This is a genomic window from Agrococcus sp. TSP3-2-1, assembly GCF_049897585.1.
In the GTDB taxonomy this organism is placed as follows: domain Bacteria; phylum Actinomycetota; class Actinomycetes; order Actinomycetales; family Microbacteriaceae; genus Agrococcus.
The window spans coordinates 1-54300 of sequence record NZ_JAFCWN010000006.1 but is presented as its reverse complement, the minus strand read 5'-3'; the positions used below and the strand labels follow the sequence as shown (position 1 = coordinate 54300).

58 protein-coding genes, 1 tRNA gene and 2 pseudogenes (1 of these 61 only partly in view) are annotated in these 54300 nt (G+C 70.6%); 23 read left to right on the top strand and 38 right to left on the bottom strand.

Translation table 11 applies throughout. The annotated features are described in order from the left end of the window. From ACP7BI_RS09935 to ACP7BI_RS09910, 6 genes are all read right to left on the bottom strand, one after another. On the bottom strand, positions 1-193 hold the 5' portion of the coding sequence (locus tag ACP7BI_RS09935) for a cadmium resistance transporter (RefSeq protein ID WP_425845689.1). 416 nt of this gene lie to the left of the window's left edge; 193 of the gene's 609 nt are visible here — the first part of the coding sequence; it begins with the start codon at positions 191-193; its stop codon lies beyond the left edge, outside the window. Continuing rightward, entirely contained in the window at positions 194-847 is a 654-nt protein-coding gene (locus ACP7BI_RS09930) for a cation transporter (protein WP_092919808.1), read from the bottom strand. Further along, positions 844-1197 carry a Cd(II)/Pb(II)-sensing metalloregulatory transcriptional regulator CmtR gene (gene cmtR, locus ACP7BI_RS09925; RefSeq protein WP_208063075.1) on the bottom strand — a complete coding sequence of 118 codons (354 nt, stop codon included), beginning with the start codon at positions 1195-1197 and terminating at the stop codon, positions 844-846. The genes ACP7BI_RS09930 and cmtR overlap by 4 nt, the downstream gene beginning before the upstream one ends. 262 nt (positions 1198-1459) lie before the next feature. Continuing rightward, positions 1460-2068 carry a hypothetical protein gene (locus ACP7BI_RS09920; RefSeq protein ID WP_425845685.1) on the bottom strand — a complete coding sequence of 203 codons (609 nt, stop codon included), beginning with the start codon at positions 2066-2068 and terminating at the stop codon, positions 1460-1462. Between the two features lie 57 nt (positions 2069-2125). Beyond that, positions 2126-3415: a nucleotide-binding domain-containing protein gene (locus ACP7BI_RS09915; protein ID WP_425845683.1), complete on the bottom strand. Its 1290-nt coding sequence runs from the start codon at positions 3413-3415 to the stop codon at positions 2126-2128. Then, entirely contained in the window at positions 3399-4109 is a 711-nt protein-coding gene (locus ACP7BI_RS09910) for an SLATT domain-containing protein (protein ID WP_425845680.1), read from the bottom strand. The genes ACP7BI_RS09915 and ACP7BI_RS09910 overlap by 17 nt, the downstream gene beginning before the upstream one ends. 124 nt (positions 4110-4233) lie before the next feature. On the opposite strand from ACP7BI_RS09910, the gene ACP7BI_RS09905 reads away from it, so the two are divergent. Next, positions 4234-4806: a recombinase family protein gene (locus ACP7BI_RS09905; protein WP_425845679.1), complete on the top strand. Its 573-nt coding sequence runs from the start codon at positions 4234-4236 to the stop codon at positions 4804-4806. Between the two features lie 131 nt (positions 4807-4937). Next, positions 4938-6776, top strand: coding sequence for a GIY-YIG nuclease family protein (locus tag ACP7BI_RS09900; RefSeq protein WP_425845677.1), 1839 nt, complete (start codon positions 4938-4940; stop codon positions 6774-6776). A 326-nt stretch (positions 6777-7102) separates the two neighbouring features. Here the strand turns inward: ACP7BI_RS09900 and ACP7BI_RS09895 are convergent, their stop codons facing one another. The 6 genes from ACP7BI_RS09895 to ACP7BI_RS09870 form a co-directional block, all read right to left on the bottom strand. After that, complete coding sequence (locus tag ACP7BI_RS09895; RefSeq protein WP_425845674.1) at positions 7103-7489, bottom strand: low molecular weight phosphatase family protein; 387 nt, start codon at positions 7487-7489, stop codon at positions 7103-7105. Continuing rightward, a complete protein-coding gene (locus ACP7BI_RS09890) occupies positions 7486-8868 on the bottom strand; it encodes an FAD-dependent oxidoreductase (RefSeq protein ID WP_425845672.1) in 1383 nt (460 codons plus the stop codon). The genes ACP7BI_RS09895 and ACP7BI_RS09890 overlap by 4 nt, the downstream gene beginning before the upstream one ends. 87 nt (positions 8869-8955) lie before the next feature. Next, positions 8956-9918, bottom strand: a complete 963-nt coding sequence (gene trxB, locus ACP7BI_RS09885) for a thioredoxin-disulfide reductase (protein WP_425845669.1) — start codon at positions 9916-9918, stop codon at positions 8956-8958. Beyond that, positions 9915-10574 carry a three-helix bundle dimerization domain-containing protein gene (locus tag ACP7BI_RS09880; protein ID WP_425845667.1) on the bottom strand — a complete coding sequence of 220 codons (660 nt, stop codon included), beginning with the start codon at positions 10572-10574 and terminating at the stop codon, positions 9915-9917. The genes trxB and ACP7BI_RS09880 overlap by 4 nt, the downstream gene beginning before the upstream one ends. 1 nt (position 10575) lies before the next feature. Further along, positions 10576-10986, bottom strand: coding sequence for an arsenate reductase ArsC (locus ACP7BI_RS09875; protein WP_425845665.1), 411 nt, complete (start codon positions 10984-10986; stop codon positions 10576-10578). A 102-nt stretch (positions 10987-11088) separates the two neighbouring features. Next, positions 11089-11247: a hypothetical protein gene (locus ACP7BI_RS09870; protein WP_425845664.1), complete on the bottom strand. Its 159-nt coding sequence runs from the start codon at positions 11245-11247 to the stop codon at positions 11089-11091. A gap of 202 nt (positions 11248-11449) precedes the next feature. Between ACP7BI_RS09870 and ACP7BI_RS09865 the strand changes: the two genes are divergently transcribed. The 5 genes from ACP7BI_RS09865 (at position 11450) to ACP7BI_RS09845 (ending at position 15838) form a co-directional block, all read left to right on the top strand. Further along, complete coding sequence (locus ACP7BI_RS09865) at positions 11450-12403, top strand: PstS family phosphate ABC transporter substrate-binding protein (protein WP_425845661.1); 954 nt, start codon at positions 11450-11452, stop codon at positions 12401-12403. A gap of 21 nt (positions 12404-12424) precedes the next feature. Then, positions 12425-13381, top strand: a complete 957-nt coding sequence (gene pstC, locus ACP7BI_RS09860; protein ID WP_425845659.1) for a phosphate ABC transporter permease subunit PstC — start codon at positions 12425-12427, stop codon at positions 13379-13381. Beyond that, on the top strand, positions 13381-14280 hold the full coding sequence (gene pstA / locus ACP7BI_RS09855; protein ID WP_425845656.1) for a phosphate ABC transporter permease PstA: 900 nt from the start codon (positions 13381-13383) through the stop codon (positions 14278-14280). The genes pstC and pstA overlap by 1 nt, the downstream gene beginning before the upstream one ends. Before the next feature lie 95 nt (positions 14281-14375). Beyond that, positions 14376-15149, top strand: a complete 774-nt coding sequence (pstB, locus tag ACP7BI_RS09850; RefSeq protein WP_425846039.1) for a phosphate ABC transporter ATP-binding protein PstB — start codon at positions 14376-14378, stop codon at positions 15147-15149. Beyond that, on the top strand, positions 15146-15838 hold the full coding sequence (locus ACP7BI_RS09845) for a winged helix-turn-helix domain-containing protein (RefSeq protein ID WP_425845654.1): 693 nt from the start codon (positions 15146-15148) through the stop codon (positions 15836-15838). Before pstB ends, ACP7BI_RS09845 begins: the two co-directional genes overlap by 4 nt. On the opposite strand, the gene ACP7BI_RS09840 is transcribed toward ACP7BI_RS09845, so the two are convergent. From ACP7BI_RS09840 to ACP7BI_RS09830, 3 genes are all read right to left on the bottom strand, one after another. Beyond that, positions 15825-16676 (bottom strand): arsenate reductase ArsC, encoded by an 852-nt coding sequence (locus tag ACP7BI_RS09840; protein ID WP_425845653.1) that lies wholly within the window; start codon positions 16674-16676, stop codon positions 15825-15827. The genes ACP7BI_RS09845 and ACP7BI_RS09840 overlap by 14 nt on opposite strands. An 83-nt stretch (positions 16677-16759) precedes the next feature. Then, positions 16760-17077 carry an ArsR/SmtB family transcription factor gene (locus ACP7BI_RS09835; protein WP_425845651.1) on the bottom strand — a complete coding sequence of 106 codons (318 nt, stop codon included), beginning with the start codon at positions 17075-17077 and terminating at the stop codon, positions 16760-16762. Between the two features lie 38 nt (positions 17078-17115). Further along, positions 17116-18426, bottom strand: coding sequence for an NAD(P)-binding domain-containing protein (locus ACP7BI_RS09830; protein ID WP_425845649.1), 1311 nt, complete (start codon positions 18424-18426; stop codon positions 17116-17118). An 84-nt stretch (positions 18427-18510) separates the two neighbouring features. Here ACP7BI_RS09830 and ACP7BI_RS09825 point away from each other — a divergent pair, with 84 nt between their 5' ends. The 4 genes and pseudogenes from ACP7BI_RS09825 to ACP7BI_RS09810 all read left to right on the top strand — a co-directional run. Next, positions 18511-18855, top strand: coding sequence for an ArsR/SmtB family transcription factor (locus ACP7BI_RS09825; protein ID WP_425845646.1), 345 nt, complete (start codon positions 18511-18513; stop codon positions 18853-18855). Continuing rightward, entirely contained in the window at positions 18815-19915 is a 1101-nt protein-coding gene (locus tag ACP7BI_RS09820; RefSeq protein WP_425845644.1) for an NAD(P)-binding domain-containing protein, read from the top strand. Before ACP7BI_RS09825 ends, ACP7BI_RS09820 begins: the two co-directional genes overlap by 41 nt. An 82-nt stretch (positions 19916-19997) precedes the next feature. Then, positions 19998-21413 carry an arsenic transporter gene (locus ACP7BI_RS09815; protein WP_425845643.1) on the top strand — a complete coding sequence of 472 codons (1416 nt, stop codon included), beginning with the start codon at positions 19998-20000 and terminating at the stop codon, positions 21411-21413. A gap of 326 nt (positions 21414-21739) precedes the next feature. Continuing rightward, positions 21740-21919 (top strand): annotated as a pseudogene (locus ACP7BI_RS09810) (helix-turn-helix domain-containing protein); the annotation flags it as partial. A 674-nt stretch (positions 21920-22593) separates the two neighbouring features. Here the strand turns inward: ACP7BI_RS09810 and ACP7BI_RS09805 are convergent. From ACP7BI_RS09805 to ACP7BI_RS09790, 4 genes are all read right to left on the bottom strand, one after another. Continuing rightward, positions 22594-22932, bottom strand: coding sequence for a helix-turn-helix domain-containing protein (locus ACP7BI_RS09805; protein WP_425845640.1), 339 nt, complete (start codon positions 22930-22932; stop codon positions 22594-22596). Continuing rightward, entirely contained in the window at positions 22929-23996 is a 1068-nt protein-coding gene (locus ACP7BI_RS09800) for a tyrosine-type recombinase/integrase (RefSeq protein WP_425845638.1), read from the bottom strand. The genes ACP7BI_RS09805 and ACP7BI_RS09800 overlap by 4 nt, the downstream gene beginning before the upstream one ends. A gap of 342 nt (positions 23997-24338) precedes the next feature. Beyond that, positions 24339-24764: a GNAT family N-acetyltransferase gene (locus tag ACP7BI_RS09795; RefSeq protein ID WP_425846036.1), complete on the bottom strand. Its 426-nt coding sequence runs from the start codon at positions 24762-24764 to the stop codon at positions 24339-24341. Positions 24765-24888: 124 nt separating this feature from the next. Beyond that, positions 24889-25413, bottom strand: a complete 525-nt coding sequence (locus ACP7BI_RS09790) for a MarR family winged helix-turn-helix transcriptional regulator (RefSeq protein WP_425845636.1) — start codon at positions 25411-25413, stop codon at positions 24889-24891. A gap of 100 nt (positions 25414-25513) precedes the next feature. Between ACP7BI_RS09790 and ACP7BI_RS09785 the strand changes: the two genes are divergently transcribed. Beyond that, the gene (locus ACP7BI_RS09785; RefSeq protein WP_425845634.1) at positions 25514-25879 is read left to right on the top strand and encodes a hypothetical protein; all 366 of its coding nucleotides are present in this window, start codon (positions 25514-25516) and stop codon (positions 25877-25879) included. Positions 25880-25885: 6 nt separating this feature from the next. Here ACP7BI_RS09785 and ACP7BI_RS09780 read toward each other — a convergent pair whose 3' ends face one another. Beyond that, on the bottom strand, positions 25886-26386 hold the full coding sequence (locus ACP7BI_RS09780; protein WP_425845632.1) for a DUF2231 domain-containing protein: 501 nt from the start codon (positions 26384-26386) through the stop codon (positions 25886-25888). Positions 26387-26488: 102 nt separating this feature from the next. On the opposite strand from ACP7BI_RS09780, the gene ACP7BI_RS09775 reads away from it, so the two are divergent. From ACP7BI_RS09775 to ACP7BI_RS09765, 3 genes are all read left to right on the top strand, one after another. Then, the gene (locus tag ACP7BI_RS09775) at positions 26489-26992 is read left to right on the top strand and encodes a sigma-70 family RNA polymerase sigma factor (RefSeq protein ID WP_425845629.1); all 504 of its coding nucleotides are present in this window, start codon (positions 26489-26491) and stop codon (positions 26990-26992) included. Next, positions 26989-27690, top strand: a complete 702-nt coding sequence (locus ACP7BI_RS09770) for a zf-HC2 domain-containing protein (RefSeq protein ID WP_425845627.1) — start codon at positions 26989-26991, stop codon at positions 27688-27690. The genes ACP7BI_RS09775 and ACP7BI_RS09770 overlap by 4 nt, the downstream gene beginning before the upstream one ends. A gap of 66 nt (positions 27691-27756) precedes the next feature. Further along, positions 27757-28281 (top strand): COG4315 family predicted lipoprotein, encoded by a 525-nt coding sequence (locus ACP7BI_RS09765; protein ID WP_425845626.1) that lies wholly within the window; start codon positions 27757-27759, stop codon positions 28279-28281. A 39-nt stretch (positions 28282-28320) separates the two neighbouring features. On the opposite strand, the gene ACP7BI_RS09760 is transcribed toward ACP7BI_RS09765, so the two are convergent. Together ACP7BI_RS09760 and ACP7BI_RS09755 are read right to left on the bottom strand one after the other, a co-directional pair. After that, on the bottom strand, positions 28321-28500 hold the full coding sequence (locus ACP7BI_RS09760) for a hypothetical protein (RefSeq protein ID WP_021009412.1): 180 nt from the start codon (positions 28498-28500) through the stop codon (positions 28321-28323). Between the two features lie 9 nt (positions 28501-28509). Further along, entirely contained in the window at positions 28510-29580 is a 1071-nt protein-coding gene (locus ACP7BI_RS09755; protein ID WP_425845624.1) for a trans-sulfuration enzyme family protein, read from the bottom strand. Positions 29581-29655: 75 nt separating this feature from the next. On the opposite strand from ACP7BI_RS09755, the gene ACP7BI_RS09750 reads away from it, so the two are divergent. The 3 genes from ACP7BI_RS09750 to ACP7BI_RS09740 are packed head-to-tail and all read left to right on the top strand — an operon-like array spanning position 29656 to position 32759. Further along, entirely contained in the window at positions 29656-30783 is a 1128-nt protein-coding gene (locus tag ACP7BI_RS09750) for a DNA glycosylase AlkZ-like family protein (RefSeq protein WP_425845622.1), read from the top strand. Between the two features lie 9 nt (positions 30784-30792). Further along, complete coding sequence (locus ACP7BI_RS09745) at positions 30793-31707, top strand: diacylglycerol/lipid kinase family protein (protein WP_425845619.1); 915 nt, start codon at positions 30793-30795, stop codon at positions 31705-31707. Beyond that, a complete protein-coding gene (locus tag ACP7BI_RS09740) occupies positions 31704-32759 on the top strand; it encodes a hypothetical protein (protein ID WP_425845616.1) in 1056 nt (351 codons plus the stop codon). Before ACP7BI_RS09745 ends, ACP7BI_RS09740 begins: the two co-directional genes overlap by 4 nt. Before the next feature lie 19 nt (positions 32760-32778). Here the strand turns inward: ACP7BI_RS09740 and ACP7BI_RS09735 are convergent, their stop codons facing one another. Genes ACP7BI_RS09735 through ACP7BI_RS09725 form a run of 3 tightly spaced genes read right to left on the bottom strand, consistent with a single transcriptional unit; the run spans position 32779 to position 35994 of the window. Continuing rightward, positions 32779-33159 carry a VOC family protein gene (locus tag ACP7BI_RS09735; RefSeq protein WP_425845613.1) on the bottom strand — a complete coding sequence of 127 codons (381 nt, stop codon included), beginning with the start codon at positions 33157-33159 and terminating at the stop codon, positions 32779-32781. Position 33160: 1 nt separating this feature from the next. Continuing rightward, on the bottom strand, positions 33161-35170 hold the full coding sequence (locus tag ACP7BI_RS09730; RefSeq protein ID WP_425845611.1) for a S9 family peptidase: 2010 nt from the start codon (positions 35168-35170) through the stop codon (positions 33161-33163). Then, the gene (locus ACP7BI_RS09725) at positions 35170-35994 is read right to left on the bottom strand and encodes an SDR family oxidoreductase (RefSeq protein WP_425845609.1); all 825 of its coding nucleotides are present in this window, start codon (positions 35992-35994) and stop codon (positions 35170-35172) included. The genes ACP7BI_RS09730 and ACP7BI_RS09725 overlap by 1 nt, the downstream gene beginning before the upstream one ends. A 95-nt stretch (positions 35995-36089) precedes the next feature. Between ACP7BI_RS09725 and ACP7BI_RS09720 the strand changes: the two genes are divergently transcribed. The 3 genes and pseudogenes from ACP7BI_RS09720 to ACP7BI_RS09710 all read left to right on the top strand — a co-directional run bounded on the left by ACP7BI_RS09720 (position 36090) and on the right by ACP7BI_RS09710 (position 38601). Continuing rightward, positions 36090-36548, top strand: coding sequence for an NfeD family protein (locus ACP7BI_RS09720; protein ID WP_425845607.1), 459 nt, complete (start codon positions 36090-36092; stop codon positions 36546-36548). A gap of 24 nt (positions 36549-36572) precedes the next feature. Next, a pseudogene (locus ACP7BI_RS09715) lies at positions 36573-37490 on the top strand (SPFH domain-containing protein); the annotation flags it as partial. 358 nt (positions 37491-37848) lie between these two features. Then, positions 37849-38601, top strand: a complete 753-nt coding sequence (locus ACP7BI_RS09710; protein WP_425845604.1) for a glycerophosphodiester phosphodiesterase family protein — start codon at positions 37849-37851, stop codon at positions 38599-38601. 466 nt (positions 38602-39067) lie between these two features. On the opposite strand, the gene ACP7BI_RS09705 is transcribed toward ACP7BI_RS09710, so the two are convergent. The 10 genes from ACP7BI_RS09705 to ACP7BI_RS09660 are packed head-to-tail and all read right to left on the bottom strand — an operon-like array spanning position 39068 to position 49488. Continuing rightward, entirely contained in the window at positions 39068-39796 is a 729-nt protein-coding gene (locus tag ACP7BI_RS09705) for a glycosyltransferase (RefSeq protein ID WP_425845602.1), read from the bottom strand. Further along, positions 39789-41369: an apolipoprotein N-acyltransferase gene (lnt, locus tag ACP7BI_RS09700; RefSeq protein ID WP_425845599.1), complete on the bottom strand. Its 1581-nt coding sequence runs from the start codon at positions 41367-41369 to the stop codon at positions 39789-39791. The genes ACP7BI_RS09705 and lnt overlap by 8 nt, the downstream gene beginning before the upstream one ends. Then, a complete protein-coding gene (locus ACP7BI_RS09695; protein WP_425846034.1) occupies positions 41366-43747 on the bottom strand; it encodes a DEAD/DEAH box helicase in 2382 nt (793 codons plus the stop codon). Before ACP7BI_RS09695 ends, lnt begins: the two co-directional genes overlap by 4 nt. Before the next feature lie 29 nt (positions 43748-43776). Beyond that, entirely contained in the window at positions 43777-44577 is an 801-nt protein-coding gene (tatC, locus tag ACP7BI_RS09690) for a twin-arginine translocase subunit TatC (RefSeq protein ID WP_425845597.1), read from the bottom strand. Between the two features lie 3 nt (positions 44578-44580). Then, on the bottom strand, positions 44581-44790 hold the full coding sequence (gene tatA / locus ACP7BI_RS09685; RefSeq protein ID WP_021064842.1) for a twin-arginine translocase TatA/TatE family subunit: 210 nt from the start codon (positions 44788-44790) through the stop codon (positions 44581-44583). Between the two features lie 33 nt (positions 44791-44823). After that, positions 44824-45762 carry a helix-turn-helix transcriptional regulator gene (locus ACP7BI_RS09680; protein WP_425845594.1) on the bottom strand — a complete coding sequence of 313 codons (939 nt, stop codon included), beginning with the start codon at positions 45760-45762 and terminating at the stop codon, positions 44824-44826. Next, positions 45759-46781: a helix-turn-helix transcriptional regulator gene (locus tag ACP7BI_RS09675; RefSeq protein WP_425845592.1), complete on the bottom strand. Its 1023-nt coding sequence runs from the start codon at positions 46779-46781 to the stop codon at positions 45759-45761. Before ACP7BI_RS09675 ends, ACP7BI_RS09680 begins: the two co-directional genes overlap by 4 nt. 13 nt (positions 46782-46794) lie before the next feature. After that, positions 46795-47769: an FKBP-type peptidyl-prolyl cis-trans isomerase gene (locus ACP7BI_RS09670; RefSeq protein ID WP_425845589.1), complete on the bottom strand. Its 975-nt coding sequence runs from the start codon at positions 47767-47769 to the stop codon at positions 46795-46797. A gap of 31 nt (positions 47770-47800) precedes the next feature. Further along, positions 47801-48802 (bottom strand): tRNA (adenine-N1)-methyltransferase, encoded by a 1002-nt coding sequence (locus ACP7BI_RS09665; RefSeq protein ID WP_425846032.1) that lies wholly within the window; start codon positions 48800-48802, stop codon positions 47801-47803. Then, on the bottom strand, positions 48802-49488 hold the full coding sequence (locus tag ACP7BI_RS09660) for an HAD family hydrolase (protein WP_425845586.1): 687 nt from the start codon (positions 49486-49488) through the stop codon (positions 48802-48804). The genes ACP7BI_RS09665 and ACP7BI_RS09660 overlap by 1 nt, the downstream gene beginning before the upstream one ends. 57 nt (positions 49489-49545) lie before the next feature. Between ACP7BI_RS09660 and ACP7BI_RS09655 the strand changes: the two genes are divergently transcribed. Further along, on the top strand, positions 49546-50481 hold the full coding sequence (locus tag ACP7BI_RS09655) for a PAC2 family protein (protein ID WP_249295838.1): 936 nt from the start codon (positions 49546-49548) through the stop codon (positions 50479-50481). Positions 50482-50484: 3 nt separating this feature from the next. Here ACP7BI_RS09655 and ACP7BI_RS09650 read toward each other — a convergent pair whose 3' ends face one another. From ACP7BI_RS09650 to ACP7BI_RS09640, 3 genes are read right to left on the bottom strand one after another with little or no spacing between them, the layout of a single operon-like run. After that, complete coding sequence (locus ACP7BI_RS09650; RefSeq protein WP_425845582.1) at positions 50485-51759, bottom strand: cysteine--1-D-myo-inosityl 2-amino-2-deoxy-alpha-D-glucopyranoside ligase; 1275 nt, start codon at positions 51757-51759, stop codon at positions 50485-50487. Continuing rightward, the gene (locus ACP7BI_RS09645) at positions 51759-52592 is read right to left on the bottom strand and encodes an undecaprenyl-diphosphate phosphatase (RefSeq protein WP_208063100.1); all 834 of its coding nucleotides are present in this window, start codon (positions 52590-52592) and stop codon (positions 51759-51761) included. Before ACP7BI_RS09645 ends, ACP7BI_RS09650 begins: the two co-directional genes overlap by 1 nt. Before the next feature lie 25 nt (positions 52593-52617). Next, entirely contained in the window at positions 52618-53910 is a 1293-nt protein-coding gene (locus ACP7BI_RS09640) for a M20/M25/M40 family metallo-hydrolase (protein WP_425845579.1), read from the bottom strand. A 125-nt stretch (positions 53911-54035) separates the two neighbouring features. Here ACP7BI_RS09640 and ACP7BI_RS09635 point away from each other — a divergent pair. After that, positions 54036-54121, top strand: a tRNA-Leu gene (locus ACP7BI_RS09635). Positions 54122-54300 lie beyond the last annotated feature (179 nt).

The window sequence follows — 54300 nt, the reverse complement described above, 5'->3', positions numbered from 1 at the left end:
TGATCGTGAGCCCGAGTGCCGTGACAACGCTGATCGCAACGAGGGTTGCGAATCCCAGGTATTGGCCGAGGACGATCTGCCAGGGTCGAGGCCCGCCGCGGGACGATGCGAGGAAGAGCACGGTGAGTATGACGATGTCGTCGATGTTGGTTGCCGCGAACATGCCGATCGCGGAGGCAAGGGTCGCGAGCATCTAGAGGTCCTTCTCCTCGAGATCGCCCAGGACCTCGAAGGGCGATTCGACATCGCCGCGCCATGCCTCGACGCCTTCGCGGATCGCGAGTCCCGCGACAACGAGTGCAGCCACGGAATCTGCCCACATCCAGCCGAAGAGCAGGTTGAGCAACAGGCCGACGAGCACCGTGCCGGACAGGTAGATGCACAGGAGCAATTGCTTGGCGTCCGCCTGCACGCTGCGCGAACCGAGCTCGCGACCGGTGCGGAACTCGAACCAGGCCAGTGCCGGCATGACGAGCAGGCTGAGGCTGGCGATGCCGATGCCGAGCGGGCTGTGATCGACCTCTTCCACCCCGGTCAGCGTGAGCACCGCGTCGATGATGACGTACGCGGCGAGCGCGAAGAACGCGATGCCGATCGCGCGGACGGTCGCCTTCTCCCACCGTTCCGGATCCTTGCGCGTGAACTGCCATGCGACTGCGGCCGCGGAGAGCACCTCGACGATCGAATCGAGCCCGAACCCGATCAGCGCGGCCGAGGAGGCCATCGAGCCCGCCCAGATCGCGACGATCGCCTCAATGAGGTTGTAGGTGATCGTGAAGCCGACGATGAACCGCACTCGGCGATGCAGGGTGGTTCGTCGTGCCTCGGTGAGCGTCTCTGCGCTCATCGGGTCGACTCGCAGCAGCCGGGGACCGGGCACTCCGGATCCAGGCACGGTGCTTGCTCGTCGACAGCCAACGTCACCTCGACCAGCGCGGTCAGTGCCTGGGCGAGGTGTGGGTCGGCGATCTCGTATCGCGTCTGCCGGCCTTCGGGCTCGGCCACGGCGATGCCGCAGTCCCGCAAGCAGGCGAGATGGTTCGACACGTTCGAGCGTGTCAGCTCGAGCTCGCGCGCAAGGACAGCGGGGTAATTCGGTCCCTGTAGCAAGTTCAACAAGATGCGTGAGCGCGTCGGGTCCGCCAGTGCCCGGCCCAGCCGATGCATCACGTCCAGTCGATTCGCAATAGTCAGCATGCACTGACTATACAGCAGATGCTGACCTACGACGCCCGAGGCGCTGGATGACTTGCATTCATGGTGGTGCAAAATTTGCACCAATCAGGAGCGGCGCCCGTCGGCCGGCGTCCGGCCCTGCGCGGAAAACGCCCGGTCAGGAGCGGGTTTTGGTGGGATCTGTTTGCTGAGTTGGGCCTCAGGGAGAGTGGGGCCGGAGCTTCGGTATCAACTCGACCGGATGTCGGGGATATCAACGGAGGTCGTGGGCGCTGTGGGTGGCTCAGCCGTTCGCTGCGGCACGAGTTCGCTTCGGGAGTCCGTCGACGACGTACGTGGCGCCCCAGAAGAGGACCGCAGCAAGGGTCAGTTGCTCCCACATGCTCGGGTGCGGAGCCCATGCTGGGAAGGCAATGAGAGACGTCAATTGGCTAGGGATGTGCGTCGCTGCGACGATCAAGAGCGACCATCGAGCCAAACCCCTGAGGACGGCTTCGCGGGCCACCAAGACTCCCGCGACGAGTCCCAATCCAATCCGGGCGACATCGAGGCTTGAGCCCGCCCACACCCAGTTCGCGCCGCCGTCCGCCGCGACCAGACCGAGCACGAGGCCGAGCAGCCACGTCGCACCGTAGGCGACGAGAACGACGCTCGTGGCGCGAGCCTTCGCGATGCCGCGCTCCGGCCAAAGTCCTACGACGAGCACCACGGTCGCACTGTAGATGAGCACGGCGGGCAAGCTCCCGACCCACGGATTGGAGAGCAACTCGAGCACGGCGCTCGGCTCGCCCGTTGCCACGAGCAGGTTGCGCAGCACCTCGACGGCGCCAGCGACCACGAGAGCGGCGCCAGCACCGACGGGCGTCCGGTACCAACCAGAAACGACTGACACGGAACCTCCTCATCGAGTGAAACGATCATCTCAGCGCGTGCCCGCGCTGCGGCACAGTCAGGTGCCGGAGATAGGTACATCGATCGAGGCCCTCGCGATGACGACGCCGGCCTTGATGATGTAGCACTCGACGACGTGCGCGCCTCTGAACGAGGTGTACTCCGTTCGATCACGTCCCTTGTTGGGCTCGATGAGCGTGCCACGAATGCAGTCCCTTCGTTCGGCCTCGGCGCCACGGTTGAGGACCTTCCACCGAACCACAAACGGCTCAACCACCGTGCATTCAACGATGGTGAACTGCAGCTGCTTCTGAGGGCGTAGCGGCATCGACTTTCGAAGGAGCGTCCGCAGGAGTTGCGGCCGGAATCCGTCTTGCGTGACAGTGCAGTCGATCTCGAGCGAGGCGCGAATGTCGATTGGGAACTGGTCCTCGATGAACTCTTCAGTGTCGCTGAACTTTGAGAAGGAGGCTTCCTCGCCAGCGTGCTGGACCTTGGGCACGGAACGGCCGAAGACAGCTCGCCACTTTGCGTACTCGTTCTTCTGGTCGCGCGCTCCGACTGCGATGCTGGCGAGGTCGCGCGCGTCGGCGGCGGCCGATTGGAAGCGCTTCTTGACCTTCACTCGCTGCCCGCTACCGACGGCTGCATAGAACTCGTGGTCGGGCTCTTGAGCGAGAAAGTCGAAGAATGCCTCGCACATGAGGCCGAAACCGTCCGAGCCTTCGGCTGCCCAGTCTGGCTCCGCCTTGAAGAACCGCGACGCGAGCGTGTCAATCAGCAGCCCTCCCATGACGACGCCGTGCTTGTTCTTCCATGAACGCGTCATTCGACAGAGTCGGCGCAGGTTGCCGCGAGCTGTCTCGTTCTCGTCGCGGATGGCCTTGATCTCGGCGCGTGGCTTCGTCACCTTCCAGGCGTCGGCGTAGGTGTCCGGGTACGAGTACGAGTCGTCGTCATTCGCGAACACTGGCTGCACGTCGAACGAGAAGGAGATGAACTCAACGACGACGACGAGTCGGTCAACACGCACGGTCGTCGTCGGGTAGCGATTCTGGATGGCCTCCCTCGTGCGTTTCAAGATGCGTGACGCCCCTCCGTCCTCCTCGTAGCCCCTTCGGAGCGAAGGGGGCACGATGAAGAGGAGATCCAGATCGGAAACGCCTCGGATGGCTGTCCATCGGCCGTAGGAACCGACCATCAACTTGTGGTCGGTCGATCCCTCGATGCTGCGGAATTCCTTGTTCAGCGCTTTGGTGATCTCATCCCGTCGGGACGCAATCGTGGCTCCGTTGTCGACGCCGAGATTCGCCAGGAAGCCGTCGAAGATCTCAGACGTCTGCGTCATCACGGCCCTGTCGAAGTCGTTCCGGCAACAGCCGGTCGAGCTCGCCGGGATCGAAGCTGAGGTCACCGTGATCCTGCAAGCCGTGCTGGGCCGCGCGATATGCGCGAGGCGTGGTGCGCGGCGCATTGCCGTAGGCCTCCTCTAGCTCGGCCTGGAGAGCATCTCTCTCTTGGCGAGCTGCAGGAAGATCGAGGTCGCTCGATTGCAGCGTCACGAGGAGCGACAGGTAGGACTCTCTCACTCCCCATAGGCGTGCGGCACAGTCCCGGTGTCGTTGCGTCGCCTCGCCGTACTTGAAGGTGTCGCCAGCGAGCGTGGCAGCAGAGAGGAGCAATGCGATGAACGAGATCACCAGGGAAGAGAGCTCGGCCTCGAGGAAGACGCCAGCTAGTGCCGCCAAAAACGTTCCCGAGCTCGCGGCCGCGAGGACGACTTTGCACCACTGGAAGAGTCGGTTTCGCGCGTCGTAGATGTCGGCTTGCTTCTCATGCGCCTTGTGCGAGTAGACGACTCTTCCGTACAGTTCGCGGGCCTGGGCTAGCAAGAGTGCACGATCGCTGTCAGTTGGGGTCCCCATCGCGATGCGTGCTCCTCGAGTCGACTTGGTCTTCGGCGTGATACGCCCATTTGAGACTGTAAGTGTCACCACCGACATCCGCCGCCGCAGCCGTACGCCCGTAAGCCGATCCTTCACCGGGACACCGGACGCGAGTGCTCGCGACGAGCGAGAATCCACTCCGATGCTAGTTCCGTGGATTCCCGTAAGACTCGCCCGCATATGTGCCCGGTCAAGGGGCGTCAAACGCTACAGTCGCACCATGCTCATTGGGTACGCGCGCGTATCGACGAACGCGCAGGACCTCACCGCGCAACGCGACGCACTCATCGGCCTTGGCGTCGATGAGCTGAACATCCACGTCGATCACGGCCTGACCGGCTCGAACCGGGCACGGCCCGGTCTGCGCGAGGCACTCGCAGCCGGTCGCGAGGGAGACACCCTCGTCGTCTCGAAGCTGGATCGTCTCGCGCGTTCGCTCCCAGACGCACGCGACATCGCCGACGAGCTCGCCAGCAAGGGGGTGCGCCTCAGTCTGGGTGGGAGTCTCTACGACCCGACCGACCCCGTCGGACGGCTCCTCTTCAACGTGCTCGGCATGGTCGCCGAGTTCGAAGCCGACCTCATCCGCGCCCGCACCCGCGAGGGGATGGCCGTCGCACGCGCCAAGGGCCGGCTGCGCGGGAAGAAGCCGAAGCTCTCGCCGGCGCAGGAGGCGCATCTGGTGAGCCTGCACCGTCAGGGCACGCACACCAGTGCCGAGATCGCGGAGCTGTTCGGCGTCGCTCGCTCCACCGTGTACCGCGCGCTCGAGCGGGCCGCTGCCAAGAGCTGACAAACGTCGAGGGTCTGAGATGCCGGTCAGTCGCATACCGTCACGGGCGGGTCGCTCATCAGGGTGTCTTCGCGGCCGTGATGCCGACCGGATCGTGGTCGCGTGTCTCCGGTTCCGTGCAGACTGATCGGGTGCATGCTGACGCCCTACCGCTGAGGAGAGCGGAGCGCTCGGTTCCCAAGTTCGATGCGAACCGCTACGCGCCCGTCCCGGAGATCAGCCGGCGGCAGCGGCCGTTCTACGACCGTGACTTCCGACCCGGGGTCCTCGAGCGTGACCCGGTCGAAGTCGATCGCCAGCAGGGTTACGCGCTGATGCTCTTCAAGGAACTCGTCGAGCGCCTCAACGACGAGCCGGACGTTCTCGCCGACATCCGCTTCATGGCGCAGTCGTATGACGATCGGGGCTTCCCCGATTGGCGCGAGGTGCTCGCGAACACCTACTTCATCGACGGCGACTTCCATGCTGGCTACCTCGCGCATGACTACCGAGTGCCGATCGAGCTCCATCTCTCGATGGCTCCCTACCTCGGCTTCCCACGCATCAGTGCCGAGTCGGTTTTCTACTGGACAGAGATGCGGCGACTGACTGGCTCCCGTCACGGGATCGGCAACTACGGCGCGATCATGGACACGCTCCAGGTCCGGCTCGATTCGTTCCACGATGTGCACGGCCGCTCACTCATCGATGAGTACTGGGGCCGACTGACCGCTCCCCTCTCCCGCGACGAGATCGCTACCGCCATTGAAGAGGACCTCATCGGCGACTTCACTCGCGCCGACGTTGCTCGATTCGTTGAGCGAGCGCACGAGCGCCGGGCAGAGGCGGAGGGCGAAGAAGAGGAGTCCGAGGAGCCAGACGAGGCGTACGAGGCTCGTCTGCACGATACATACGAGGCGCTCGCCAGTCGGGTGGAATGGCCGATGCCGTTCGTCGACACCAGGCCGTATTGGGGTCTCCTCAACCTTAAGACGAGCGGTCTGCTGCGTCTCGCAGAGAATGAGACTCGGCGTGCGGCAGGCGTGCCGGGTGTCGGCGAGGGTCGAATTGTCGCCGAGATCGGTCTCTTGCGTGAACTCGAGGCAGAGTTTCCTGACGAGAAGATCGTTCACCAAGCTCGCCCGTACTGGCTCGCACCGAAATCCATCGACATCTACTTCGTCGACCGCGCGATCGGTGTCGAGTACCAAGGTGTTCAGCACAGCAAGCCCGTCGAGTTCTTCGGAGGCGAGGTTGCGTTCGAAGTACAGCAAGATCGTGATGCACAGAAGCGCGCTGCCTTCGACGACGCCGACCATGCGCTCATCGAGGTTCATCCGAACTATCGACTCCCCGAGGTCGTCGAGCAGGTTCGCGCCGCCATCGAACGAGAGGAGCTCGCTGTGTCAGCCTTCGAGGACGCGCCCAGGGCACTCTCCGGCGAGCGATGGAGCATCGTCGATGCGCCCGACCATGTGCGGCCCGAGCCTGGCTTGTACGCCATCTACGGCGATGAGCAAGCGTGGGCTGAGTTAGGGCTCGATCCGAGGCGCGACGTACCGCTCTATGTCGGCAAGTCCGAGGACTCGCTCGCGCACCGAGAACTGCAGGTCCACTTCGCGACCGATCAGGATGTGAGTGCTCACACCGGCAGCAGCACCGTGCGGCGTTCCTTCGCAGCACTCCTCCGTAGGCAGCTCGGGCTGCGAGGGATTCCGCGTAACCCCCTCAAACCGGCCTACTTCTCCAACTACGGCCTCAGTGTCGAGCACGACCGATTGCTCACCGAATGGATGCACGCGCGTCTGACCGTCGCCGTCTGGCACGCTGTCGATCCCGGCGCCGTCAGGCTCGGCAACGTCGAGGTCGCTTTGATCCGTCGGTGGACACCACCGCTGAACCTGAAGGACAACCCTCAGTCGCTGCCCGAGTTAAAGGCCGCGCGCCGAGCGATGGCTGCCGACGCGCGTGCCTGGGAGCCGTCAGCGTGAAGGGGCACGGAGTCCGCGGAGCAAGCGCGGGTCGCCTGCACGCGCACGGGACACCAACCGGGCTTGTGGGCTTCGTACCCTCTTCGACTGGATATCGGGGATATCAACCTAGGTCGTGAGCTACCCGTCAAGCACGAGCGGGCTGCACGGAACTCGACCGCGATCAGCAGCGCAGCAAGAGCGCCGACGACGAAGCAGGTGCAGGCGACCATTGCAAGCCAAAACGGCGAGGTCGTGGTTACTTGATGCGTGCCGTGACGGGATATCGCGTAGATCGACCTAGGTAGTGAGCTCCGACCGCGAGCAACCGAAGCGCGTCTGCGATACTAGTTCGCGAACTCCTCTCGGAGCGCGTCTGCGACGGCCTCGCGGAGTGGGCGAACGCTGTCGGTGTCCCACGCGGCAGGCTCAGGGAAGCTCCACTCGATGAGTCGCTTGGGTGTGCCCGGGATCTCGAGGCCGGGCTTCATGGCCACCACGACGTCGGCGCTCTCGACGAGCTCTGCAGTGACCTTGCGAGGCACGTGGTCGGTGATGTCGAGCCCGACCTCGGCGACGGTCGCGGCGATCGCCGGGTTGACGGTCTCGGCGGGTGCGACCCCCGCGGATGCGGCGACGTAGCGATCGCCTGCGATGTGCTCGAGGAGCGCTGCGCCAAGCTGCGAGCGGCCCGCGTTGTGGGTCCAGAGGAACAGGACGGTGGGGGTACTCATGCGGTGGGCTCCAGGGTGAGGTTGCGGCTCCACTGCTGGGTGGCGACCTGGACGACGTCCCAAGGCGAGCCGAGCGGGGGAGTGTAGGAAAGGTCGAGGTCGCTGACCTGCTGCACGGTCAGGCCGGCGAAGAGTGCAGTGGCGTAGGTGTCGACGCGCTTGGCGGTCTCGGTGCCAAGGCGGCCGACGAGCTGTGCGCCGAGGAGGCGCCCATCGCGCTCGTCACCGGTGACGCGGATCGTGATGGGCTGCGCACCGGGGTAGTAGCGCTTGTGGTCGTCAGCGGTGGCGCTGACGGTCCGCGGCGCAAGGCCCGCGGCGACCGCCTCGTGGTCGCGCAGGCCAGTACGCGCGGCGACGAGATCGAAGATCTTCACGACCTGGGTACCGACGCTGCCTGCGAAGCGGGCGTTGCCGCCGATGGCGTTCTCGCCAGCGGTGCGGCCCTGCTTGTGGCTGGTGGTGCCCAGCGGCAGGTAGGTCTCGCCGAGGAGTCGGTGGTGGGTGACGATGCCGTCGCCGGCGGCCCAGATGTTCGGCAGGCCGGTGCGCATGGCGTCGTCGACGACGACGGCACGGCCGGCCCCGAGGCGTGCTCCGGCCCGCTGGAGCAGGTCGGTGTTCGGACGGACGCCGACGACGACGAGCACGACGTCGGCGGTGCGCATCACCGGCTCGCCGTGGTGGGTGCCGTGCACCGTCAGGCCTGCGGCGGTCTTCTCGATCCCGGAGACGGTGGTGTCGGTGAGGACGTCGACGCCGTGCTCGTCGAGCTCGGCGTGCACGATCGCTCCCAGCTCGGGGTCGAGCGTCGAGAGCACCTCCGGGCCGCGCTGGATCTGGGTGACGGCGAGACCGCGGACGGTGAACGCCTCTGCCATCTCGAGTCCGACATAGCCGGCGCCGACGATGATCGCGGTCTTCGGGTCGCGGTCGTCGAGGAAGCGCTCGAGGGCGAAGGTGTCGCCCATGGAGTGCATGACGTGCACGCCGTCGTCGGGTGTGAGGGTGTCGAGCCCGGCGATGCCGGCGTGCGAGGGGAGCGCTCCGGTGCCGACGACGAGCTCGTCGTAGCCGATCTGCGACCGGTCGCCGTGCTCGTCACGGACGGTGAGCGCTCGCGCGTCGACGTCGATGTCGGTGGCGAACGTGTTGAGGCGCAGCCGCATGCCGGTCGCCTCGAGGTCGGCGTGCGTCCGGTGCGCAAGCGACTGCCACGGCTGCACCTCGCGGGAGAAGTAGTACGGGATGCCGCAGATGGAGAAGTTCGGGTAGGCGTCTGCGACGACGACGGTGACGTCGACGGACGGGTCGAGCTCGCGCGCGCGCAGCGCTGCGGAGATCCCCGCGTCGCTGCCGCCGATGGCGACGAGGTGCATGGATGGCCTTTCCTTCGAGAGCTCTTGCAGGTTCGCGTTGGCGCGCACCCTCGATCGTGGATCGCCTGGTCGGCGTCGTTCGACGGCTCAGCTGGTCGCGGCAGTGACCTCGACGGTTTGCGACAGGTTGTGCGCGGTGAGGTAGTGCTCGGCGTCTAGGGCGGCAGCACATCCTGTGCCTGCAGCGGTGATGGCTTGGCGGTAGCGCTTGTCGACGAGGTCGCCGCAGGCGAACACTCCGGGCAGGTTCGTGGCGGTCGAGGGGTGATCGACGAGGACGTAGCCGTTCTCGTCGAGGTCGATTTGGCCGGCGATGAGCTCGCTTCGTGGGTCGTGGCCGATGGCGATGAAGAGCCCTTGGACGTCGATGCTCGTGTCGGCTCCCGTTGCGGTGTCGCGCAGCATGACCCGTTGGACGGCGTCATCGCCTTCGACGCTGGTGACTTCTGCGTTCCAGCGGGGGGTGATCTTGGCGTCGCCGAGGGCGCGCTCCTGCATGATCTTCGAGGCGCGGAGCTCGTCTCGGCGGTGGATGAGCGTGACGCTGCGGGCGAATCGGGTGAGGAAGGTGGCTTCTTCGATCGCGGAGTCGCCGCCGCCGACGACGGCGATGTCCTTGTCGCGGAAGAAGAAGCCGTCGCAGGTGGCGCACCATGACACGCCGTGACCGGTGAGCCGCTGTTCGCCTGGCACTGCGAGCTTGCGATAGGCGGAGCCCATCGCGAGGACGATGGCGTGCGCGGCGTACTGCTCGGTCGAGGTCGAGACGGTCTTGATGTCGCCGGTCAGCGAGACGGCCGTGGCGTCGTCGTAGACGATGCGGGCTCCGAAGCGTTCGGCTTGTGCCCGCATCTGGTCCATGAGCTGCGGACCCATGATGCCGTTGTCGAAGCCGGGGAAGTTCTCGACCTCGGTGGTGTTGACCAGCGCGCCGCCAGGCTCGACGGAGCTGGCGAGCACGACCGGTGCGAGTCCCGCGCGAGCGAGATAGATCGCGGCGGTGTACCCGGCGGGACCGGAGCCGATCACGACGACGTTCTCGACGGTCACCGCGCCACCTCGAGGCTTCGGAGAAGCCCGTCGACGTGCTCGGTGATCTCGTCACGGATGCGGCGTACCTCGTCGATCGAGACGTGCTCGGGGTCGTCGAGCTGCCAGTCCTCGTAGCGCTTGCCCGGGTAGATGGGGCACGCGTCGCCGCAGCCCATCGTGACGACGACATCTGCTGCACGCACGACGTCGTCGGTGAGCGGCTTCGGGAACGCGTCTTGCAGGTCGAGGCCGATCTCGTGCAGCGAGGCCACCACGGCAGGGTTTAGCTCATCTGCGGGCATGGAGCCGGCCGATCGCACTTGCAGTCGGCCGCCGGAGCGTTCGTGGGCGATCGCGGCCGCCATCTGCGAGCGGCCGGCGTTCTGCACGCAGACGAACAGGACGCTCGGACGGTCGCTGGGGGATGCGCCCTTCGCCTGGGCGAGGGCGGTGAGGCGGTCGGTTGCGAAGCGGGCGACGCGTGTGGCGAGGTGTGCCTTCACCGACGAGGTGCGCAGCAATGCTGCGTAGGACTCGAGGACGTAGCGCTCGATGGTCTCGGGCGCGAAGACGCCGGAGAACCGCTGGCCGAGGTCGTCGGCCAGCGTGTGGAGGAAGCGCTCGGGATAGTCGAGTCCGGGCAGGCCGCGGCGGCCGCTGACGTCGAGATCCATCTCAGGCCCTCGCCGGCAGCAGCTCGGAGAGCAGCTGCTCGACACGTCCACGGATGTCGTCGCGAACGCGGCGGACCGTCTCGATGTCCTTGCCCGCCGGGTCCTCGAGCGCCCAGTCCTCGTAGCGCTTGCCGGGGAAGATGGGGCATGCGTCGCCGCAGCCCATGGTGATGACGGCGTCCGATTCGCGTACCGCGTCGACCGTGAGGATCTTTGGCACGTTGTCGGCGATGTCGATCCCGACCTCGGCCATCGCCTCGATGGCGATCGGGTTGATCTGGTCCTTCGGCTCGCTGCCGGCCGAGAGCACCTCGACGGCGCCATTCGAGAGATCGCTCATGAACCCGGCAGCCATCTGGGAGCGGCCTGCGTTGTGGACGCAGACGAACAGCACGGTGGGCGTGTCCGACATCGGAGCCCCTTTCGTCTCGGTCGGGTCGCGCGACGGATGTCGCGCCTTCGCTTCGATGATGGTCTATCGATACTGCATGTTGGTGAACGGATGGTTACGCGCTCACGGCTTCCAGCCGCGGGGGTTGCCGAGCGAGATCGGCTGAGGCTGGCATGCGCAGTCGTCTGGCAGCGTGACCTCCAGCTGCAGTCGGACGGTGACGGGCTCTCCAGTGACGGACGCCGGGATGGTCACGTCGTGGTCGATGATCTGCGTGCTCACGGGTTCGATCCTCTCATCGATGTTCTTCGATGAAGCGTACGAGATAGATCGATGAACGTCAATGCACTCAGCGAATCCTTCGACATAGATCGATGTATTGCTTGCGTTCATGCGGCGTTCACTTCGATGATCTTCTATGGGTTTCGCCGCGGTGTGCGGCACATCGTCATGTGGGCACGGCCCGCTCTCGAGAGGAACACCTGTGACCAAGTCCTTCACCAAGTCCGCAGCAGTGACCGCCGCGGTGGGTGCCACCGTGCTGCTGCTCTCCGCCTGCGGCGGCCAGCAGGACCCCGGCGCCTCTGGCGACTCCTCGGGCACGTCGGGGGCTGTCGTCGCCGACGGCTCGTCGACCGTCGCACCGCTGAGCGAGGCCGCGGCCGATCAGTTCCGCGACGTCGAGCCGGGCATCAACGTGACCGTCGCCACCAGCGGCACCGGTGGTGGCTTCCAGTCCTTCTGCGCCGGCGAGACCGACATCTCCAACGCATCGCGCGTCATCGCCGAGGACGAGGTCGCCGCCTGCGAGGAGGCCGGCATCGAGTTCACCGAGATCGTCGTCGCCAATGACGGCCTCTCGGTCGTGATCAACCCCGAGAACGACTGGGCCACCGAGCTCACCCTCGAGCAGCTGCAGACCATCTGGGGTCCGGACGCAGAGGGTGAGATCACCAACTGGAACCAGGTCGACCCGGCGTTCCCCGACCAGCCCATCACGCTGTTCGGCGCCGGCACCGACTCCGGCACCTTCGACTACTTCACCGACGCCGTGAACGGCGAGGAGGGTGCCATCCGCACCGACTACAGCCCGTCCGAGGACGACAACATCACGGTGCAGGGTGTCGGCGGCGACATCGGCGCCATCGGCTTCCTCGGCCTCAGCTACGCGGAGGAGAACCCGGACGCGATGGTCGCCGTCGCGGTCGACGGCGTGCTGCCCAGCACGGAGACGGTCCAGGACGGCACCTACACGCCGCTGGGCCGCGAGCTCTACATCTACGTGAACAACGCGTCCTACACGGACAAGCCGCAGGTCGCCGCGTTCGTGGACTTCTCGATCGAGAACAGCGCCGAGATCGCGGAGGCGGCGCTCTTCGTGCCGCTGACCGAGGAGCAGATCACCACCGCTCAGGACGAGCTGGCCTCGCTGGGCTGACGCCCTGGCGCCTCGCATCTCATGACCAGCACCACTGCACGGAAGGGCGGCCCGGGCATCGACCCGGGCCGCCCGGCCGTTCCCTCTCTTCGCGGCCGCGCACGGCCGGTCGAGGCGCTGATCCGGTTCGTCCTGCGGGTCGCCGCGGCGATTACGGTCGTGACCACGATCGGCATTGTCGTGGCGCTGCTGGTGCCGTCGCTGGGCTTCTTCGCCGAGGTGCCGCTGACCGACTTCCTCTTCGGCGACCGGTGGGCGCCTCGCTTCGCCGAGGCATCGTTCGGCGTTTTGCCGCTGGTGACGGCGACCGCGTGGACGACGGTCATCGCGTTGCTGGTTGCCGTGCCGTTCGGGCTCGGTGCCGCGATCCTGCTGTCGGAGTACGCGAGCGCCTCGCTGCGGCGGATCCTCAAGCCGCTGCTCGAGATCCTCGCCGGCGTGCCGACGGTCGTCTACGGCTTCTTCGCGCTGCAGTTCGTGCAGTCGACGGTCTTCCGCGACTGGCTGCAGCTGCCGACCGGCGCATTCAGCGTGCTTGCCGCCGGGCTCGTGATGGGCGTCATGATCATCCCCACGATCGCCTCGATCTCCGAAGACGCGATGTCTGCCGTGCCGCAGTCCCTTCGCCAGGGCTCAGCAGCACTGGGCGCGAACCGCATGCAGACCACCATGCGGGTCGTGTTCCCCGCCGCCATCTCCGGGATCATCGCAGCCATCGTCCTCGGGATCTCCCGCGCCGTCGGGGAGACGATGATCGTCGCGATCGCCGCGGGCAACCAGGCGCAGATCGTGACGGACCCGCTGCAGCAGGGACAGACGATGACGGGCTTCATCGCCAACGCCGCGCTCGGCGACTCGCGAGTCGGCTCGCTGGAGTACGACACGCTCTTCGCCGTCGGACTCCTGCTGTTCTGCATGACCCTGATCATCAACGCGATCAGCATCGCCCTCGTCCGCCGATTCCGAGAGGCCTACTGATGTCGACCATCGGATCCGCGATCCGCGGCGTGCGCCCCCTGACTGGGCGCGGCGGCGAACGCCGCCCAGGTCCCACGATCTTCCTCATCGCGCTGTGGCTGTCGCTCGTCATCGCGTTCGGCGTTCTGCTGACCCTCATCATCACGATCGTGCTCGACGGGATGCCGCAGTTCACCAGCAGGCTCTTCACCGAGTACCCGGCGTCGTCGCCCGATGAGGCGGGCGCTCGGCCGGCGATCCTGGGCTCCATCTGGGTGATCGCCACCACGGCCGTGATGACAGTGCCTCTCGGGATCGCCGCGGCGGTGCACCTCGAGGAGTTCGCCGACAAGCGCCGCTGGTTCAACCGCATCATCGAGCTGAACGTGCAGAACCTCGCCGCGGTGCCTTCCATCGTCTACGGCCTGCTCGCCCTCGCCTTCCTGTCGATGCTGGGGGTGCGCGACAAGAGCATCGTCATCGGCGGGGCCCTCGCGCTGTCGCTGCTGATCCTCCCGGTGATCATCATCGCCACCCGAGAGGCCCTGCGCGCCGTCCCGCGCGAGATCCGCGACGGGTCGCTCGCCCTTGGCGCGACGCCCCTGCAGACCACGTGGCGTCAGACGCTGCCGTCCGCGGTCCCTGGCATCGCGACCGGCACGATCCTCGCCCTCTCGAGAGCACTCGGCGAGGCCGCCCCGCTGCTGGTCCTCGGCGCCCTCGTCTTCGTGAGCTTCGATCCGAACGGGCTGCTCTCCGGCTACACGACCCTGCCCATTCAGATCTTCGGCTGGACCGGTCGACCCCAGGCCGGCTTCCATGAGCTCGCTGCCGCCACGAGCGTGCTCCTGCTGGGCGTCCTCCTGGCGATGAACGCCGTGGCCATCCTCATCCGCAACCGATTCCAGAAGCGCTGGTGACCGCAATGACGACCACTCCCGAGCACGAGACCCCCACCCTTCACGTCCACGCCCGCGAGCGCGCGGATGACCGAACCCTTCCGACCGCACGCCCCGTGCTGCGATGCGTCGGAGTCGATGTCAGCTACGGCGACTTCCGGGCCGTGCGCGGCGTCGACCTCGACTTCGGCCTCCACGAGATTACCGCCCTCATCGGCCCGTCCGGCTGCGGCAAGTCGACGCTGCTGCGCTCGCTCAACCGCATGAACGACCTCGTCGAAGGCGCGCGCGTCGACGGACAGGTGATCTTCCAGGGCCAGGACCTCTACGCGCGCGACGTGGACCCCATCGAGGTGCGTCGCCGCATCGGCATGGTGTTCCAGAAGCCCAACCCGTTCCCCAAGTCGATCTACGACAACATCGCCTACGGCCCGCGGGTCACGGGGATGCGCGTCGAGTCAATGGACGATCTGGTCGAGGAAGCGCTCACCCGGGCAGCGCTGTGGACGGAGGTGAAGGACAAGCTGAAGCAGTCCGCCTTCGGCCTCTCCGGTGGGCAGCAGCAGCGTCTGTGCATCGCACGTACGATCGCGGTGCAGCCCGACGTGATTCTCATGGACGAGCCGTGCTCGGCACTCGACCCCATCGCGACCTCGCGGATTGAGGACCTGATGGAGTCGCTGCGCGACGACTACACGATCGTGATCGTGACGCACAACATGCAGCAGGCCGCACGCGTGGCCGACCGCACCGCGTTCTTCACCGCCCAGGTGGACAAGGACAACGGCGAGCGGTTCGGATCGCTCATCGAGTTCGGGCCCACGACGCAGATCTTCGAGCGCCCGAACGACCAGCGCACCGAGGACTACATCTCGGGGAAGTTCGGATGACCCTCGCGCCGACCGGGCACGCCACGGTCGTCGCGGTGGGAGAGGGGCTGGTACGCGGGCGTGCGGCAGAGCACCGCTTCCACCACTTCCATGTCGTGACCCGACCCGATCCGATCGCAGCGCTCGCCGAGGCCGCCCGCAACGACGACGCCGTGCTGCTCATCCCGTCGGATCTCGAGCCGACGTGCCTGGAATCCCTGCTGGAGCTTGCGAATCATCTCTCGTCGGTGCCGGTGCTGCTTGCGTTGAGGCCCGGCTGGGTGCGCGAGTCCGTCGGGATCGCGGTGCGGCATGGCGTGACCACGCTCGCTCACGCACCCGTGACCCCGTCGGAGATCGGAAGCGCGGCGCACCACGCGCTGCTCGGCATCACCCAGCGTGCACCGGACCCGGTGCGCATCGGGGCGCTCGTCCTCGACCCGATGCGCCACACGTTGACCTGGGCAGACCAGGTGGTGAACCTGCAGCACCAGCAGATCGAGCTCGCCCATCGGCTGATGACGGCTCATCCCGGCGCGGTGTCCCTGTCCGACCTGCAACGGCGGACCGCACAGCCCGATGCCGCGGTGACGACCGTGCGCACGACGATCGCTCGCATGCGTCGAGCGTTCGATGCTGCGACCGACGCCCACGTCGCGATCGAGGTCGTTCCGAGGGTCGGCTACCGGTTGCGCGTCACCGCGGCGTGACGCCGAGCTCGGCGACGAGCTCCTCGATGTGGGCACGAATCTCGTCTCGCACTCGTCGCTGCTCCTCACGGTCGAGACCGACCGGATCGTCGAGCGACCAGTCGAGGTAGCGACGTCCGGGGAGCACAGGACATGCATCGCCGCATCCCATCGTCACCACGACGTCGGCCGCCTGCACGACCTCGTCGGTGAGCGGCTTGGGGAACTCTGCCGCGATGGGGATTCCCACCTCGTCGAGCACGTCGACGATGTCCTGGTGGACCCGCGCGGCTGGTGCGGAGCCGGCCGTCCGCACATGGACTCGATCGCCCACCAGATGGCGGAGGGTCGCGGCTGCGATCTGCGAACGGCCGGCGTTCTGCACGCACACGAAGAGCACCTCGGGGGTGCTGGACCAGGTGCGACCCTGCGCCGTCGCCAGTGCGCCGAGTCGGTCGGCTGCGAACCGTGCAGTCAACGACGCCAGATGCGTCGTCACTCGGGCCCGGGACTGCAGTAACGCGTGGCTCTCCGCGACGTACCGCCGCACGGTCTCGGCGGCGAAGACGCTGCTGAACCGGTATGCGAGGTCGTCGGCGACCTTGGCGATGGCTGGTGGGAGCTCGCCGACCACCACGGCGGGGTCGTCGAGATGAAGACGCGAGGGGTCAGTGGCGAGGATTCGGCCGAAGCGGACGATCCCATCGGCCGAGGCGACGAGTGCGCCGTCGTGTCGCTCGAGCAGGCCCACCTCGGTGAGGTGGGCGACGCTCGCCTCCACGTCCTCGTCCGTCACGCCAAGCCGTTCCGCGATAGGCGGATCGCCGACAGCGATGACACTCCAGAGCTGCAGGTGCAACGGGTCGGAGAGTGCTCGCAGCTGCTCGACTCGTCGCTCAGCCGCGGCGCGGTCGAGCGGCGGTCCGGTGATGCGCCGAGTGCTCATCGCAGCAGGTCGATCACGTCGTCGCGGCGATCGGGTGCGAGCGAGAGCCAGACTTGACGGCCTCGTTGCTCTCGAACCAGCACGCCATCGTCGACGAGGATGCGAGCGTGGTGCGTCAGCGTCGGTTGCGAGAGTTCGAGAGCGTCCGCGAGAGCCCCGACCGTCACCTCACCGTTGGAGGCGGTCGCGATCACGCTGAGCACCTGCAGGCGGGTCGGGTCGGCGATCGCCCGAAGGGTCCGAGCGATCGACTCCGCGCTGGACCTGTCCAGGGGTCGGAGGGCGTTGGCGTGTTCTGCCGCCGCGTCTGCCATGCGCTGAGCATATCGTCAGCATCCCGTCGAGCCCGGGCTCATGCGCAGCAGCTCGACCCTCCGAGGTCCGTCGAGCAGACGCCGGTGGCGGGCAGCTGGAGGTCCCGTGCGGGGACCTCGCCAGCGGCACCCGCGAGCCAGGCGGAGACCGAGCGAACCTGCTCGTGGCCAGTGGCGAGCAGAAAGGTCGGGGCACGACCGTAGCTCTTCATCCCCACGATGAAGAAGCCTTCTTCCGGCTGCTGCAGCTCGTCGAAGCCGTGCGCCTCGACGGTGCCGCACGTGTGTTCGTTCGGGTCGATGAGCGGCGCGAGTCGACGCGGTGCCTCAACGATCTCGTCGAGGTCCAGGCGGATCTCTCGCAGTCCCGACAGGTCGGGGCGGAATCCTGTCGCGTTGACGACGACGTCGACCTCGTGCTCGAGCGTCTGTCCGTCTCGCTGACCGATGAGGCGCACCCCGGCGTCGGTCCTCGCCAGCCGATCGATCTCGAAGCGGTCGACCCGATCGATCTGACCGCTTCGCACGAGGTTCTCGACCGCGTTGCCCAGTGCCGCGCGCGCGACGAGCTCGTCGTCGTCGGAGGTCGTGACCCGGACCGCACTCGCGTTGCGGATGAGCCAGGTGATGCGCGTGCTCGGCTCCGCGCGCTGCAGCTCTGCCAATGCCAGCAGCGTGTTCGCTGCCGAGTGCCCCGCACCGACCACGGCGATGTGTCGACCGGCGAAGCGCGAGCGCTCGGCGCCGAGCACGTCGGGCAGTGCGTGCGAGATGCGATCGCGCACGTCGTCCGCGCCGAGGGGAGCGAGCCCGCTGGAGGCGAGGCTGTTCGGCGTGCGATAGGTGCCGGACGCATCGATGACCGCGCGCGCCTGCATGTCCTGAAGGGCTCCGTCCGCTGCGCGATGACGGATGGCGAAGGCGGCTGCCGCTCGGCCTGTCGTGCGCGTGCGGTCCATCCCCGCGCGTGCGACGTCGGTGACCTCGGTTCCGAGCTGCAGCGTCGGTGCGATCTGCGGCAACGCTGCGAGGGGCTCGAGGTACTGCTCGATTAGCTCGCGTCCGGTTGGCAGCACGTCGTCGTCAGGCGCCTCCCATCCGGCGGCCTCGAGCAGGCGGCGCGCACTCGGGTCGATCAGGTACTTCCACGGGGAAAAGAGTCGAACGTGTCCCCAGAGGCGCACGCTGTCCGCGATGCGGGCTCCGGCCTCGAACACGCGCACGGGGATGCCTCGCTCTATGAGATTGGCGGCCATGGCGAGCCCGATCGGTCCGGCGCCGATGACCGCGACTGGGAGCGCGTCCGTCGCGGCCCGCGAAGGCGGGGGAGTGAGCGAGATGAGCGTCATGGCACGTCCCTTGCATCGAAGTAGGTCGATCCAGTGTGTCGAATTAGATCGACAGATGTCAATGCAGCGAGTACTCTCGTGAGCATGACGAACGCGGCGACCCTGGCTCCGGCCGCAGCATGCTGCGGCTCGATCACAGCCGAGCCCATCTCGCCCGAAGCGGCGGACGACCTGGCTCGCCGCCTCAAGGCGCTCGCCGATCCGACGCGGCTTCGCCTGGTGTCGATGATCGCGGCCACGTCCACACAGGAAGCGTGCGTCTGCGACCTTACGGAGCCTCTCGAGCTCTCTCAGCCCACGATCTCGCATCACCTGCGCCTGCTGGTCGAGGCCGGCATCCTGTCGCGGACGAAGCGCGGCACCTGGTCGTACTACGCCGTCGTCCCTGGTGCGCTCGAGGCGATCGCCTCGCCGCTGCTCGCTGCCTGAGGTGACGTGGTCGGTCGCCGTCATCGGCGGCGGGCAGGCCGGCCTCGCCGTCGGGTTCTACCTCGCCCGCGCGCAGCGCGACGCCGAACGGCGGAGACGGCCGGCGTCGTGGACGTTCTCGATCCTCGATGGGCGCCCTTCCCCCGGGGGCTCATGGAACGACATGTGGCCGAGCCTTCGGCTGTTCTCGCCAGCCGCATCGTCCTCGCTGCCGGGCATGCGCATGCCCGCGTCGGCGGAGGTGACGGCCTCTGCCGCGGAAGTCGTCTCGTATCTGGATGACTACGAGGCTCGCTACGCGCTACCGGTCTCCCGGGAAGTGGTCGTCGACGAGGTGACGCGCCGAGCCGACGGCGCATTCACGATTCGAGCGGGCGATGAGACCTGCTCCGCAGACGCAGTCGTGATGGCGACGGGCACGTGGGGAAGGCCCTTCGTGCCCGCCATCGCCGGCCGCAGCCAGTTCACCGGCGCGCAGCTGCACGCGCACGACTACGACGGCCCCGACGCGTTCGCGGGGCGACGCGTTGCCGTGGTGGGCGGCGCCAACAGCGGAGCGCAGATAGCCGCGGACCTCTCGGCCTCAGCCGAGGTCACCTGGATCACGCGTCGGGCACCCCGGTACCTGCCCGACGACGTCGACGGGCGAGCGCTCTTCGACCTCGCGACCCGCCAGGTGCAGGGCAGTGCGGGCGGGGTAAGCGATCTCGGCGACATCGTCGCCGTCCCACCAGTGCGCGCAGCTCGTGATCGCGGCCTCAGGGCCCGATGGGATCTCGCTCGATGGACGCCCACCGGGGCACGGTGGCAGGACGGCACCGAATCGACGCTCGACGCGATCATCTGGTGCACCGGGTTCAGGCCAGACCTCGACGCGCTCCGCGGCCTCGACCTGCAGCGGCATCACGGGATCCCCGCGACCCGCAGCGATCTGCCCACCGCCTCGAGCGCCGTGCCCGGTCTCTACTTCGTGGGCTACGGCGATTGGTGCGGACCTGCATCGGCGACGTTGGTCGGCGTCGGCCGCATGGCCAAGGCGACCGTGGCAGACCTCACTTGAAAGATTGACGATCATCGATGTAGTGTGGTGCATCGATCATCTTCGATGAATGGGATGGTCGTTCCCTCACAGAGAGTCGTCCATGGTCTTCGTCGCGCTCGCCATCTTTGCCGTCACCCTCGTACTGGTCATCTGGCAACCCAAGGGACTGGGCATCGGGTGGTCGGCCCTGGGCGGAGCCGTCCTCGCGCTCGCCACCGGAGTCGTCGCATTCAGCGATGTCCCCGTCGTCTGGGATCTCGTCTGGAACGCGACGTTCGCGTTCGTGGCAATCGTCATCATCTCGCTGCTGCTGGACGAGGCGGGCCTGTTCGAATGGGCCGCGCTGCACGTCGCACGATGGGGGCGAGGCAACGGCAGGGTCCTCTTCGCCCTGATCGTGCTGCTCGGCGCGGCGATCGCCACCGTGTTCGCGAACGATGGTGCGGCCCTGATCCTGACCCCGATCGTGATCCAGATGCTCGTCGCCTTGCGCTTCCCAGCCGCAGCATCGCTGGCCTTCGTCATGGCGTGTGGGTTCGTCGCGGACGCAGGCAGCCTGCCGCTGGTGGTCTCGAACCTCGTGAACATCGTCACCGCTGACTTCTTCGACATCGGGTTCGCCCGCTACGCGCAAGTCATGGTGCCCGTCGGCATCGTTGCGGTCGCCGCCAGCCTGGGCATGCTGCTGCTGTACTTCCGTCGGTCGATCCCGCGCTCCTACGACGTCTCGGTGCTTGCATCCCCGTCGTCAGCCGTTCGCGACCACGCGACGTTCCGTGCTGGTTGGGTCGTCCTCGCGGTGCTGCTCGTCGGCTACTTCGCAGCAGAGCCGCTGCACATCCCCCTATCCGTCATCGCCGGAGCGGGAGCCATCGTCCTGATGATCGTCGCCGGACGGCCCCACGCTCGAGGTTCGCGACCGGGTCGGCAGCTGGTGCCTGCTGGAGGAGCGTCTTCCTCGGCCGACGGCACGGACCTCGAGGTCGTGCACGACGATGGAGCGTCCTCATCGCTCCGAGAAGAGCGCATCCCGGTGCTGCGCGTGCTGCGTGAGGCTCCGTGGCAGATCGTGCTCTTCTCCATCGGCATGTACCTCGTGGTCTACGGACTCCGCAATGAGGGCGTCACCGATCAGCTGTCCACCGTCTTCGCCGAGATCGGAAGCCACGGCGCACTGATCACCGCGCTCGGCGTCGGCACGATCGTGGCGGTCCTCGCGTCCCTGATGAACAACATGCCCACGGTCCTCATCGCCGCACTCGCCATCTCGGGCGCCGGCGCAACCGGCCTCACGCATGAAGCGATGATCTACGCGAACGTCATCGGATCCGACCTTGGCCCCAAGATCACCCCCATCGGGAGCCTTGCGACCCTGCTGTGGCTGCACGTGCTGCAGCGCAAGGGGATCACCATCACCTGGGGTCAGTACTTCCGCACCGGAATCGTGCTGACGATCCCCGTCCTCGCAGTGACGCTGCTCGCGCTGGCCGGCTGGCTCACGCTGCTCGCCGCATGACACATCCACGGCAACGAGCGGAAGAGGGAGAGTCAACCTCCCGCGCGTCGCCTGCCGGCCACCGCCCGTCGTTGCCCCGCTCGACGCACGCACCACCAAGAGGCAAGGAACACCTCGCTGCCACCGAAGCCCACGAAGGAGAAGCAATGGCCACGCTCATGACCCCCGACCGACCGAGCGCCTCGCACAGATGGGCGCAGAGCTCCCCATCGACGCGAGCACGAACGTAGTGTTCTTCCCCGTGAGGTTGTGAGGGTGTGAGCTGAAGGGAAGGCCTCCGTGGAGGTTGTGGGTAACCACACTCACTTCCACACACGGAGACCTTCATGACTCACGCTAACGCCTCGTTCACCGAGCTCGGCAGGCTCAAGCTCGCGCAGTTGGTCGTCGACCAGGGCTGGCCGATCGAGCGGGTCGCTGACCGCTTCCAGTGCGCCTCCGGGACCGTGCGGCGCTGGGTCGCCCGCTATCGGGCGGGCGAGCCGATGACGGATCGCTCGTCTCGATTGCCGCTGACTGGTAGCCGCCCAAGAAGCCGAGGTCCTCCGCGTGGTCGCGGAGATCGGTGATTGGAAAGTAGGAGGATGCTGGCCCACCGTCGCCGTCGAGGTCGGTGACGCGGATCGTGGCGAAGTCGGTGGAGATGACGTAGCGGGGAAAGTCGGCGGGATCGATCGAGCCGCCAGCCAGGTAGTCGAACGCTTGGTGCTCGAGGGCCAGTTCGCGCTGCCCGATCGAGGTGAGGAGTGCACGGGGAGCGGGTGAGCGCATCCAGGTCAGGAGGCTCGCGGGTCGTTCGACGCTGCACAGGACGGCGACGAGGCGCTTGAGGCTGAGGTCGGGCGGGTCGTTGGGGGAGAGGAGGGCGTTGAGGTCCTCGCGAAGGACGCAGCGCGCGCATCGCTTTCGTCGGATCAGTTCGGCTTCTTCGCCGCACGTCTGGCAGTCGAGGTCGGTCGAGATGTTGGCGCAGGCTCGGCAGATCGGTCGATGGTCCACGTCGAAGCCGGGCAGCATGCCATGTCGTTCGCAGCTCGCGCAGGCGCCGAAGGTCTCGACGGCGCGGACGTAGCACGACGCGCAGATCGGGCCTTCGGGCCAGGTGGCACGATGCTTCTTGGCGGTCTGGTCGCAGCGCGGGCAGCGGAATCCTCCTGCGACGCGCGGACGCCCGACGCGCCTATTGGTCATCAGGGTCCTCGACAATGCGGGCTCGCACGGGCCGGTATGACTCGAGCAGCGTCGGCATCTCAGCGTTCACGCGGCGCTTGCGCTCCGTGCGGATGCGCTTGGAGTCGATGGTGATCATCTGGTCGAGCCCGACGTCGAAGATGTCGCACAGCGCGGCAAGCAGCTGCAGGGAGATCCGCTCCGGGTCCCGGGTCAGCCGGTACACCTGGGTCCGGGAGAGGACGATGCCGCGGTCGGCGAGCGGCTCGATGAGATCGGTGGTGTTCCGGTAGCCGGCGCGCGCCATGAGCACGGGCAGCTGCCACTGGTAGGTGATGTCCATCTTCATCGGGGCGCTCCTTGATGGGGTAGTCGTAGTGCGGTGGCGCGCTCGAGCGTGGCGCCGAGGACGCGGTCGAGCTCGCGAGCCCGGTAGTCGGGCGAGGCGATCGTGTAGATCGCGGTCGTCGATGCGTGCTCGTGTCCGAGCTGGAGTTGGGCGAACGAGGTGTCGAAGCCCCACTCGAGCTGGATGTGGGTCGCGTACGCGCGACGGAGCGAGTGCAGATCGAGGCCATCGGGAAGATCGAGCGCGTCGACGTAGCGCCGGAAGCGGCGCAACAGGGCCTGGCCGTCGAGCACCGCGCCGCGCTCGGTGGGGAAGAGCCAGCCGTTGCTGGCCTCGAAGCGCGGCAGCCCCCGATGCACCCAGTCCGCGATCGTCTCGGTCGACCAGTCGAAGACCGTCAGCACGGTGCGCTGCTTCGATGGCGAGCCTCGCATCGCCTTGCCGTAGCGGACGCGGAGAGCGCCCCACGGGCCGAATCGTGGAGCGCGAGCGTTGCGTGAGAAGTCGACGACCTTCAGGTGGCAGAGCTCGCGGCGACGCAGACCCCACGCGTACATCGTCTTGAAGGCCACGGCGTCTCGGTAGGCCGCCAGCGCGCCATGGCGCCCGCTTCGAAGGATGCGTTCCACCTCGTCGTCTGCGAAGTCGAAGAACGTCTGCAGCTCGTCGGGGGAGAAGGGGCGCTTGCCCGGGCTCGCCGGGCCCTCCTGACGGTGCACCATCCGCCGAGGTGCGATCGGCACGAACACCTCACCCAGCAGTGCCTCGCAGTGCGCCGCCCACGGATACGAGGGATCGGCGGCGTATGCGAGGAAGAGGCCGATGTCGGTCTGAATGGCACGTACCGTCGAGGGAGCGAGGTGGTAGACGCCACGCAGCTCAGCGAAGAAGTCCTCCGCCTCCTGCTGCTGCCAATGCCACGGATGCTTGCCGGACCAGTCGATCACCCGCTGCACCGATCGGGCGCGGCGAGTGATCGTCGCCTGCTGGAACCCCTGGGCGAGCTGCGCGTGGGCCCAGCCATCGAGCATCGCCGCTGACAGCGACTCGGCGTCGATGGGCATGACGGAGGAGCGAAACAGCCGAAGCCGACCGGTCGTCTCCATCGCGGACCTCCGGTTACAAAATCTGCACCATTGGTGCAAATTTTGCAACACAGCGTAAGAAGTCACCGGTCAGCGCGAGGGAGATCGTGTTGCAGATTTTGCAACACCGAGCCGCCTCCGACGATATGAAGTCACGGAGGAGGGGCGAGAAATCACCGGTCAGGCGGCAACTTCAACCTCGGCGGGCGTCAGGGCCAGGGGACGCATCAGCAGGTCGTGAACGCTTCGTCCCTCTTTCGATCCGACATAATGTGCATTATCGGCGCTTCACGAGGACGCCGGGAGGAGCGGGTCGCGGTGTCAGCGCTGCGCGAGCGCCTCGAGCCGATCGCCGGTGAGGCGCTGCGTCGTCCACTCGTCGAGCGGCTCGGCGCCGATCGAGCGGTAGAACCCGATCGACGGCTCGTTCCAGTCGAGCACCGTCCACTCGAAGCGCCGGTAGCCGCGCTCGACGCACTCCGCGGCGAGCGCCGCCATGAGCGCTCGGCCGTAGCCGCGGCCGCGCTGCGCCTCGTCGACGTAGAGGTCCTCGAGCCAGATGCCGTGCGTGCCCGTCCATGTCGAATACGTCAGGAACCAGATCGCGATGCCGACGATCGCGCCGTCGCGCTCGACGACGTGCGCGAAGGCTCGCGGCTCATCGCCGAAGAGCGTCGCCGTGAGCATCCCCTCGGTGTTCTCCACCGCATCCGGCTCTCGCTCGTAGGTCGCGAGCGCGTGGATCATCGCGAGGATGCCCGGCTCGTCGCCGGGCTGGGCGCGGCGCAGCTGCGCGCCGCCGGAGAGGCTGCTGGTCGTCACTCGCCGAGCCTACGCGGCCGTGGCCACTGGCGCTCCCCGGGCCCGGATCCTACGCGCCAGAAGCCTCGTGGTGCTCGTCGACGTGCTCGACCGCGGTGACCATGCGATCGAGGAAGCCGGCCACCGCCTCGGTCTGCTCGTCGTCCATCGCGTCGATCACGTCGATCATCCGCCGGTGCATGGCGCCGAGCGTCGCGCGGACCTCGTCATCGGTGTCCTTCGTCGGCACGACGATCGTCGCCCGGCGATCGTCCGGGTGCGGCTCGCGGCGCACGTGGCCGCTCTTGACCAGCCGGTCGACGAGCGCGGTCACCGAGGGCGACGCGAGCCCGAGCGCCGACGCGAGGTCGCGCTGCCGCAGCACCTCGCCGCGCCGCTCCGCCTGCAGCAGCAGTCGCAGCGCGAGCAGATCGGTCTCGCCCATGCCCATCGACGCGCGGGTGCGTGCCCGCATCTGCGCCTCCGCGGCACGGTAGCGCCGCAGCAGGTTGAGCACGTCGACGCTCGTCGGCCGACCGTGCCCCGGGTACCAGTAGCCCGAGCTCGCCGTGCCGCGCGCGTCGATCTGGGTCATGCCGCTCCCCCATCGCATCTGTCCGTCCTGTGCACACTCTACCGTTCGAACGTGATACATTTCGATCATCGAACTAACGATCCACGCGAAGGAGCACGAGATGACCGACACGCTGACTCGGCCCGAGGTCTCTGCTCCCGGTCTCCACGCGCTCGAAGAGCGCCGTGGCGGTCGCCGTGCCGACGCATCCGCCCGCATCACGTGGGCCTCGCCGGGCGACGGCCTGTGGGTCGCGAGCCGCGGCGGCGTCGAGGGCACGACCTTCCTCGGCTTCGTCGAGGAGACGCTCGAGGAGTACGTCGCCGTCGACGGCGCAGGTCGCTCGCTCGGTCGCTTCGGTGAGCTGCGGGCGGCGCAGGCTGCGTTCGCGGCGGGCAGCCCCTCCCCCGCTCTGACCACGGGGCCGATCCCGTGGATCGACGCGGGCGCTCGCGTCGTGGCCCGCTCGAGCCTCCGCTTCGGCTGAGTCGCCTCAGCCGAGGATCCCGCCCCAGACGGCGCGCGCGCCCGAGTCGCCGATGAGGACGACCATGACGGTCGAGCCCGCCGCGGCCGCGATCGCGAGCACGGCGAGCACGATCGAGACGAGCCGCGCCCGGCCCGCGGAGTGCGCACCCACCCGCGGCTCGCCCCAGCGGAACCACGCCCACTGCGCCGTCGCGATCACGAGCATCCCGATCACCCACGGCAGCAGCATCCGCCCGTAGTCGCCGTGCGCGACGACCGATGGCTGGGCTCCCGCGACGGCCGCGAGCGCTTCGCCGGCGGCGACCGTGATCGGCACGAGCACGACGAGCAGCAGCGCGGCGAGGGGCGTCACGATGCCGAGCCGCCGCCGGGCGGCCGGCCACAGGCTGCCCAGGACGAGCGCGAGTGCCGTGAGCGGCGTGAGCACGACCACGGCGTGCACGACGAGCGGATGCAGCGGCAAGCCGGCGACCTCGAGGGGTGCGGAGATGCTGAGCGGGTCCATACTCGGTGACACGAGGCGCGGCAGCCCTGGGTTCATCCAGCCCGGGTGCATCGTTGAACCGGCGGGCCCGCCGTCTCGTGTCTCCATCGAGGAGGTGACCGCGTGCCGCTCGATGATGACCAGCGCCTGGCAGCGCTCTACGATTCGCACGCCGCACCGGTGTGGCGCTACGTCGTGCACCTGACCGGCGACCGGGCGGGCGCGGACGACGTCGTGCAGGAGACGCTGCTGCGGGCCTGGCGGAGCCCCAAGATCCTCGCCGACCCGGAGACAGCGCGCGCGTGGATGCTCACCGTCGCGCGCCACCTCGTGATCGACGAGTCGCGGAGCGCTCGGCGCCGCCATGAGCTCGCCGTCGCCGAGCTGCCCGAGCGTGCCTCCGACGACGCCATCGACGCGCGCTTCGACGCGCTCGTCATCGCGCAGGCGCTCGCCGAGCTGAGCGCCGAGCACCGAGGGGTCATCATCCGCGCGTACTACGGCGGCCGCCCGGTCGCCGAGATCGCGGCGGAGCTCGGGCTCCCGGAGGGCACCGTCAAGTCACGACTGCACTACGGGCTGCGCGCGCTCCGGCTCGCTCTGCAGGAGAGGGGCGTGACGCGATGAGCGCCGACCACGCGAGGTTCGCCGAGTGGGATGCCGCCTACGTGCTCGGGGCGCTGAGCCCGGCCGATCGGCGCGCGTTCGAGGAGCACCTCGACGCGTGCGGCCGCTGCGTGCGGGCGATCGCCGAGGTCGCGGCGACGCTCGGGCTGCTCGCGCAGGTCGAGCCCGAGCGAGCCGTCGCGCTGCTCGCGGACGCCCCCGCCGAGACCGGACTGCCCGCCGCGCCGCGCGGCAGGGCCCGGCTGCTCGAGCGCGCCCGTCGCGAGCGCCGGCGTCGGCGCGCGACCTGGGCTGCGGGGCTCGCTGCCGCCGTGGCCATCGCGGCCGCCATCGCGGTGCCGCTCTCGGGCGTGCTCGACGACCGGAGCGCGCGCTCGGTCGAGCTCGCCGCGCTCGTCGACGCGCCGCTCGAGGCGAGCATCGAGCTCGAGCCGGCCGCGTGGGGCACGCGGCTCGAGCTCGAGTGCAGCTACGAGGGCGACGCCGATCCGGCAGCGCCCGAGGGGCTGCCCTACGTGCTCGTGCTCACCGACCGGGCTGGGCAGTCGAGCGAGGTGTCGAGCTGGCTCGCGGCGCCCGGGCAGACCGCGCGGCTCTCCGCCGCGACGGCGCTCGCGCCCGACGAGATCGCCAGCATCGAGATCCGCCTCGACGACGGCGACATGCCGATCATGCGCGCCGAGCTCGACGCGCGGTGAACCCGCGGGGGCTCCGCCTCGTGTTCCCATCGGCCGCGACCGCGGCCGCTCGAGAGGGGAACTGCCATGACCACCAAGACCACCGCGGCCGCGCTCGCCGCCGGACTGCTCGTCGTCGCGCTCGCCGGCTGCACGAGCGCGGCCCCCGAGCCGGAGGCGCCGACCGCCACCACCTCGCAGGCGCCGGAGTCGTCGAGCGAGCCCGACACGAGCGAGTCGGCCGAGCCGGGAGCGTCGGCGCTCGAGCTCGCGGTCGCCGACAGCCCGCTCGGCGAGATCGTCGTCGACGGGGAGGGCATGACCGTCTATATGTTCGACAGCGACACGCAGGGCGCGGGCGTCAGCACGTGCGAGGGCCAGTGCGCCACGAACTGGCCGGCCGTCACGACCGACGGCGATGTGCCGGATGCGGAGGGCGTCATGGGCGAGCTCGGCACCATCGTCGGCGTCGACGGCGCGACCCAGGTGACGCTGAACGGCTGGCCGCTCTACTACTTCGCGGGCGACTCCGCGGCGGGCGACGTCGCGGGACAGGGCGTCAACGACGTGTGGTGGGTGCTCTCCCCCGCCGGCGAGCGCATGGCGGAGTGACCTCCGGCCAGCAGGCCGAGCCGCTGCCGAGGGCTGCGGTCAGCGCTCCGCGCGGCGCCCGATGAGCGAGCGCAGCGCGAAGAAGACGACGACCGCGACGACGGCGACGATCGCGAGCTTGCCGATGAACCACAGGAGGCTGAAGACGACGTCGACCACGATCCACGCGATGATGACGGCGAGGATGGCGCAGATGACGGCCCATGCGGTGCGGCTCATGCTCAGAGGCTAGTCGACGTCGTCGCCCGCGAGCGCGCCGAGCAGGTCGTCGGCGAGGTCGTCGATGTGCTCGATGCCGACCGAGAGGCGGATGAGGCCCTCGGGGATGGTCGGCGCCTCCGTCGCCCAGCGGCGCCGCCGCTCGAGCGTCGACTCGACGCCGCCGAGGCTCGTCGCGGGGATCCAGAGCCGCACGCGATCGACCGCGCGATCGGCGGTCGCGGCGTCGCGCAGCACGATCGCGAGCACGGTGCCGAAGCCCGGGTCGCGCACCTCGACGACGCCGGGCGTGCCCTCGAGCCGCGCGGCGAGCTCGCGCGCGTTCGTCGCCGCCCGCTCGAGTCGCACCGAGAGCGTGCGCAGCCCCCGGAGCGCGAGGAACGACTCCATCGGGCCGGGGATGGCGCCGTGCAGCCCGCGGTGGTGGCGGATGCGCGCGGCGAGGTCGGGATCGTCGGCCACGACCGCGCCGAGCACGATGTCGCTGTGCCCCGCGATGAGCTTCGTGACCGAGTGCACGACGACGTCGGCGCCCTGGCCGAGCGGGCGCTGCAGGAGGGGGGTCGCGAAGGTGCTGTCGACGACGCTCAGCGCACCCGCAGCGCGCGCGGACGCGGCGAGCCGCTCGACGTCGGCGACCTCGAGCGCCGGGTTCGTCGGCGACTCGATCCACACCATCGCCGCGCCCGGCATCGCCGCCTCGACCGCGTCGACGTCGGCGATGTCGACGCGGCGCACCTCGAAGCGCCCGTCCGCGGCGCCGCCGTCGAGCAGCGCGAGCGTGTGCTGGTAGGCGTGGCGCGGCACGACGACCGCGCCGCCGTGGGGCACGAGCGCCGCGACCGCGCTCACCGCGGCCATGCCGCTCGCGAACGAGACGCACTCGCCGCCCTCGAGCGCGCCGAGCGCATCCTCGAACGCCGTCCAGGTCGGGTTGCCGTACCGGGCGTACTCGAGGTCGCCGCCGGCGACGAAGGCGCTCGCGAAGGTGACGGGCTCGTTGAACGGGGCGGCCGGCACGTGGGGCGGGCGGCCCGCGCTCACGACGACGGTCTCGGGGCGCAGGCGCTGCTCTCGCATCACGCCATCCTGCCACCGGCGGCGCGCCCGACCGCGCGGCGCGACCGTGTCGGCGCGCTCGGCTACCGTCGTCGCGTGGCGACCATCCGCACCGTCTCGCGCGAGGAAGCGCGCCGCATCGCGGTGCGGGCGCAGCTGCTCGACGCCGACCGCGCGCCCGTCGACGGCGCCGACGACCTCGCCGACATCGTCGCGCAGCTGACCCTCCTGCCGCTGGGCCCGACGGACATCGTCTGCCCGTCCGCCGAGCACATCGCCTTCTCGCGGCTCCCCGAGATCGACCCGAGCGACGTGCGGCGCGCCGTGGACGTCGAGCAGTCGCTCTTCGAGCACCTCGGCCCGCACCGGCACCCGATGGAGGCGTGGGCGATCGGGCTGCGCGCGATGCGCGACCTGCCGTGGCTGCTCGCGCTCGGTCGCGCGCCCGAGTCGATCGGTGAGTCGAGCCGCGCGTGGCTCGAGGCCAACGGCGGCTTCCGCGAGCGCGTGCTCGAGCAGCTCCGCGCCGACGGTCCGCTCCCGCAGGGCGAGATCGCCGACACCGTCGATGTGCCCTACCGCTCGAGCGGCTGGAACACCGGCCGCGACGTCGCGATGATGCTCGAGCTGCTGCAGCTGCGCGGCGAGATCGTCGTGGTCGAGCGGCTCGGGCAGCTGCGCGTCTGGGACCTCGCCGAGCGCGTGCTCCCGTCCGTCGAGGCGCCCGATCCCGACGCGGCGCTCGAGACGTGGCGGCGCCGCTGGCTCCGCTCGCTCGGCATCGCGCGGGCGACCCACATCGGCGACGCCGGCGAGCCCGTGCGCATCGATGGCGTCCGCGGCGAGTGGCGGCTCGACGACGGCGGGAGCGCCGCCGGCTTCACCGGCCGCGTCGCGCTGCTCTCGCCGCTCGACCGGCTCATCGCCGACCGCCGCCGCATGCGCGACCTGTGGGGCTTCGAGGACGCCTTCGAGCAGTACACGCCGGCCGCGAAGCGCCGCTGGGGCGTGCACGCGCTGCCGATCCTCGACGGCGACGCGCTCGTCGGCAAGGTCGACGCGCGCACCGATCGCGACGCGGGCGCGCTGCGCGTCGCGTGCATCCACTGGGACGTCGAGCCCGAGGCCCGGCTGCGCTCCGCCGTGCTCGACGAGCTCGAGCGCTTCGCCGCGTGGCTCGGCGGCCGGCTCGCGCTCGCCGACGGCGCGGCCGAGCCTCGCTAGCCTGGCGCCGTGCCCGCCATCGCCGTCATCGGCAACCCGACCGCCCGCGGCTTCGCGCGCGGCGTCGACGCGGTGCTGCGCGAAGCGGCTCGCTCGGGCGCCGATGCGCGAGTGCTGCCGACCGAGCAGGACGCGCCCGGCGGCCCGCAGACGCTCGAGGCGCTGCGGGCGGGGGCGGATGCGGTGGTCGCGGTCGGCGGGGACGGGACCGTTCGCGAGGTCGCGGCCGTGCTCGCCCGCACCGGCGTGCCGCTCGGCATCGTGCCCTCCGGCACCGCCAACCTCTTCGCCCGGAACCTCGACCTGCCGCTGCGCGACGTCACGGCGGCGGCGCGAGCGGCCGTCTCGGGCGCGGCGTCGGATGTCGACCTCGGTCGCGTCGTGCTGAGCCGGTCCGGCGCGCGCGAGGAGGAGCGGCCGTTCCTCGTCGTCGTCGGCGTCGGTCACGACGCGCTCGCCGTCGAGGCGGCATCGCTGCTCGCGAAGCGGCGGCTCGGCTGGACCTCGTACATCGCGGCCGGCCTCGGCAGGCTCGGCCACCCGAGCTTCGCCGTGCGCGGGCGCTTCGACGGCGGCCCGATCGAGTCGACGCGCGCGTGGAGCGTGCTCGTGCACAACGCGGCGCGCATCCCGGCCGGGCTCTCGGTGCTGCCGGGCACGAGGCTCGACGACGGCTCGCTCCACGTCGCGACCGTGAGCCCTCGCCATCTCGCGCACTGGGGGCGCATCGCGGCCGCCGGCGCCGGCATCGCGCGCGCCGAGGGCGTGCTGCGCCACCGCACCGTCGAGCGGGTGACGCTCGGTGCGGTCGACGCGCCGCTGCCGGTGCAGATCGACGGCGACGCGGCGAAGCCCGTCGATCGGCTCGACGCTCGCATCGACCGCGCCGCGCTCAGCGTGCGGATGCCAGGATCGAGGGCGTGACTCCCGACCAGGCCCTCGCTCGGCTCCGCAGCGCTCCCGCAGGACGGCTCGAGCCCATGCTCGCCCAGATCGACCTCGAGCGCACCGTCGCGGCGATCGCGGGCAACCGCATCACCGGCCTGTTCCGCCGCGCCGAGCGCCAGCAGCTCGTCGAGCTCCTGTGCGTCGAGCGAGTGGCGGAGCTCAGCCCCAAGATGCGCGCGCGCGTCGTCCACGCGCTGCGCCGGCTCGCGCCGAGCGCGGTCATCTCCCACGGCATCCGCTCGTGCCTCCTCTCGCTCACGGGCGGGCCGTTCCGCGACATGAAGTACCTGCTCAACTCGACGGGCGACCGGCACGACCTCGAGCACGTCGTCTTCGAGCGGCTCACGCCCGCCGATCGCGAGGCGGTGCTCGCGCACATCGCGGCCGAGGCCGCCGACTCGCCCGTGCCCGACCTGCGCATCCTGTGCGACATCGACGACACGGTGCGCGCGATGCTGCACGAGACCCGCTTCCCGCGCGGCTCGGTCTACCCCGGCGTCGTCGAGCTGCTCATCGAGCTCGACGAGGGCCATGCCTCGCAGCCCTCGCGGCCGGGCGACCTCACGTTCGTCACGGCTCGGCCGGAGGGCCCTCGCGGTCTCATCGAGCAGTACACGCGGAACGGCCTCTCGGGCCTCGGCCTCCCGCCGCACACCGTGCTCGGCGGCTCGTTCCTCAACCTGTTCACGAAGCAGTCGATCCAGGCCCGCAAGCTGCAGAACTTCGTGCGCGAGCGCGCGCTCTTCCCCGAGTGCCGTTTCATGTTCATCGGCGACAGCGGCCAGGCCGATCCGCAGGTGGGGGCCGAGATGCTGCGGCTCGGCGGGGTGCACGGGGTCGCGGTGCTCATCCACGAGGTCGTGCCGGTCGAGGGCGAGGTGCGCGCCGAGCTCGAGGCCGCCGGCATCCGCTTCTTCCGCGGCTACGACGAGGCCGCGCGCATGGCGCACGACCTCGGGCTGCTCGACGCGCCCTCGCGGGACCGGGTGCTGCTCGCCGTCGCCGCTGACGGCGCGCCGATGACCTGAGCGCTGACCACCTGAGCGCTCAGCCGGCGCCGTGCTCGACGAGCGCGATCGTGTTGCCCTCGCTGTCGAGCACGAACGCCATCCGCTCGACCGTGCCGGCCGGTCCGAGGGCGTCGTCGTCGTGCTCGAAGATCGTGTGCGGCTCGCTCACGATGCCGGCCCCGGATGCGCGGAGGCGCTCCACCCGCTCGTCGAGGTCGTCGACGGCGAAGTAGAGCAGCGCCGAGGGCGCACCGCGCTCGAGCAGCAGCCGCGAGTCGCCGATCACGAGGAACGCGAGGCCAGGCGGCTCGAAGGTCGCCGCCACGGGCACGCCGAGCAGGTCGGCGTAGAAGGCGGCGGCCCGCTCGAGGTCGACGGCGCGCTGCGCCACCTGCACGAGCGGGCTGTCGCCGATCACGTCAGCCGCCGTGGTTCTCGGCCGTGGGCAGGTGCTTGCCCCACCAGCGCAGCACGTGCTCGAAGCGCTCGATGCGGTGGCGCGGCTGGCCCGAGCGGGTGAGCTCGTGGTTCTCGCCCGGGAAGAGCAGCAGCGCCGTCTCGACGCCCTGCCGCTTGAGCGCGGCCCAGTACCGCTGCGCCTGCTCGGGCGGGCAGCGCCAGTCCTGCTCGGAGTGGACCACGAGCGTCGGGGTGCGCACCTCGCCGACGCGCGCCATCGGGCTCTGCGCCCGCATCGCATCCGGGTCGGTGCCGGTGTACTCGCCGCCGAAGAACCAGCCGATGTCGCTCGTGCCCATGAACGACTCGGGGTCGAGGAAGCCGCGCTCGACGATCGCCGCCGCGAAGCGGTGGTCGTGCGCGATCGTCCACGCCGTGAGGTAGCCGCCGTACGAGCCGCCCATGATGCCGAGGCGCTCGCGGTCGAGCTCGGGGTGCGCGTCGAGCGCGCCGTCGAGGAAGTCGAGCACGTCGGTCAGGTCGACGGTGCCCATCGCCTGCTTGATCGCGACGCCGTGCTCGCGGCCGTAGCCGGCCGAGCCGCGCGGGTTGCACTGCACGACGGCGTAGCCCGCGGCGACCGCGACCTGCGCCTCGTCGAAGACGCCGACGCCGTACTGCGCGAACGGCCCGCCGTGGATGTTGAGGAGCACGGGATGCGGTCCCTCGCCCTCCGGCACCCAGACCCATCCGTGCACGGGGCGGCCGTCGCGGCCGGTGATGTCGTGCTCGGTCGGCAGGACGATGCCCGCCTCCGCGAGTCGTGCGCCGAAGTCGGTGATGACGCGCACGCCGTGCTCGTCGAGCACGGCGACCTCGCCGGCCGACGTCGGCGTCACGACGGTCGCGACGGTGACGCCGTCGCCGACGCCGTGGCCGACGACCTCGAGGTCGCCGCCGATGAGCTCGCGCGAGCCGCCGCCCGTGACGTGCACGAGCCGGTTGCGGCCGCGCGTGCGCTCCTGCACGAGGACGCCGTCGTCGACGACCGTCGCGTGGCTGCCCTGCTCGCCGAGGTCGACCGACTCGCCGTCGGTGACCTCCTCGGGGTGCGCGCCCGGGTGCTCGAGCACGAACAGCTGCGTGCTGCGGGCGACGAAGTCGCGGCCGCTCTCGCCCATGTGCTGCGCGAGCAGCACGAAGCCGCCGTCGGGCGTGGGGCGCACCTCGCCGACCGAGAGTCCGGCGCGCGAGGAGAGGATCGTGTGGGGCTCGCCGTGCGCGACCGCGGCGTCGAACTCCACGATCGCGTTCACGAGGTCGTCGTCGCGCGAGTCGTGCCGCGCCGTCACGCACAGCACGCGATCGCCGTCGACGGAGAAGACCGGCGCCGAGTGGTCGAAGTCGCCGTGGCTCAGCTGGGTCGCGTCCGGCGCGAACGGCGCGTCGTCGTGCGTCTCGGCTGTGTCGTGCGGGTGCGGGGCGCGGTCGTAGCGCGGCTCGCCGTCGAGGTCGGGCAGCGCGGCGACGAAGACGTGCGAGCGGCGGCCGACGAGGCTCCCGACGCCGTTCGCGAGGTTGCGGTTGCGCGTGATGAGGCGCGGCGACTCCTGCGCAGCGCCGAGTCCCTCGACGCTCCCGTAGCGGCCGGGCTCGACGACCGTCGCGGTGAAGGCGATGCGGCCGCCGTCCGGCGAGACGGCGAACTCGCGCACGCCGCCCGGCTGCGCGGTCGCCTGCACGGGCTCGCCGCCGTCCGCGCGCATCGCCCAGACCTGCGGCTTGTCCTTGGCGTCGTCGCGGAGGAACAGCACGGTCGCGCCGTCGGGCGTCAGCTGCGGCTCGCGGTCGGCGACGCCGCCCGTGAGCCGGCGCCGCGCGCCGTCGGTGAGCGAGACGCGCCAGAGCTGCCCGACGTTGCGGTTCGCGCGCACGCTCGGGCGGCTCGCGGCGACGATCGCCCACTCGCCGCTCGGGTGCACCGCCGGGCGCGAGAGCGAGACGAGGTGCTCGATGTCCTCGGCGCGCATCAGCCCCGCACCCCCTCGGCCTCGCCGAAGCCCGAGACGTCGCCGACGAGCCTCGTGCTGTCGGCGGGCACGGGCTCGACCGCGGCGAGCGCGACCTCCCGCGCGAACTCGTCGACGTCGTAGAGGCGACCGGCCTCCTCGCGGCGGCTCGCGATCGCGCCGGGATTGGCGCGCTCGAGGAGCGTCGCGGTGATCGTGCCCTCGATCATGTCGCCCGAGACGACGACGAGCTCGATCCCGCGCTCGGCGAGCGACGGGATCCGCTCGCGCAGCGCGTCCTCCCCCGCTCGCTTCGAGCGGGCGACGGGCTCGTACTCGGGCATCGTCGGGGTCGTGCGGATGAAGTGCGCCTGGTGGCTCGTGACGAACACCACTCGGGCGCCGTCGCGCAGCACCGGCAGCGCCGCCTCGAGCAGGCCGACCTGCGCGTCGCGGTTGAGCCGCATGGCGTAGTCCTCGCCCATGCCGCTCTCCATGCCCCCGGATGCGTTCATGACGAGGATGTCGAGGCCCCCGAAGCGCTCGCGCGCGGCCTCGAACATCGACGCGACGCTCGCGGGGTCGGTGAGGTCTGCCTGCACGACGAGCGCCTGGACGCCGTGCGCCTCGGCGGCGGCGGCGGCGACCTTCTCGGCGCGCGGCGCCTTCGCGCGGTAGTTCACGACGACGTCGGCGCCCGCCGCGGCGAGCAGCTGGACGGTCGCGGCGCCGATGCCGCGGCTCGATCCGGTGACGAGGGCCGTGCGGCCGGTGAGCGAGCCCGGCGCGAGCGGCGCGGTCTCTCCTCCGGCGGGATCGGGATTCGTCGCGTCGGCATTCGGCACAGGGATCTCCTTCGTTCGAGTCGACACTACTGCGCGCTCCGTGCCGCTCGTGCGCGCCTCGAGCGGTTCCAGCGTCCGCTCAATATGCTGGGCTCGTGGACCTTGCCCAGTACGCGTGGATCGTGTGGCTCGTCATCGCGCTCATCTGCTTCATCATCGAGATGGTCACGCTCGAGTTCACGTTCCTCATGATCGGCATGGCCTCGATCGGAGGCCTCGTCTCGAGCATCACCGGTCTGCCCGTCTGGGCGCAGGTGCTCATCGCCGCCGCCGCGGCGCTGCTCCTGCTGCTGCTCGTGCGGCCCAAGCTGCTGCAGCGCCTGCACGAGTCGGGCGAGCTCAACCTGCAGGGCGTCGACGCCCTCCTGGGCATGGCCGGCGAGGTCACGCGCACGTTCGTGCGCGGCGCCGGCGAGGTCACGCTCTCGAACGGCGACGTGTGGACCGCGCGCCTCTCCCCCGCAGTGCAGCCGCGGGATCCCGACGTCGGCGAGCGCATCGTCGTCACCGCCATCGAGGGGGCGACCGCCATCATCGTCCCCGCCCAGCGATAACCGCCTGACAACCAAGGAGCCCTCATGCCGATCGACGGAGGATTCATCCTCAACGCCTTCCTGCTCGTGCTCGTCGCGCTCATCGTCCTGTTCGTGCTCGTCACGCTCTTCCGGTCGATCCGCATCATCAAGCAGGGCTTCACGGGCGTGGTCGAGCGGCTCGGCCGCTTCCACCGCGTGCTGCAGCCGGGCCTCAACTTCCTCGTGCCGTTCATCGACCGGGTGTCGTACTCGGTCGACATGCGCGAGCAGGTCCGCTCCTTCCCGCCGCAGCCCGTGATCACCGAGGACAACCTGGTCGTCTCGATCGACACCGTCGTCTACTTCCAGGTGACCGACGCGCGCGCCGCGACCTACGAGATCGCCGACTACCTCTCGGCCGTCGAGCAGCTCACGACCACGACGCTCCGCAACGTCGTCGGCGGCATGAACCTCGAGGAGGCGCTCACGAGCCGCGACACGATCAACGGCCAGCTGCGCAACGTGCTCGACCAGGCGACCGGCAAGTGGGGCCTGCGCGTCGGCCGCGTCGAGCTCAAGGCGATCGACCCGCCCCACTCGATCCAGGACTCGATGGAGAAGCAGATGCGCGCCGAGCGCGACCGCCGCGCCGCGATCCTCACCGCCGAGGGCTCGAAGCAGTCGCAGATCCTCGAGGCCGAGGGCCTCCGCCAGTCCGAGATCCTGCGCGCCGAGGGCCAGGCGAAGGCCCAGGTGCTCCGCGCCAAGGGTGACGCCGAGGCACAGGTGCTGCTCGCGAAGGGTGAGTCCGAGGCGATCGAGCGCGTCTTCGCCGCCATCCACGAGGGCGACGCCGACGACAAGCTGCTCGCCTACCAGTACCTCCAGACGCTCCCGAAGCTCGCCGAGGGCGACGCGAACAAGCTCTGGATCATCCCGTCGGAGCTGACGGATGCGCTGCAGGGCGTCGGGCGCGGATTCTTCGAGGGGCGCGCGCAGGTGCCGTTCCAGAAGGGCCCGTCGAAGCACGACGGCGAGGCCGCCGAGCCGTCGATCCTCGACGAGACCTTCCAGGCCGACTCGGTGAGCGACGTCGAGGTCCCCTCGATCGCCGAGACGCTGCAGGCGAGCGGCATCGACCCGCAGGGCGCCGGCTCGACCGACACCGTCTCCTCGTCGACGTCGCTCGCCGACGAGACGCCGAGCACCGACTACAGCGAGGCGGTCGAGGCGGCCCGCCAGGCGGCGAACGAGGTGCCGGACGCGGAGCCCGGTGCGCAGGGCGGCGTCGACGACGCGAACGACGGCAGGGCACCGCAGGCGTGACGCGCTGACACCCGTGAGCGGCTACCTCGATCCGCGACCGCCGCGCGTGCTCGCGCACCGCGGCCTCGCGCTCGAGGCGCCCGAGAACACCATGTCGGCGTTCATCGCCGCGGTCGACGCGGGGGCGCGGTTCCTCGAGACGGATGTGCACGCGACGGCTGACGGCGTCGCCGTGATCGCGCACGACCCCTCGCTCGACCGCGTCGCCGGGCGGGACGTCGAGATCGAGCAGACGCTGTTCCAGGACCTGCAGCGCATCGACCTCGGCCAGGGCGAGCACGTGGCGGGGCTGCGCGAGGCCCTGCTCGCGCTCCCGGACGCGCGCTGGAACATCGACTTGAAGTCGGATGCGTCGGTCGTCCCCGCGGTGCGCGCGGTCGTCGAGGCCAAGGCGACCGACCGCGTGCTGCTCACCTCGTTCTCGGAGCGCCGGCGCCGCCAGGCGGCGGAGCTCGTGCCGGGCGTCGTGACGAGCGCGTCGCAGTCGATGGTGGCGAAGGCGATCGTCGCGCAGCGGCTCGGGCTCGTGGGGCGGCTGCGCCGGATCCTCGCCCCCGTCGTCGCCGTGCAGGTGCCGCGGCGGCATCGCGGCGTCGAGATCGTCACCGCGCGCAGCGTGCGCGCCTTCCAGGCCGCGGGCGTCGAGGTGCACGTGTGGACGATCAACGACGAAGCCGAGATGCGGGAGCTGCTCGAGCTCGGCGTCGACGGCATCGTCACCGACCGCTGCGACCTCGCGCTGCCGCTCCTCCCGCCCCTCCGTTGATCGAGCAGCGGCCGAAGGCCGCGTATCGAGATCCGGCAACCTTCCCGTTGATCGAGTAGCGGCCGAAGGCCGCGTATCGAGATCCGGCAACCTTCCCGTTGATCGAGTAGCGGCCGAAGGCCGCGTATCGAGATCCGGCCGGCGGCGTCTCGATACGGCGCCTGCGGCGCCTACTCGACGAGCGGGTGGGGCGGCGCCCCTTTCCCTTAATCGAGTAGCGGCCGAAGGCCGCGTATCGAGATCCGGCAACCTTCCCGTTGATCGAGTAGCGGCCGAAGGCCGCGTATCGAGATCCCGCCGGCGGCGTCTCGATACGGCGCCTGCGGCGCCTACTCGACGAGCGGGTGGGGCGGCGCCTACTCGACGAGCGGGTGGGGCGGCGCCTACTCGACGAGCGGGTGGGGCGGCGCCTACTCGACGAGCGGGTGGGGCGGCGCCTACTCGACGAGCGGGTGAGCCGGGCGGGTCAGCGCGGGGGCTTCGGCAGCGCCCGGACGCCCGAGAGCGACCACTTCGTGACCGCGCCTACCGTGCCGAGCTCGTCGCCGAGCCGCATCTTCGAGCTGCCGGTCGCGCGCTCGATGAAGTGGATCGGCACCTCGGCGATCGTGCCGCCCGCTTGCGCGACGCGCACCGCCATCGCGACCTGGAACGCGTAGGCGTCGACCTGGATGGCGTCGAGGTCGATCTTCTCGAGGATCCGGGTGCGGTACACGCGCAGCGAGCTCGTGAGGTCCTGCACGCCGGTCTGCAGCATGCTGCGTGCGTAGACGTTGCCGATGCGCGCGGCGAGCCGGCGGCGCATCCCCATGTTGCGCACGTCGCTGCCCTCGACGAACCGGGAGCCGATCACGAGGTCGACCCCGTCGGCCGACACCCCGAGCAGCTCGGGCAGGTCGTCGGCGTCGTAGGAGCCGTCGGCGTCGGTGATGACGACTCGCGTGGCTCCGCGCGACATCGCGAAGCGCATCCCTTCGATCACCGCGGAGCGGTAGCCGCGCTCGGTGCGGTGCACGACCATCGTGCCGGCGTCGCGCTTCGAGAGGCTGTCGGCGAGCTCGCCGGTGCCGTCGGGGCTGCCGTCGTCGACGATGACGAGCTCGGCGTGCGGCACCGATTGCCGCAAGCGGCCGACCGTGCGCTCGAGCCCGTCGATCTCGTTGTAGGTCGGCACGACGATCATGACGTCAGGCATGCGGCCTCCTCGCTGCTGTCCGGTTCGCGACCCCGAGGCCCGCGAGCGCGAGCCCGGCGCCGATGATGAGCGCGAGGTCGATCCATGCTCCCAGACGGATGCCCGGGGTGACGGTCGTCGACAGCGGCAGCTCCTCGAGCATCGTGCCGGGCTCGTACTGCCGCAGCCGGTCGACCTCGGCGCCGTCGGGGCCGATCATCGCGCTCGTGCCCACCGTCGAGATGTTGACGAGCGCGCGACCCGCCTCGACCGCACGCAGCTGCGCGATCGCGAGCTGCTGCACGTTCTCGGCCGAGCCCTCGCCGAAGTCAGCGTTGTTCGTCGGCGCGAGGATGATCTCTGCCCCGTGCTCGAGCACCATCTCGCGCGCGAGGTGGTCGTCGATGATGTCGAAGCAGATCGCGAGGCCCGCAGTCGTGCCCGCGACGTCGAAGGCGTTCGGGCTCGACGGGTCGATCGAGTAGTCGCGCGGGATGTACTGCAGGAAGCCGAGCGCCTCGAGGATGGGCTCGAAGAAGCCGCGCGCCGGCAGGTACTCCGCGAAGGGCACGGGGTGGCGCTTGCGGTACTCGGCGACCGCGCCCCGACCGGGCTCGACCTGGATGAGCGCGTTGTAGGTGTCGTCGCCGTCGCGCGTGATCGTGCCGGTCACGAGCGGCGCGTCGAAGCGCTCGGTCACGCGGTCGAGGGCCGCCATGGTCGCGGGCGTCTCATCGGCGTACCACTCTGCGGCGTTCTCGGGCCAGACGAGCAGGTCGAGCTGCTCGCCCTCGAGCCCGCGCGTCGCGTCGAGGTGCTGCTCGAGGATCTGGCCGGGCACGCGCGGCGCGAGCAGCCCCGCCTCGCTGTCGCCCTGCACGGCACCGACGCGGATGCTGCCGGCCGGCTCGACGGGGAAGCCCGGGATCGCGACGAGCAGGATGAGCGCGGCGGCGGCGATCGTGAGCCGGCGGCGGAGGATCGTGCGGTGGTGCAGCACGAGCTGCACGAGCAGCGCCGACGCGGCGGCGATGAGGAACGTGAGGCCTGAGAAGCCCACCCAGCTCGTCGTGTCGGCGAGCGGGCTCGCGGCCTGCGAGTGCGCGAGCCTGCCCCAGGCGAAGCCGCCCCACGGCACGCTCGACGAGAGCGACTCGCGCGCCGTCCAGACGGCGCCGAGCAGCAGCGGCATGGCGGCGAACGCGCCGAGCGGCCCCTGCACGCGCGGCTCGCCCCATCGCCACGCGAGCGCGAGCGCGATCCCGCCGAGCCCCCACCACGCCGCCATCCACGCCGTGAGCGCGACGAGCGGCACGAGCCCGAGGTAGACGGTGATCCACTGGATGTGGAGCAGGAAGAAGATCGCGCCGGTCGTGAAGCCGAGGCCGAAGGCGGCGCCGAGCGATCGACCGCGCAGGGCGACGATCGCGAGGCCGACGGCGGGCACGACGAGCGGCCACCAGCCGAACGGCTGGAAGGCGAAGGGCATGATCGCGCCGGCTCCGATCGCGGCCGCCCACGCGTAGGCGAGCGGGAGCGGAGCGCGCGAGCGCGAGCGGCGCGCGGCCGCGGTCGCCGCCCTGGTCGCGGTCACAGCGCCGACCCCGACGCCTCGACGACACCGCGGCGGATCCGCTCGACCGCCTCGTCGGCGGTGCGGCGCAAGCGCTTCGGCGCGACTTGCGCGAGCTGCTCGAGCACGTCGATCGTCTGCTTCGTCCAGCGCACGAAGTCGCCGGCGGCGAGCTCGGTGTCGCGCAGCACGCCCTCGAGCGGGTAGCTGCGCGCCCAGCGGTGCATCGCGAGCGTCAGGCCCGTCTGCAGCGGGTCCGAACCGGGCAGCCGGTGCGACTGCTCGAGGTCGTCGAGCTGCGCCCAGAGCCGCTGCGTCGCGTCGAGCGCCTCGACGAACGGGCCCTTCGGCAGCATCCGCTCGGGCAGCATGCCCTCGTCGCGGCGGCCCTCGAAGACGAGCGCGCTCGCCATCGCCGCGAGCGCCGGCGCGTCGAGCTGCGACCAGAGCCCGCGACGCAGGCTCTCCGCCGTCAGCAGGTCGCGCTCGCCGTAGATGCGGCGCAGCACCTCGCCGGCTTGCGTGACGCGCTCGCCGTCGTCGGTGTGCTCGATGTAGCCGAGCTCACGGAGGATCTCAGTGATGCGGTCGAAGGCCTGCGCGATCTGGCCCGTGCGGCGATCGATCTGCCGCTCGGCCTTCTCGATGTCGCGGCGCAGCCGCCAGTAGCGCTCGCCCCAGCGCGCGTGCTGCTCGCGCTCGGGGCACGCGTGGCACGGGTGCGCGCGCATCCGCCGCCGCACGCCTTGCAGCTGCCGCTGCAGCCGCTCGTGCTCGCCGTGGCTCAGCCCGGCGCGCGCGGCGTCGCGCTCGAGGTCGCTCACCTCGCGCCGCAGCGCCGCGTACTCGGAGAAGTCGCCGAGGTGGCACCGCATCGACTCCTCGTAGCCCGCGAGGCTCGCGCGTTGGTCGACGACCCGGCGCGCGAGCTGCACGACCGACCGATCCGCCTGGAACTGCGCGAACGAGGTCTCGAGCACCTCGCGCGTGCCGGCGACGCCGAGCCGGTCGACGAGGTTGACGGCCATGTTGTACGTCGGCCGGAAGCTCGAGTGGAGCGGGTAGGTGCGCCGCGATGCGAGCGAGGCGACCTCGACCGGCTGCAGCTTGCCGTTCCAGATGACGACCGCGTGGCCCTCGGTGTCGATGCCGCGGCGGCCGGCGCGGCCGGTGAGCTGCGTGTACTCCCCCGGCGTGATGCGCACGCGCGCCTCGCCGTTGAACTTCTCGAGCTGCTCGAGCACGACGGTGCGCGCGGGCATGTTGATGCCGAGCGCGAGCGTCTCGGTCGCGAAGACGACCTTGAGCAAGCGAGCGCGGAAGAGCTCCTCCACGACCTCCTTGAAGACCGGCAGCAGGCCGGCGTGGTGGGCCGCGACGCCGCGCTCGAGCCCGTCGAGCCAGTCCCAGTAGCCGAGCACCGCGAGGTCGGCGTCGTCGAGCAAGCGGGTGCGCTCGTCGACGATCGCGCGGATCTCGGCGCGATCCTCCGGCGTCGTGAGCCGCACGCCGCCGGAGACGACCTGCTGCACCGCCGCGTCGCAGCCGGCCCTCGAGAAGATGAAGTCGATCGCGGGCAGCATCTCGCGGTCGTCGAGCATCCCGATGAGCGCGACCCGGTCGACGCGCGCGGGGAAGCCGCCGCCCCGCGGGGGTCGCTGGCCGCCCTTCGGCGGGCGGCGCGAGCGGTAGCGGTTGTGGCCGCCGCGATCCCGATGCCCGTGCGCGGCGGAGTCGGCGAGGTCGGTGCCGCGCGCGAGCTCGACGAGCTCGCGGCCGGGCCGGTGCGTCTCCTCGCCGGCCTTCGAGTCGAAGAGGTCGACGAGGCGGCCGCGGATGTGCACGTGCGCGTCGAGCGGCACCGGTCGGTGCTCGCTCACGATCACGCGCGTGTCGCCGCGCACGGCGTCGAGCCACGCACCGAACTCCTCGGCGTTCGAGACCGTCGCCGAGAGCGAGACGAGCCGCACGTGCCGCGGCAGGTGGATGATGACCTCTTCCCACACGGGCCCGCGGAACCGGTCCGCGAGGTAGTGCACTTCATCCATCACGACGTACTCGAGCTCCGAGAGGTTCCGGCCCTCGTAGAGCATGTTGCGCAGCACCTCGGTCGTCATGACGACGATGCGGGCGTCGCCGTTGATCGACGTGTCGCCCGTGAGGAGACCGACGGATGCGTGCCCGTAGACCTCGGTGAGCTCGCGGTGCTTCTGGTTCGACAGCGCCTTCATCGGCGTCGTGTAGAAGACGCGGCCCGTGGGCGCCTCCATCGTGATGCGGATGGCGAACTCAGCGACGACGGTCTTGCCCGCGCCCGTCGGGGCGGCGACGAGCACGCTCGAGCCCGCCTCGATCGCCTCGCACGCCTCGCGCTGGAACGGGTCGAGCCCGAACGGCATCGCGCGCGCGAACGCCTCGGTCGCGGCGCTCACGCGGCTGCTCCGCTCGCCCCGGTCGCCGCGAGCCCGGCCTCGCGCTTCGCTCGCCTGCGGTCGACGAGCAGCGCGATGCCCGCGGCGGCGAAGTACAGCACGACCATCGGCACGGCGATGATGAACATGCTGAGCACCTCTCCGGCGGGCGTGACGAAGGCGCCGAAGAGGGTCGCGGCGAGCACGGCCCAGCGCCAGCCCTTGATGATCGCCGCGCCGCTCAGCACGCCCGCGAGGTTGAGGAAGACGACGATGACCGGCAGCACGTACGAGACGCCGACGGCGAAGACGAGCTTGAGCGAGAAGTCCCAGTAGTCGGATGCGCCGAGGAACGCGGTGAAGCCGTCGGGTGTGAAGCCGACGAAGAGCCGGATGATGCGCGGCAGCACGAACCAGCCCGTGGCGCAGCCGCCGATGAAGAGCGGCACCGCCGCGGCGATGAAGCCGAGCACGTAGCGTCGCTCGATGCCGCGCAGCGCCGGGACGACGAAGGCGAGCAGCTGCCAGATCCAGATCGGGCTCGAGAGGATGAGGCCGAGGAAGAACGCGATCCGCATCTGCACGTCGAGCGCCTGGGTGATGTTCGTCACGTTGAGCTCGACCGGCAGGCCGGCTGCCTGCAGGTCGTCGAGGGGCGCGCTCAGCAGCTGCAGGAGCGGCGCGGCGAGGAAGAAGCCGCCGATCGCGGCGAGCACGAAGGCGACGCCGGAGATGAGGAAGCGCCGCTTGAACTCGCGCAGGTGCCCGGCGAGGCGCATGGTGGCCTCTGGGTTCGACTGGCGCCCCTTGCGGGCCATGCGCTACTTCCGGTCGGAGCTGGAGGCCTGGTCGTCGGTCTCGGAGGAAGCGGGCGCGTCGGTGCCGTCGCCCTTGACCTCCTTCTTCAGGATGTTGACCGACTGGCCGAGGCTGCGCGCGAGCGCCGGGAGCTTCGAGGCGCCGAAGATGAGCACGACGATGATGAGGATGATCCACCAATGCGATGCCGCATTGTTGAAGAAACCGGGCATGATCGTCCTCCGCGCTCGTCCGACTCCTCTATCCTACCGGTCCGTCGCCGGTCCGTCCCCTAGGGCTGCCGCAGCGAATCGGTGCATCGACCGCCGCAGGCTCGCGGGCGCGACGATCTCGGCGTCGCCGCCGCACGCGGCGACCGCGCTCAGCACGCTCGCCTCGCTCCACAGCTCGATGTCGAGCCGCACGCGGCCGCCGTCGACCGAGACGGGCTCGCTCGTGGCGTAGTCGGCGAGCAGCGCCGCGGCCGCGCGCGTCGCGACGATCTGGGCCGTGCCCGAGACGGGGCGCTCGAGCGCGGGCATCGACTCGGGCCACGGCAGGTCGGTGCCCTCGATCGACTCGACGCGGTCGAGCCGGAAAGTGCGCGCGTCGTGCCGGTCGAGGTCGAACCCGCGCACGAACACCTGGCCCTCGCGCAGCTCGAGGCGCGTCGGGGCGACACGGCGCTGCTGCGAGCCCTCGCCGGGCTTGCGGTAGTCGATCGAGAGCACGGTGCGCGCGCGGATCGCGTCGCGCACGAGCTGCGCGGCGCGCGGCACCTCGAGGCGGTCGACGGCGACGGTGTCGGCGCCGCGCGAGGCGGCACCGCGCAGCTTCGCCTGCAGCGCCTCGACGCGCTCGGGCGCCGCGTCGGTGTAGCCGGCGACGAGCGAGAGCCCCGCGATGAGCGCGCTCGCCTCGCGCGGCGAGAGCCGCACGGTCTCGTCCTCGAAGGCTGGCCGCATCGTCACCGAGATGACGTCCTGCTCCTCGAAGGCGTCGAAGTCGATGTCGAAGCGGATGAAGTCGCCCGCGCCGTCGGGCACGCCCGACATGAACACGCGCCGCACGGCCTCCCGGATTCGGTCCTCGTCGACGCCGAAGTGCGCGGCCGCCTCGGCGACGGTGACCGAGCCGGATGCGGTGACGTACTGGATGAGGGAGAGCAGCAGCCCGATGCCCCGCTCCACGCGCGACGCGCTCATGCGTCCTCCCCCGGGTCGGCGTGCGCGTCCCGCACGCGCTCGAGTCGCGCCCGCACGAGCGCGCGCTGCTCCTCGGGCCAGACGACCTGCACGTCGGCGCCGAACGCCGCGAGCTCGTCGGCGAGCAGGTGCCGATCGGCGTGGTGCACGACGAGCAGCCCGTTCTCCTCGAGGGTGCCGGGACGGTGGCGCAGGCGGATGTCGGCGTCGCTGCCCGGCACCGCGAGCACACCGACCGACGCGCCCGCCCAGATCTCCTCGAGCTTCGCGAGCGCGCCGCTCGCGGCATCCGCCGGCACCTCGAACGGCGTGCGCGCGGCGCGGTCCTTCACGGGCGACACGATGCGCTGCATGAGGAACGTGCGCGAGTCCTCGGCGCCGAGGTCGAAGCCCACGAGCATCCAGCGCCCGCGGAACAGCACGGTCGCCCACGGCTGCACCGTGCGCGTGCGCGGCGCGCGCTCGCCGGGCTTGAGGTAGTCGAAGACGACCTCGCGGCCGCGGTCGGCGGCGCGCTTGAGCGCCTGGAAGGCGCTCTCGCGCGGGCGCTGCCGCGGCAGCAGCACCTCGGCGACCGCCGGCTCCTCGGTGCGGCCGGGCGTGCGCTCGAGCGGCAGCCCGCCCCGGAACTCCGGGTCGGCGCGCAGCTTGAGTGCCGCGCGCTGCGCCTCCTCGGTGAGCCCGCCCTCGTGCCACACCCGCAGCGCGAGGTCGAGCAGCTCGCGCTCGTCGGCGTCGAACTGCAGCTCGGCGGGGTCGCCCAGCACGCCGTCGAGCACGCGGTAGCGCGCCTGCTGGTTGCTGTCGTCGCCCGGGGGCTGCACGACGTCGATGACGATGCCGTGCTCGCGCAGCGCGTCCTTGTCGCGCTCGAACATGCGCTCGAGCGCATCGCCGGGCGCTTGGCCCTGGTAGCCGGCGACGCGCTCGAAGAGCTCGTGCTTCGTGAAGCCGGCGCGCGCGTCGACGAGCGCGAGCAGCAGGGAGAACTGCCGCTCCTCAGCCTCGATCCTCGCCATCAGCGCGCGAGCCTCACTCGGCGGGGTCGACCCGGTCGAGGATGTCGATGACGAACAGCAGGTGCTCGCCCTCGCCGATCGACGCGGGCCGCGTGGCCGGGTCGTCGTAGCCGAGCTCCGGCGGGATCGAGACGACGACCTGGCTGCCGACCGGCTGGCCGACGACCGCGTCGACGAAGCCCGGGATGAGGTTCGCGTCGGAGATGGTCATCTCGGTGGGGCTGCCCTTCTCCCACGACGAGTCGAAGACCTCCTCGGTCTCCCAGATGATGCCGGTGTAGTGCAGCAGCACGGTGTCGCCCTCGGCGACCTCGGGGCCGGTGCCCTCGATGCTCTGCATGACGGTGAGCTCGGCCGGTGCGGGCGAGCCGGGGAAGGTGACGCCCGGCTGGCCGTTGGGCGCGAGCGCGATCGCGGGCATGCCCTGCTGGCCCGGGCGCGGGTTGCCCTCGGCGCGGCCGGGCCGCACGTCGCTCACGCCGAGCACGACGACAGCGGTGTCGGCCGGCGCGATGTCCATCGACTCCGACGCGGCGCCCGGGCCGAAGAGCTCGGCGATCGTGGTCGTGAGCACGACGTGACCGCCCGGGGCGGCGCAGTCGACGGCCTGCGCGAGCACCGACTCGCCGCCGACGCTGACGCGCAGGGGGTTGGCTGCCCCGCCGGCTGCGCCGGCGGCGTAGGAGCTCGAGATGAGCTCGCCCGTCTTGCCGGAGTACACGACGTAGTTCGTGTCGACGGTGTCGCCGTCGGCCGCGCGCTCGCCCTCGCCGCCGAGCACCTGCGCCTGGTTGCCGTCGGTCACGAGCGGCACCTGGAAGCTCGCCTCCGGGGCGTCGCCCGACGTGTCGACCGAGACCTCGCCGGTCGCGGCGCCCGGCTGCAGCAGCGGCTCGCAGCCGTCGAGGCCGTCGGCGGGCGCCTGGCACGCGGTGAGGCCGGCAGCTGCGACGAGCAGCGCGGCGATCGAGAGGGGGCGAGTGCGCACGGCGAAGCCTTTCGAGGTTTGTGAATCGGCGTCAGTCTAGCGGCGGGGCGGCGTCCGACCCCGCCTCGCCGTCGCCGAGGATCGCCTCGGCCTGGCGCTTCGCGTCGCGGACCGCGCGGCGCATGCGCTTGTCGCTCGGCGTGCGGTCGCCGAGCGCGCCCGGCGTCCACGCCTCGATGTCGGCCTCGGCGAAGTCGGCCTTCGCGGCCCGGCGGCGGAACGAGGGCAGCTCGACGCCGTCCGCGACGCGTCGTGCCGTCATGAGGAAGCCGGTGTGCGCGACCATGCGGTGGTCGGGCCGCACGGCGAGGCCCTCGACGTGCCAGCCGCGCACGAGCGTCTCGGAGGACACGGGTGCCGTGAAGCGGCCGTCGGCACGGATCGCCTCGACGGTGCGCGAGAGCTGCGTCACCGTCGCGACGTAGGCGAGCACGAGGCCGCCGGGGCGGAGGGCGCGAGCGGTCGCGTCGACGCACTCCCACGGCGCGAGCATGTCGAGCAGCACCCGGTCGGCCTCGCCGTCGGCGACGTGCTCGGGCAGCTCCTCGGCGAGGTCGCCGAGCACCGTCTCCCAGTTCGCGGGTCGCTCGCCGAAGAAGCCGGCGACGTTCGCCTCGGCGACCTCGCGGAACTCCTCGCGCCGCTCGAACGAGACGAGCCGGCCGGTGCCGTGGAGGGCGCGCAGCAGCCAGAGCGAGAGCGCGCCGGAGCCGACGCCCGCCTCCACGACCGTGAGGTCGGGGTGGATGTCGGCGAAGCCGAGGATGTGGGCCGCATCCTTCGGGTAGATGATCGCGGCGCCGCGGGGCATCGACATGACGTAGTCGTGCAGGAGGGGGCGGATCGCGAGGTAGGGCGCCTCACCCACGTGCACGAGCGAGCCGTCGTCGAGCCCGATGAAGGACTCGTGCGCGAGCGCGCCGTGCTGCGTGTGGAACTGCTTGCCCTCGGTGAGCACGATCGTGTTGAGGCGCTGCTTCGGGCCGGTCAGCTGCACGACGTCGCCCCACTGGAAGGGGCCGGTCCTGCCCATCACGCGCGGGCCTCGGCGATCGCGGTGGCGAGGTCGGCGGGCGTGCGCCCGGCGAGCGAAGGCCAGTGCACGAGCCCGGGCACGCCGTGCAGGTCGACCGCGTGCGGCACGCCGATCGTGACGAGACCGGCGGCGAGGGCGCTCGCCGCGCCGGTGCGCGAGTCCTCGATCGCGACGGCGTCCTCGGCGGCGACGCCGAGCAGCTCGAGCCCGAGCCGGTAGGGCTCGGGGTCGGGCTTGCCGCGCTCGCACTCGTCGCCCGCGACGGTGGCGTCGAACGGCGGGCCGCCGAGCGAGCGCGCGAACGCCGCCTCGACGCGGTCGACGATCGAGCGCGTCGACATCGTCACGAGTGCGACGGGCACCTGCTCGTCGCGGAGCGCGCCCAGCAGCTCGAGGGCGCCTGGTCGGGCGGGCAGGGCGTCGTCCATCCACGCGAGCACCTCGCCCACGAGCCGGTCGACGATCTCCTGCTCCCCCATCGGCACGCCGCGCTCGATGAAGTAGCGAGCCCCGTCCCAGAGGTCAGAGCCGACGAGCGCCTCCGCGTCGGCGGCCGTCCACTCGACGCCGTGCTCCTGGGCGAGCCTCGACTCGGCGGCCATCCACGCGGGCTCGGTGTCGACGAGGGTCCCGTCGAGGTCGAACAGCACAGCACCGATCGGTCGCGAGGGGGGTGGGGTCACCGCGCCAGCCTAGCCGGGCGGAATAGAGTGGACGTCCGACGTGAGGAGGTGCCGCGCGTGGCACGAGGACCCATCGAGGGACGCATCATGGTCGTCGCCTTCGAGGGCTGGACCGACGCAGGCGATGCGGCGAGCACCGCGGTGCGGCGGCTCGTCGAGGCGTGCGAGCTCGAGGCCTTCGACGAGATCGAGCCCGACGAGTACGTCGACTTCGCGATGCACCGACCGGTCGTGCGCACGCTCGACGACGGCACGCGCGCGCTGCAGTGGCCCTCGAGCGTCGCCTACGCGCCGACACGGCCCTCGGCGCGGAAGGCGCTCGCCGCCGACGCCGGCCTCGACGTCTCGAGCGGCAACGAGGGCGAGGTGTTCGCGCTCGTCGGGGCCGAGCCGAGCCGCAACTGGGCCGCCTACGCGGCGGAGTTCCTCGAGATCGCCCGCGGCTGCGAGGTCGAGGCGATCGTCTTCGTCGGCGCGATGCTCGCCGACGTGCCGCACACGCGTCCGATCGCGACCTCCGTCTCGAGCGACAGTCGCGAGCTCCAAGCTCGGCTCGGCGTGCTGCAGAGCGAGTACGAGGGGCCGACGGGCATCATGACGGTGCTCTCCCTCGCCGCGCAGGACGCCGGCATCCAGACCGCCTCGCTCTGGGCATCCGTTCCCCACTACGTGCACAACGCACCGGCGCCCAAGGCGGTCATCGCGCTGCTCGACCGGCTCTCGGAGATGATCGACGTCACGATCCCGCTCGGCGACCTCATCGAGCAGTCGGGCGAGTGGGAGCGCGGCATCGACGAGATCACCGAGCGCGACGACGACATGCGCGCCTACATCGGCAAGCTCGAGGAGCAGCGCGACGCGGTCGAGAGCCCCGAGGCCTCCGGCGAGGCGATCGCGCACGAGTTCGAGCGCTTCCTGCGCGACGAGAACCGCCGACCCCGGCCCGACCCGCAGGGCGACGGCGACCGCCCGGACGACGCGCCGCCGGTCTGACGCCTAGCGCCGCTCGATGGAGCGGAGGTCGATGCCGAGCAGCGCGTCGATCGCGGCGAGGCTGCCCTCGTCGGCGGGCGCGCGCAGCGCGAAGGCGTCGACCGCCTGCAGCGCCGCGGGCGTGTTGAGGTCGTCCTGCAGCGTCACGCGCAGCCACGGCACGACGCTGTCGTCGCGCGAGGGGTCGTCGGCGGGCGTCGCCGCCCACTCGAGCCAGCGGTCGAGCCGGGCCTCCGCGGCCTCGAGCTCGCCAGGCATCCACTCCCAGTCGGCGCGCCAGTGGTGGTCGAGCAGCGCGAGCCGGATCGCGGCGGGCCGCGCGCCCTGCTCGCGCAGCCGCGACACGAGCACGAGGTTGCCCCGCGACTTCGACATCTTCTCGCCCTCGAACGCGACGAGGCCCGCGCCCAGGCGCACCTCGCTGAACAGGTCGGCGCCGAGCGCGAGCGCATGGTGGCCCTGCATCTCCTGGTGCGGGAAGCGCAGGTCGCGGCCGCCCGCCGCGACCGTGAAGGGCGCGCCGAGCTCCGCCATCGCGATGACGGTGCACTCGACGTGCCAGCCGGGTCGGCCGCGGCCGAGCGGCGAGTCCCACGCGGGCTCCCCCGGTCGCTCGGCGCGCCACAGCAGCGGGTCGAGCGGCGAGCGCTTGCCCGGCCGGTCGGGGTCGCCGCCGAACTCGCGCGTGAGCTCGAGCATCTCGGCCTCGTCGGTGCGGCTGCCCGCGCCCATGGGGAACTGCCGCGAGCGGCTCGAGTCGAACAGCACGTCGACGCCCGGGACGCCATCGGCCGGGAGCGTGTAGGCGTCGCCGGTGTCGAGCATCCGCTGCACCGCCTCGGCGATCGGGTCGATCCGCTCGGTGACCGCGACCCACGAGTCGGGCGGCAGCACGCGCAGCGCCGCCATGTCCTCGCGGAAGAGCTGCTGCTGCGCCTCGGCGAGCTCGCGCCAGTCGACCCCGTCGCGCGCCGCGCGCTCGAGCAGCGGGTCGTCGACGTCGGTCGAGTTCATCGCCGTGCGCACCTCGAGGCCCGCGTCGAGCCACACGCGCGTGAGGGTGTCGAAGGCGAGGTACGTGAAGGCGTGCCCGAGGTGCGTCGCGTCGTAGGGCGTGATGCCGCACGTGTACATGGATGCGGTGGGCCGGTCACCGTCGGCCACGGCGGGCACGAGCGCCCGGCCGTCGCGGCGGACGTCGTGCACGCTCGGGCGCTCCCCCGCGCCGTGGCCGAGCTCGGCGAGCGAGGGCACCGCGGGACGCTGCCAGGCGCGCATCAGAGAGCCTCGATCCAGCCGGCCGAGAGGGCGACGAGCAGCACACCGCCGAGGGCGATGCGGTAGATCACGAACGGCGCGAAGCTGCGCCGCGAGATCCACGCCATGAGCCAGCGGATGACGGCGAGACCGACGACGAAGGCGACGGCGGTCGCGAGGATCGTCGGGCCCCAGCCGAGGCCGATCGACGACGGCTCGGTGAAGGCCTGGTAGGCCTCGTAGAAGCCCGAGCCGAAGACGGCCGGCACCGCGAGGAAGAACGCGTACTTCGCCGCGGCGGGACGCTCGTAGCCGAGCGCGCGGCCCATCGTGACCGTCGCGCCCGAGCGCGAGACGCCCGGGATGAGCGCGAGCACCTGCGCGACGCCGATGAGCAGGCCGTCGCGGTAGGTCGTCGTCTCGAGCGTCTTGACGCGCTTGCCGAGCATGTCGGCGAGGCCGAGGATGACGCCGAAGACGATGAGCACGGTCGCGGTGATCCAGAGGCTGCGCAGCTGGTCGCGGATGAGGTCCTGGAAGAGCACGCCCGCGATCACGATCGGCACCGTGCCGATGATGACGAGCCATCCCATCTTGACGTCGGGGTCGTCCTTCGCGACCGTGCCGCGGAAGGAGCCGAACCACTTCGCGATGATGCGGGAGATGTCGCGCCAGAAGAAGATGACGACCGCGAGCTCGGTGCCGATCTGCGTGATCGCGGTGAACGTCGCGCCGGGATCCTCCGCGCCGGGCAGCAGCTCGCCCGCGATGCGCAAGTGGGCGCTCGAGGAGATGGGCAGGAACTCGGTGGCGCCCTGCAGCGCCCCGAGCACGATCGCGATCAGCCAGTCCATGGTCCCCTGGTCGGTAGGCGGGATGTCAGTACGTCAGCAGCAGGTCTTCGAGCACGTCGGTGCCGAAGTCGAGGGCGTCGAGCGGCACCCGCTCGTCGACCCCGTGGAACATCGCGGCGAAGTCGAGGTCGGGCGTGAGCCGCAGCGGCGCGAAGCCGTAGCCGGCGATGCCGAGCTCGGCGAGCGACTTGTTGTCGGTGCCGCCCGAGAGCATGTACGGCAGCACGGGCGCCTCGGGGTCGAAGCGGCCGAGCGAGGCGGCCATCGCGTCGACGAGCCCGCCGCCGAAGGGATGCTCGATGCCGATGTCGCCGTGCACGAGCTCGAGCTCGATGTCCTCGCCGACGAGCGCGCGGATCGCGTCGATCGCCTCCCGCTCGCGGCCGGGCAGCGGGCGCACGTCGATGCGCGCCTCGGCGACCGAGGGGATGACGTTGTGCTTGTAGCCCGCGTCGAGCATCGTCGGGTTCGCCGTGTGGCGGAGGCTCGAGCGCAGGAAGCGCGAGACGGTGCCGGTGCGCTCCGCGACCGCGTCGGGATCGTCGTCGTCCACGCCGAGCAGCGCCGCGATGCGCGCGATGAGCTCGCGCGTCGTGTCGGTGAGCTCGACGGGGAACTCGTGCGCGCCGACCGCGGCGACCGCGGCGGCGAGCTTCGTCACCGCGTTGTCGCGCATGTGCTGCGAGCCGTGCGCGGCGGTGCCGCGAGCGCGCAGCAGGATCCACTGCAGCGCCTTCTCGCCCGTCTGCAGGAGGTAGGCGCGGCGGCCGCCGACCTCGATCGAGTAGCCGCCGACCTCGCTGATCGCCTCCGTCGCGCCCTCGAAGAGCTCCGGGTGGTTGCGCACGAGCCACTGGGCGCCGTAGGCGCCGCCCGCCTCCTCGTCGGCGAAGAACGCGACGACCAGGCCGCGCCGCGGGCGTCGGCCGCTCGCGAGGATGCGCTCGAGCGCGGCGAGGATCATGGCGTCCATCTGCTTCATGTCGACGGCGCCTCGGCCCCACAGCAGGCCGTCACGGATCTCGCCCGCGAAGGGGTCGACGCTCCACTCGCTCGCGTCCGCGGGCACGACGTCGAGGTGGCCGTGCACGACGAGCCGAGGGAGGCTCGGGTCCTCGCCGTCGATGCGCGCGACGACGCTCGCGCGGCCCGGCGCCGACTCGAAGGTCTCGCTCTCGACGCCCATCGACGCGAGCACCGCGCTCACGTACGCCGCGGCATCCGCTTCACCGGAGGACCGACCGCCGCCCCAGTTCTGCGTGTCGATGCTGATGAGGTCCCGGGCGAGCTGCACGGTGCGGGAGAGGCCATCGGTCACCGCTCAAGGCTAGCCGCCCGCTGATGCGAAGCAGTGCGAGCCGGACTCGGCAGCCTGGTGGTCGAGGGCGGGTCTCGGAGCGTGCTAGAGTCATTTCTCGGTCCTGCAAAGGAAGCCGACACTCTGCGCGGGTGGCGGAATTGGCAGACGCGCTAGCTTGAGGTGCTAGTGCCCGTATTAGGGCGTGGGGGTTCAAGTCCCCCCTCGCGCACGAGAGAGGCCCGGAGCGATTCGCTCCGGGCCTCTTCCCGTTCCTGGGCGCAGTCTCCCTCGGGTTATTGGCCAAAACGTGTGGATGCGTTCGGGTGTGTCATGAGTGTCCGGCCCAGCCTGCGCGTTGCCAGAGTCCTTCGTCGGCGGCGAGGCCGGTGCCGTAGAGGCCGGTTGGCT

Bases quoted from the DNA above. Each gene is read 5' to 3' on its own strand.
- ACP7BI_RS09825 (WP_425845646.1), top strand. From the start codon at position 18,511: ATGACGAACGCGGCGACCCTGGCTCCGGCCGCAGCATGCTGCGGCTCG.
- tatA (WP_021064842.1), bottom strand. From the start codon at position 44,790: ATGCCCGGTTTCTTCAACAATGCGGCATCGCATTGGTGGATCATCCTC.
- ACP7BI_RS09800 (WP_425845638.1), bottom strand. From the start codon at position 23,996: ATGCCCATCGACGCCGAGTCGCTGTCAGCGGCGATGCTCGATGGCTGG.
- ACP7BI_RS09650 (WP_425845582.1), bottom strand. From the start codon at position 51,759: ATGCGCGCCTGGCAGCGTCCCGCGGTGCCCTCGCTCGCCGAGCTCGGC.
- ACP7BI_RS09880 (WP_425845667.1), bottom strand. From the start codon at position 10,574: ATGGATCTCGACGTCAGCGGCCGCCGCGGCCTGCCCGGACTCGACTAT.
- ACP7BI_RS09875 (WP_425845665.1), bottom strand. From the start codon at position 10,986: ATGTCGGACACGCCCACCGTGCTGTTCGTCTGCGTCCACAACGCAGGC.
- cmtR (WP_208063075.1), bottom strand. From the start codon at position 1,197: ATGCTGACTATTGCGAATCGACTGGACGTGATGCATCGGCTGGGCCGG.
- ACP7BI_RS09730 (WP_425845611.1), bottom strand. From the start codon at position 35,170: ATGCGCGCCGAGGACATCGAGCACCTCGTCTCGCTCTCGCGCCCGGCG.
- ACP7BI_RS09830 (WP_425845649.1), bottom strand. From the start codon at position 18,426: ATGACGCTCATCTCGCTCACTCCCCCGCCTTCGCGGGCCGCGACGGAC.
- ACP7BI_RS09760 (WP_021009412.1), bottom strand. From the start codon at position 28,500: ATGAGCCGCACCGCATGGGCCGTCATCTGCGCCATCCTCGCCGTCATC.
- ACP7BI_RS09805 (WP_425845640.1), bottom strand. From the start codon at position 22,932: ATGAAGATGGACATCACCTACCAGTGGCAGCTGCCCGTGCTCATGGCG.
- ACP7BI_RS09890 (WP_425845672.1), bottom strand. From the start codon at position 8,868: ATGCACCTCGTCGCCATCGGCGGCAGCGACGCGGGGATCTCCGCAGCG.
- ACP7BI_RS09675 (WP_425845592.1), bottom strand. From the start codon at position 46,781: ATGGCGAGGATCGAGGCTGAGGAGCGGCAGTTCTCCCTGCTGCTCGCG.
- ACP7BI_RS09770 (WP_425845627.1), top strand. From the start codon at position 26,989: ATGAGCGCCGACCACGCGAGGTTCGCCGAGTGGGATGCCGCCTACGTG.
- ACP7BI_RS09795 (WP_425846036.1), bottom strand. From the start codon at position 24,764: ATGATCCACGCGCTCGCGACCTACGAGCGAGAGCCGGATGCGGTGGAG.
- ACP7BI_RS09915 (WP_425845683.1), bottom strand. From the start codon at position 3,415: ATGACGCAGACGTCTGAGATCTTCGACGGCTTCCTGGCGAATCTCGGC.
- tatC (WP_425845597.1), bottom strand. From the start codon at position 44,577: ATGGCCCGCAAGGGGCGCCAGTCGAACCCAGAGGCCACCATGCGCCTC.
- ACP7BI_RS09785 (WP_425845634.1), top strand. From the start codon at position 25,514: ATGACCGACACGCTGACTCGGCCCGAGGTCTCTGCTCCCGGTCTCCAC.
- ACP7BI_RS09780 (WP_425845632.1), bottom strand. From the start codon at position 26,386: ATGGACCCGCTCAGCATCTCCGCACCCCTCGAGGTCGCCGGCTTGCCG.
- ACP7BI_RS09815 (WP_425845643.1), top strand. From the start codon at position 19,998: ATGGTCTTCGTCGCGCTCGCCATCTTTGCCGTCACCCTCGTACTGGTC.
- ACP7BI_RS09790 (WP_425845636.1), bottom strand. From the start codon at position 25,413: ATGACCCAGATCGACGCGCGCGGCACGGCGAGCTCGGGCTACTGGTAC.
- ACP7BI_RS09695 (WP_425846034.1), bottom strand. From the start codon at position 43,747: ATGCCGTTCGGGCTCGACCCGTTCCAGCGCGAGGCGTGCGAGGCGATC.
- ACP7BI_RS09905 (WP_425845679.1), top strand. From the start codon at position 4,234: ATGCTCATTGGGTACGCGCGCGTATCGACGAACGCGCAGGACCTCACC.
- ACP7BI_RS09680 (WP_425845594.1), bottom strand. From the start codon at position 45,762: ATGAGCGCGTCGCGCGTGGAGCGGGGCATCGGGCTGCTGCTCTCCCTC.
- pstC (WP_425845659.1), top strand. From the start codon at position 12,425: ATGACCAGCACCACTGCACGGAAGGGCGGCCCGGGCATCGACCCGGGC.
- ACP7BI_RS09930 (WP_092919808.1), bottom strand. From the start codon at position 847: ATGAGCGCAGAGACGCTCACCGAGGCACGACGAACCACCCTGCATCGC.
- ACP7BI_RS09645 (WP_208063100.1), bottom strand. From the start codon at position 52,592: ATGGACTGGCTGATCGCGATCGTGCTCGGGGCGCTGCAGGGCGCCACC.
- ACP7BI_RS09705 (WP_425845602.1), bottom strand. From the start codon at position 39,796: ATGCCTGACGTCATGATCGTCGTGCCGACCTACAACGAGATCGACGGG.
- ACP7BI_RS09835 (WP_425845651.1), bottom strand. From the start codon at position 17,077: ATGGCAGACGCGGCGGCAGAACACGCCAACGCCCTCCGACCCCTGGAC.
- ACP7BI_RS09755 (WP_425845624.1), bottom strand. From the start codon at position 29,580: ATGCGAGAGCAGCGCCTGCGCCCCGAGACCGTCGTCGTGAGCGCGGGC.
- ACP7BI_RS09845 (WP_425845654.1), top strand. From the start codon at position 15,146: ATGACCCTCGCGCCGACCGGGCACGCCACGGTCGTCGCGGTGGGAGAG.
- pstA (WP_425845656.1), top strand. From the start codon at position 13,381: ATGTCGACCATCGGATCCGCGATCCGCGGCGTGCGCCCCCTGACTGGG.
- ACP7BI_RS09765 (WP_425845626.1), top strand. From the start codon at position 27,757: ATGACCACCAAGACCACCGCGGCCGCGCTCGCCGCCGGACTGCTCGTC.
- ACP7BI_RS09895 (WP_425845674.1), bottom strand. From the start codon at position 7,489: ATGAGTACCCCCACCGTCCTGTTCCTCTGGACCCACAACGCGGGCCGC.
- ACP7BI_RS09665 (WP_425846032.1), bottom strand. From the start codon at position 48,802: ATGGGCAGGACCGGCCCCTTCCAGTGGGGCGACGTCGTGCAGCTGACC.